This is a genomic window from Alteromonas gracilis (assembly GCF_002993325.1).
Lineage (GTDB): Bacteria > Pseudomonadota > Gammaproteobacteria > Enterobacterales > Alteromonadaceae > Alteromonas > Alteromonas gracilis.
Map to the genome: position 1 here is coordinate 71,849 of NZ_PVNO01000030.1, position 55,362 is coordinate 127,210.

The 55,362-nt window shown below is 44.9% G+C and carries 51 protein-coding genes and 1 tRNA gene (1 of these 52 running past the window's edge); 24 read left to right on the forward strand and 28 right to left on the reverse strand.

The genetic code is table 11. The annotated features are described in order from the left end of the window. The 8 genes from C6Y39_RS16375 to galE all read left to right on the forward strand — a co-directional run. A protein-coding gene (locus C6Y39_RS16375) for a hypothetical protein (protein WP_105932303.1) crosses the window boundary here: on the forward strand, positions 1 to 145 show its final stretch. Its footprint begins 254 nt before the window's first position; 145 of the gene's 399 nt are visible here — the last part of the coding sequence; its start codon lies beyond the left edge, outside the window; its stop codon occupies positions 143 to 145. Positions 146 to 158: 13 nt separating this feature from the next. Next, positions 159 to 1,979, forward strand: a complete 1,821-nt coding sequence (locus C6Y39_RS16380) for a polysaccharide biosynthesis/export family protein (protein ID WP_420808496.1) — start codon at positions 159 to 161, stop codon at positions 1,977 to 1,979. A 1-nt stretch (position 1,980) separates the two neighbouring features. Further along, positions 1,981 to 2,760 carry an ABC transporter permease gene (locus C6Y39_RS16385; RefSeq protein WP_105932305.1) on the forward strand — a complete coding sequence of 260 codons (780 nt, stop codon included), beginning with the start codon at positions 1,981 to 1,983 and terminating at the stop codon, positions 2,758 to 2,760. Next, entirely contained in the window at positions 2,757 to 3,431 is a 675-nt protein-coding gene (locus C6Y39_RS16390; RefSeq protein WP_105932306.1) for an ABC transporter ATP-binding protein, read from the forward strand. Before C6Y39_RS16385 ends, C6Y39_RS16390 begins: the two co-directional genes overlap by 4 nt. A 12-nt stretch (positions 3,432 to 3,443) precedes the next feature. Then, positions 3,444 to 4,562, forward strand: a complete 1,119-nt coding sequence (locus C6Y39_RS16395; protein WP_105932307.1) for a KpsE/RkpR family capsule polysaccharide export protein — start codon at positions 3,444 to 3,446, stop codon at positions 4,560 to 4,562. A 217-nt stretch (positions 4,563 to 4,779) separates the two neighbouring features. Next, a complete protein-coding gene (locus C6Y39_RS16400) occupies positions 4,780 to 6,300 on the forward strand; it encodes a peptide MFS transporter (RefSeq protein ID WP_105932308.1) in 1,521 nt (506 codons plus the stop codon). 115 nt (positions 6,301 to 6,415) lie between these two features. Then, positions 6,416 to 6,718 (forward strand): DUF6170 family protein, encoded by a 303-nt coding sequence (locus C6Y39_RS16405; protein WP_105932309.1) that lies wholly within the window; start codon positions 6,416 to 6,418, stop codon positions 6,716 to 6,718. Then, positions 6,715 to 7,737, forward strand: coding sequence for a UDP-glucose 4-epimerase GalE (galE, locus tag C6Y39_RS16410; RefSeq protein ID WP_105932310.1), 1,023 nt, complete (start codon positions 6,715 to 6,717; stop codon positions 7,735 to 7,737). The genes C6Y39_RS16405 and galE overlap by 4 nt, the downstream gene beginning before the upstream one ends. A gap of 160 nt (positions 7,738 to 7,897) precedes the next feature. Here the strand turns inward: galE and C6Y39_RS16415 are convergent, their stop codons facing one another. The 10 genes from C6Y39_RS16415 to ccmA all read right to left on the reverse strand — a co-directional run bounded on the left by C6Y39_RS16415 (position 7,898) and on the right by ccmA (position 16,269). Beyond that, positions 7,898 to 8,854: an MlaA family lipoprotein gene (locus C6Y39_RS16415; protein ID WP_105932311.1), complete on the reverse strand. Its 957-nt coding sequence runs from the start codon at positions 8,852 to 8,854 to the stop codon at positions 7,898 to 7,900. A 2-nt stretch (positions 8,855 to 8,856) separates the two neighbouring features. Next, complete coding sequence (gene ccmI / locus C6Y39_RS16420) at positions 8,857 to 10,140, reverse strand: c-type cytochrome biogenesis protein CcmI (protein ID WP_105932312.1); 1,284 nt, start codon at positions 10,138 to 10,140, stop codon at positions 8,857 to 8,859. After that, complete coding sequence (locus C6Y39_RS16425; protein ID WP_240618924.1) at positions 10,137 to 10,559, reverse strand: cytochrome c-type biogenesis protein; 423 nt, start codon at positions 10,557 to 10,559, stop codon at positions 10,137 to 10,139. The genes ccmI and C6Y39_RS16425 overlap by 4 nt, the downstream gene beginning before the upstream one ends. A 131-nt stretch (positions 10,560 to 10,690) precedes the next feature. Further along, a complete protein-coding gene (locus tag C6Y39_RS16430; protein ID WP_105932313.1) occupies positions 10,691 to 11,347 on the reverse strand; it encodes a redoxin family protein in 657 nt (218 codons plus the stop codon). After that, positions 11,347 to 13,404 (reverse strand): heme lyase CcmF/NrfE family subunit, encoded by a 2,058-nt coding sequence (locus C6Y39_RS16435; protein ID WP_105932314.1) that lies wholly within the window; start codon positions 13,402 to 13,404, stop codon positions 11,347 to 11,349. Before C6Y39_RS16435 ends, C6Y39_RS16430 begins: the two co-directional genes overlap by 1 nt. A gap of 2 nt (positions 13,405 to 13,406) precedes the next feature. Next, entirely contained in the window at positions 13,407 to 13,901 is a 495-nt protein-coding gene (ccmE, locus tag C6Y39_RS16440) for a cytochrome c maturation protein CcmE (protein WP_105932315.1), read from the reverse strand. A 74-nt stretch (positions 13,902 to 13,975) separates the two neighbouring features. After that, on the reverse strand, positions 13,976 to 14,185 hold the full coding sequence (ccmD, locus tag C6Y39_RS16445) for a heme exporter protein CcmD (RefSeq protein WP_105932316.1): 210 nt from the start codon (positions 14,183 to 14,185) through the stop codon (positions 13,976 to 13,978). A gap of 1 nt (position 14,186) precedes the next feature. Further along, complete coding sequence (locus tag C6Y39_RS16450) at positions 14,187 to 14,981, reverse strand: heme ABC transporter permease (RefSeq protein ID WP_105932317.1); 795 nt, start codon at positions 14,979 to 14,981, stop codon at positions 14,187 to 14,189. Further along, complete coding sequence (ccmB, locus tag C6Y39_RS16455) at positions 14,981 to 15,646, reverse strand: heme exporter protein CcmB (RefSeq protein WP_105932318.1); 666 nt, start codon at positions 15,644 to 15,646, stop codon at positions 14,981 to 14,983. Before ccmB ends, C6Y39_RS16450 begins: the two co-directional genes overlap by 1 nt. Continuing rightward, positions 15,646 to 16,269: a cytochrome c biogenesis heme-transporting ATPase CcmA gene (gene ccmA, locus C6Y39_RS16460; RefSeq protein ID WP_105932319.1), complete on the reverse strand. Its 624-nt coding sequence runs from the start codon at positions 16,267 to 16,269 to the stop codon at positions 15,646 to 15,648. Before ccmA ends, ccmB begins: the two co-directional genes overlap by 1 nt. Before the next feature lie 221 nt (positions 16,270 to 16,490). Between ccmA and C6Y39_RS16465 the strand changes: the two genes are divergently transcribed. Together C6Y39_RS16465 and C6Y39_RS16470 are read left to right on the forward strand one after the other, a co-directional pair. Continuing rightward, positions 16,491 to 19,154: a flagellar hook-length control protein FliK gene (locus C6Y39_RS16465; protein WP_240618922.1), complete on the forward strand. Its 2,664-nt coding sequence runs from the start codon at positions 16,491 to 16,493 to the stop codon at positions 19,152 to 19,154. A gap of 11 nt (positions 19,155 to 19,165) precedes the next feature. Then, the gene (locus C6Y39_RS16470) at positions 19,166 to 19,483 is read left to right on the forward strand and encodes an EscU/YscU/HrcU family type III secretion system export apparatus switch protein (protein WP_105932320.1); all 318 of its coding nucleotides are present in this window, start codon (positions 19,166 to 19,168) and stop codon (positions 19,481 to 19,483) included. A 151-nt stretch (positions 19,484 to 19,634) separates the two neighbouring features. On the opposite strand, the gene C6Y39_RS16475 is transcribed toward C6Y39_RS16470, so the two are convergent. From C6Y39_RS16475 to C6Y39_RS16490, 4 genes are all read right to left on the reverse strand, one after another. Beyond that, positions 19,635 to 20,831 carry an ABC transporter permease gene (locus C6Y39_RS16475; protein ID WP_105932321.1) on the reverse strand — a complete coding sequence of 399 codons (1,197 nt, stop codon included), beginning with the start codon at positions 20,829 to 20,831 and terminating at the stop codon, positions 19,635 to 19,637. Next, complete coding sequence (locus tag C6Y39_RS16480; RefSeq protein ID WP_105932322.1) at positions 20,815 to 21,636, reverse strand: ABC transporter ATP-binding protein; 822 nt, start codon at positions 21,634 to 21,636, stop codon at positions 20,815 to 20,817. Before C6Y39_RS16480 ends, C6Y39_RS16475 begins: the two co-directional genes overlap by 17 nt. Positions 21,637 to 21,889: 253 nt before the next feature. Continuing rightward, positions 21,890 to 22,936: a recombinase RecA gene (recA, locus tag C6Y39_RS16485; RefSeq protein ID WP_105932323.1), complete on the reverse strand. Its 1,047-nt coding sequence runs from the start codon at positions 22,934 to 22,936 to the stop codon at positions 21,890 to 21,892. A 133-nt stretch (positions 22,937 to 23,069) separates the two neighbouring features. After that, positions 23,070 to 23,609 carry a CinA family protein gene (locus C6Y39_RS16490; protein ID WP_105932324.1) on the reverse strand — a complete coding sequence of 180 codons (540 nt, stop codon included), beginning with the start codon at positions 23,607 to 23,609 and terminating at the stop codon, positions 23,070 to 23,072. Positions 23,610 to 23,752: 143 nt separating this feature from the next. On the opposite strand from C6Y39_RS16490, the gene mutS reads away from it, so the two are divergent. The 9 genes from mutS (at position 23,753) to C6Y39_RS16535 (ending at position 36,944) form a co-directional block, all read left to right on the forward strand. Further along, positions 23,753 to 26,356, forward strand: a complete 2,604-nt coding sequence (gene mutS, locus C6Y39_RS16495) for a DNA mismatch repair protein MutS (protein ID WP_105932325.1) — start codon at positions 23,753 to 23,755, stop codon at positions 26,354 to 26,356. Positions 26,357 to 26,492: 136 nt separating this feature from the next. Next, positions 26,493 to 28,124 carry a CTP synthase gene (locus C6Y39_RS16500; protein ID WP_105932326.1) on the forward strand — a complete coding sequence of 544 codons (1,632 nt, stop codon included), beginning with the start codon at positions 26,493 to 26,495 and terminating at the stop codon, positions 28,122 to 28,124. 59 nt (positions 28,125 to 28,183) lie between these two features. Next, entirely contained in the window at positions 28,184 to 29,476 is a 1,293-nt protein-coding gene (eno, locus tag C6Y39_RS16505) for a phosphopyruvate hydratase (protein ID WP_014975823.1), read from the forward strand. A 145-nt stretch (positions 29,477 to 29,621) separates the two neighbouring features. Beyond that, positions 29,622 to 30,356: a hypothetical protein gene (locus tag C6Y39_RS16510; RefSeq protein ID WP_105932327.1), complete on the forward strand. Its 735-nt coding sequence runs from the start codon at positions 29,622 to 29,624 to the stop codon at positions 30,354 to 30,356. A gap of 449 nt (positions 30,357 to 30,805) precedes the next feature. Further along, complete coding sequence (gene leuA, locus C6Y39_RS16515) at positions 30,806 to 32,365, forward strand: 2-isopropylmalate synthase (protein ID WP_105932328.1); 1,560 nt, start codon at positions 30,806 to 30,808, stop codon at positions 32,363 to 32,365. Next, a complete protein-coding gene (gene leuB, locus C6Y39_RS16520; protein WP_105932329.1) occupies positions 32,366 to 33,463 on the forward strand; it encodes a 3-isopropylmalate dehydrogenase in 1,098 nt (365 codons plus the stop codon). It abuts the gene before it with no gap. Between the two features lie 9 nt (positions 33,464 to 33,472). Further along, the gene (leuC, locus tag C6Y39_RS16525; RefSeq protein ID WP_105932330.1) at positions 33,473 to 34,873 is read left to right on the forward strand and encodes a 3-isopropylmalate dehydratase large subunit; all 1,401 of its coding nucleotides are present in this window, start codon (positions 33,473 to 33,475) and stop codon (positions 34,871 to 34,873) included. A 3-nt stretch (positions 34,874 to 34,876) separates the two neighbouring features. After that, positions 34,877 to 35,482: a 3-isopropylmalate dehydratase small subunit gene (gene leuD / locus C6Y39_RS16530; RefSeq protein WP_105932331.1), complete on the forward strand. Its 606-nt coding sequence runs from the start codon at positions 34,877 to 34,879 to the stop codon at positions 35,480 to 35,482. A gap of 265 nt (positions 35,483 to 35,747) precedes the next feature. Next, the gene (locus C6Y39_RS16535) at positions 35,748 to 36,944 is read left to right on the forward strand and encodes a cyclic di-GMP phosphodiesterase (protein ID WP_105932332.1); all 1,197 of its coding nucleotides are present in this window, start codon (positions 35,748 to 35,750) and stop codon (positions 36,942 to 36,944) included. Positions 36,945 to 37,117: 173 nt separating this feature from the next. Here the strand turns inward: C6Y39_RS16535 and C6Y39_RS16540 are convergent, their stop codons facing one another. Together C6Y39_RS16540 and C6Y39_RS16545 are read right to left on the reverse strand one after the other, a co-directional pair. Next, positions 37,118 to 38,368: a general secretion pathway protein GspB gene (locus tag C6Y39_RS16540; protein WP_105932333.1), complete on the reverse strand. Its 1,251-nt coding sequence runs from the start codon at positions 38,366 to 38,368 to the stop codon at positions 37,118 to 37,120. Beyond that, positions 38,361 to 39,272: an ExeA family protein gene (locus C6Y39_RS16545; protein ID WP_105932334.1), complete on the reverse strand. Its 912-nt coding sequence runs from the start codon at positions 39,270 to 39,272 to the stop codon at positions 38,361 to 38,363. Before C6Y39_RS16545 ends, C6Y39_RS16540 begins: the two co-directional genes overlap by 8 nt. A 217-nt stretch (positions 39,273 to 39,489) precedes the next feature. On the opposite strand from C6Y39_RS16545, the gene C6Y39_RS16550 reads away from it, so the two are divergent. The 4 genes from C6Y39_RS16550 (at position 39,490) to hemW (ending at position 43,997) form a co-directional block, all read left to right on the forward strand. Continuing rightward, entirely contained in the window at positions 39,490 to 40,668 is a 1,179-nt protein-coding gene (locus C6Y39_RS16550; protein WP_105932335.1) for a tRNA nucleotidyltransferase/poly(A) polymerase-related protein, read from the forward strand. 148 nt (positions 40,669 to 40,816) lie between these two features. After that, positions 40,817 to 42,043: an ATP-dependent RNA helicase SrmB gene (srmB, locus tag C6Y39_RS16555; RefSeq protein ID WP_105932336.1), complete on the forward strand. Its 1,227-nt coding sequence runs from the start codon at positions 40,817 to 40,819 to the stop codon at positions 42,041 to 42,043. Positions 42,044 to 42,262: 219 nt separating this feature from the next. After that, positions 42,263 to 42,865, forward strand: coding sequence for an XTP/dITP diphosphatase (locus C6Y39_RS16560; RefSeq protein ID WP_105932357.1), 603 nt, complete (start codon positions 42,263 to 42,265; stop codon positions 42,863 to 42,865). Then, positions 42,858 to 43,997, forward strand: coding sequence for a radical SAM family heme chaperone HemW (hemW, locus tag C6Y39_RS16565; protein WP_105932337.1), 1,140 nt, complete (start codon positions 42,858 to 42,860; stop codon positions 43,995 to 43,997). Before C6Y39_RS16560 ends, hemW begins: the two co-directional genes overlap by 8 nt. Before the next feature lie 123 nt (positions 43,998 to 44,120). On the opposite strand, the gene C6Y39_RS16570 is transcribed toward hemW, so the two are convergent. The 11 genes from C6Y39_RS16570 to C6Y39_RS16620 form a co-directional block, all read right to left on the reverse strand. After that, the gene (locus tag C6Y39_RS16570) at positions 44,121 to 44,915 is read right to left on the reverse strand and encodes a YggN family protein (RefSeq protein WP_105932358.1); all 795 of its coding nucleotides are present in this window, start codon (positions 44,913 to 44,915) and stop codon (positions 44,121 to 44,123) included. 267 nt (positions 44,916 to 45,182) lie between these two features. After that, positions 45,183 to 45,749 (reverse strand): Lcl C-terminal domain-containing protein, encoded by a 567-nt coding sequence (locus C6Y39_RS16575; protein ID WP_105932338.1) that lies wholly within the window; start codon positions 45,747 to 45,749, stop codon positions 45,183 to 45,185. Then, a complete protein-coding gene (locus C6Y39_RS16580; RefSeq protein WP_105932339.1) occupies positions 45,749 to 47,497 on the reverse strand; it encodes an Lcl C-terminal domain-containing protein in 1,749 nt (582 codons plus the stop codon). The genes C6Y39_RS16575 and C6Y39_RS16580 overlap by 1 nt, the downstream gene beginning before the upstream one ends. 111 nt (positions 47,498 to 47,608) lie before the next feature. Then, on the reverse strand, positions 47,609 to 48,100 hold the full coding sequence (locus C6Y39_RS16585; protein ID WP_105932340.1) for a PAS domain-containing protein: 492 nt from the start codon (positions 48,098 to 48,100) through the stop codon (positions 47,609 to 47,611). Beyond that, on the reverse strand, positions 48,100 to 49,095 hold the full coding sequence (locus C6Y39_RS16590) for a response regulator (RefSeq protein WP_105932341.1): 996 nt from the start codon (positions 49,093 to 49,095) through the stop codon (positions 48,100 to 48,102). The genes C6Y39_RS16585 and C6Y39_RS16590 overlap by 1 nt, the downstream gene beginning before the upstream one ends. A 299-nt stretch (positions 49,096 to 49,394) precedes the next feature. Next, the gene (locus C6Y39_RS16595; RefSeq protein ID WP_105932342.1) at positions 49,395 to 50,105 is read right to left on the reverse strand and encodes an LrgB family protein; all 711 of its coding nucleotides are present in this window, start codon (positions 50,103 to 50,105) and stop codon (positions 49,395 to 49,397) included. Further along, positions 50,098 to 50,502: a CidA/LrgA family protein gene (locus tag C6Y39_RS16600; protein ID WP_105932343.1), complete on the reverse strand. Its 405-nt coding sequence runs from the start codon at positions 50,500 to 50,502 to the stop codon at positions 50,098 to 50,100. The genes C6Y39_RS16595 and C6Y39_RS16600 overlap by 8 nt, the downstream gene beginning before the upstream one ends. Positions 50,503 to 50,634: 132 nt before the next feature. Continuing rightward, entirely contained in the window at positions 50,635 to 51,390 is a 756-nt protein-coding gene (locus C6Y39_RS16605; protein WP_105932344.1) for a LytR/AlgR family response regulator transcription factor, read from the reverse strand. Positions 51,391 to 51,539: 149 nt separating this feature from the next. Next, positions 51,540 to 51,866: a DUF3718 domain-containing protein gene (locus C6Y39_RS16610; RefSeq protein ID WP_105932345.1), complete on the reverse strand. Its 327-nt coding sequence runs from the start codon at positions 51,864 to 51,866 to the stop codon at positions 51,540 to 51,542. 434 nt (positions 51,867 to 52,300) lie between these two features. Then, entirely contained in the window at positions 52,301 to 52,630 is a 330-nt protein-coding gene (locus C6Y39_RS16615) for a hypothetical protein (RefSeq protein ID WP_105932346.1), read from the reverse strand. 198 nt (positions 52,631 to 52,828) lie between these two features. Beyond that, positions 52,829 to 53,638: an MbnP family copper-binding protein gene (locus C6Y39_RS16620; RefSeq protein ID WP_105932347.1), complete on the reverse strand. Its 810-nt coding sequence runs from the start codon at positions 53,636 to 53,638 to the stop codon at positions 52,829 to 52,831. A 319-nt stretch (positions 53,639 to 53,957) separates the two neighbouring features. Here C6Y39_RS16620 and C6Y39_RS16625 point away from each other — a divergent pair. Next, positions 53,958 to 54,034: transfer RNA gene (locus C6Y39_RS16625), tRNA-Ile, on the forward strand. Between the two features lie 58 nt (positions 54,035 to 54,092). Here the strand turns inward: C6Y39_RS16625 and C6Y39_RS16630 are convergent. Beyond that, positions 54,093 to 55,286 (reverse strand): ISL3 family transposase, encoded by a 1,194-nt coding sequence (locus C6Y39_RS16630; RefSeq protein ID WP_105929417.1) that lies wholly within the window; start codon positions 55,284 to 55,286, stop codon positions 54,093 to 54,095. Between the last annotated feature and the right edge of the window lie 76 nt (positions 55,287 to 55,362).

Consider the following 55,362-nt stretch of genomic DNA (forward strand, 5'->3'; position numbering starts at 1 on the left):
AGGGAATAAATGTATTCGCTTTTCTTTACAAGAAGGTGAAATCATCGCTCCTTCAGCACAAAAAAAAGTAACAACTTGCCAGCGCGGTGGTCAATGGCGAGTGATTTCTCCTCTGGTTGCTTCTACTAATGCGCAAGGTGAATAAGTAAATGAAGTTTATGGACATCGGAACAATAGTTAAAAGCGTATTATTCGTCACTTATACGGCTTTGATTTGCAGTTTATCTATAGGTAACTCGTTTGCCCAAAGCGTAGAGCAGCTGCAACAACTTAGAGAAAGGGCGCAACAGTCTCAAAATAGTACAACGACACAATCAGTTTCCCCTCTTAGTATATCAACGCAGCGTACGTTACCTGGCGCAACGAGTTCGGCGAGCGCGATGGGCCAGTTTTCAACACAACCAAGAAATGGCGTCAATCTTCCTGGTGAGCCTACAATTGATACCGTTTTTCCAGCGCAAGCGCCTATGGAAAACCCGCCCTTTGCTGCTAATTTATTTATCGGCGGCTTTGAATCAGAACGTAGTTCTGGTCTAAACGACAATTACTTAATTGCACCTGGAGATAAGATTTCTATTTGGCTTTGGGGCGCAGTAAACTTTTCTGATGTGGTTACGGTTGATAATCAAGGGAACATATTTATTCCGAATATTGGTCCAGTTCGCATAGCAAACACGCCGGCAGGTAGTGTGAATCAAACGGTGACCGCCAAAATCAGACAAGTCTACACAAACGACGTAAATGTATACGTGAACCTGCTGACATCGACACCAGTTTCATTGTATGTTTCAGGTCCGGTCCTCAGACCGGGGCAGTATGCTGGCCTTGCGTCAGACAGCGTCCTGTATTACTTAAAACGTGCTGGAGGTATAGACTTTCAGCGGGGTAGTTTCAGACAAATAGATATTGTAAGAGACGGAAAAGTCGTCGCTTCAGCAGATTTATATGCATTTTTCAGAAATGGTAAGCTCCCTGAAATTTCATTCAAAGATGGAGATACCATTTTAGTGCATCCAATCGGCAACACTATCGTTGTTGAAACTGGCGCGCGCAATAGCTTTACCTTCGAGTTCTTAAACGAAGAACTCAACGGTGATGTTGTTAATTATTTTGCACGACCAGGTGAATTTGCGTCTCACGCCTCTGTTTCAGGTATACGCAGCAATAAGCAATTTGCACGATATTTAAGTGTTGAAGAATTCGCGTCTCTTGAACTTAGAGCTGGCGATACGGTTGAGTATATCGCCGACCACGAACCACAAATCTATCGTATTAATGTAGCTGGTGCCTTTGCAGGCGCTTCACAGGTGATGGTAGATAAAGGTGCGCGACTTATCGATGTGCTTGACCATATTGAAGCTGACACAACGCTTTCCGACACTCAGAACATTTACCTTCTAAGAGAAAGTGTCGCAATAAAACAGAAAGAGATTATTGAGGAAGGGTTACGACGACTTGAACGCAGCATGTTCACCGCGCCGATAAGTTCGACAGGTGAAGGGGCTATTCGTGCTCAAGAAGCGCAGCTTGTTGCTGACTTTATCGCTCGTGCTCGCCAAGTTGAGCCTCAGGGACGAGTGGTAGTTTCAGAAAATGGTGAAATTGCAAATATTCTACTAGAGCCTAACGATACGATTGTAATTCCAGAGGTTACAGACTTGGTCCACGTGGGTGGTGAAGTGTTGCTTCCACAATCGGTGGTATTTAATCCCGACGCAACCACAGAGGACTATGTTGCATGGGCTGGCGGTTTTACCGAGCGTGCTGAAGATGAACGCATACTCATTGTTCGTAAAAACGGTAATGTTACCTTTACCAGTATTAACGATTCGTTTCTATCTAGCAATGACAGCAAGCTAGAGCCTGGTGACCAGATTATTGTTTTGCCAACAATAGACACCAAACTACTTCAGGCTGTTAAAGATATAACGCAAATCGTTTACCAGATTGCAATTGCAGCTAACGTAGCCACAAACTAGCATGGTAACGTTTAAAGACCAGCTTTACGCATGGAGAGGCGTGATTTTCGCGCTTTTCCTGCGTGAGCTTCAAAGTAAATTCAACGATAAGTTTGGACTAGGATGGGCATTTCTTGAGCCTTTCGCGTTTATATTTGCGCTATCGTATTTACGTGGGCTAATAAGTGGCGATGACATTCACTCTATTCCCCTCTTTTTGTTTATGATGATCGGAATGGTGGGCCTTCAGTCCCTCACTACGTGTTTACAGTCTGTATCAACCTCTGTCCGTCGGAATAAACCTCTTTACGCATTTAGGCAAGTGCAACCTATATCAGCAATTCTTACGGCCGGCTTTTTAGAATTTTCAGTTAAAGTCGTAGTAGTCGCTTTGCTAAGCCTTGCGCTTTATTTGATGGGCGAAACATTTACTGTAAATGACCCTCTATTATTGATATGTCTTTTTCTCCTATTGTGGGTGTTTTCCATATCTATAGGGATGATTTTTGCGATTGCAGCCGCTTTCGTACCGGAAGTAGATAAAATAAAATCGATGTTAACCCGCCCATTGATGTTTATTTCATGCGTATTCTTTAGCTTGCAAGATTTGCCCGAAGAATATTGGCCTTATTTGACGTGGAACCCCTTAGTGCACTTTAACGAACTTGCTAGATATGCTTGTTTTGAGTCTTATGGTACTAAAGGGGTATCGCTTAATTTTGTAGTTGAAATCACTATCGCATTCCTATTCCTCAGCCTCTCGATGTACCACATTACTTGGAAAAAGGTACTATCTCGATGATAAAAATTGAGAATTTAACCAAGAGCTACCCCAGTAAAATGGGACCTCAATACATATTCAAAAACTTGAATTTTGATTTTCCTACCGAAAATAATGTTGCGATTTTAGGTAAGAATGGCGCGGGTAAATCAACACTTTTCAGAATGTTGGCTAAAAGTGAATACCCAGATAGAGGACGCGTTTTAACAAACAAGGCGATGTCTTGGCCCGTTGCGCTACAGACCGGCGTTCATCCTCAAATGACGGGGCGTGAAAACACCCGTTTCGTCGGAAGAATTAATAACGTTAAATCGCTTCCCGAATACGAAGAAAAAGTTCAGGAATTCGCAGAGTTAGGCAAACGCTTCGATCTTCCTGTCCGTACTTACTCTTCAGGTATGCGAGCTAAATTGGTCTTTGCCTGCTGCATGAATATCAATTTTGATATCTATCTTATTGATGAAGCCACATCGGTTGGTGATCCGCTATTTAGAAAAAAGGCACGTTTATCACTTAAAGAAAAAAGTGAGGAAGCGGGCGTAATCATGGTAAGCCATGAGCTTGATCAAATTCGGGAGTTTTGTACATCTGCCGTTATCATTGACGACGGCAAACTCACTTATTATCACGATCTCGAAGAAGGCATCGACGTTTATACGCAGGATGCAGACAATAAGAAATCACTTAAATAGGTTCAAAACACAGTGGAAAAATCTCTTACACAGCTCAATGCCCTTCTCAGCAAGCACAAAACACTTATCCTTGTCCTGCCTTGGGTTCTGTATGCCTTGTATCTCGTTGTATGGGCAGCACCTCAATATGAAAGTAAAAGTCAGCTAATCGTAAAATCTAGCGATGGTGGCAGTAGTTTCGATCCGTCATCCCTTCTCATGGCAGCAGGTGTTTCAGGCGGCTCGGGGGGAACTGAAAGCCAATTAGTCGAGGCCTATATTCAATCTGCGGATATGATTAAATATCTTGATGATACTATAGGTCTTCGCGAGCACTATATGTCTGATAAAGCGGATATATTTAGCGGCCTTTCGTCTTCCCACAAGCAGGAAGATTTTTATCAATTCTATCTTGACCACATTGAAGTCAGTGTTGACTCAGCATCTGCTGTAATTAGCCTACGCACACGGGCGTTCGATGCTGAATACGCCAAAATAATTAACCAAGCTATCGTGGATAAAGCAGAAGAGTTTATCAACAACATTAATAATGACTTAGCTAAGTCAAAACTCGCTTTCGCTAAAGGTGAACACGAAATTGTTGAGCAAAAACTACAGCAAGCCAAAACAGAAATTTTAAGTTTTCAATCCAAGTACAACGTACTCGACCCCTCAGCTGAGGGTGCAGCCTTCCAGCAAATTGCTTTTTCTCTTCAGGCAACCCTTGCACAGAAAAAAGCCGAGCTGAGCACAATGTCGACCATGATGTCTGATGCTGCGCCAGAAATCATCAATATAAAGCGAGACATTGCTGCACTTCAAAAGGAAGTCGAAAAGCAGAAAGAGCGTATTAGTACGGCTGAAGGTGAAAGTGAGGCTTTATCTGTTAGCGAGCTCATGGCACGATACAGCAATCTTCAGGTTCAGCTACAGCTCGCGATTCAAGCGTACTCTTCATCGCTTATTACACTGGAGAACGCGCGCGTCGAGGCATACCAAAAGCTCCAACATTTGGTAACTGTAGAATCGCCTACCCTTCCAGATGATAACGCTTATCCAACAGTTATTTACAACCTCGTATTATTCGGTGTATCTCTATTGCTTATTTACGGCATCATACGCATTGTCGTTGCCACAATCCGTGAGCTTTAGTGCTCCCACCTTTCTAGCAAACCAATAGTTCAATCGACTAAGTCGTTCAAGACTTAGTCGATTGACACTGCTTTAATGAAGTTTGTCGCCCAAATCTTGTGTCTTTAAGCAAGCTCTAGTATAAGAAGCTATCCGCCTTACGGACTACAATCAAAGAGCCTATCCTATAAGTGCTCTACAATAACAACCATAAGCAATATGGAATTAAAATATAATTATGAAACCATCTAACGATACTAGCTTTTTCGGCCATCCAGGGGGCCTAAGAACGCTATTCTTTACAGAAATGTGGGAGCGCATGAGTTATTACGGTATGCGCGCGCTACTTGTTCTTTTCATGACAGCAAGCCTACAAACCCAGGGCTTGGGTTTTACTGTTGCAACCGCAGGCGCTATCTACGGTCTATACACAGGTGCGGTATATTTTCTAGGCCTACCGGGTGGTTGGTTAGCTGACCGCCTAATTGGTGGTAAAAGCGCCGTGTGGTACGGCGGTATTATCATCTTCGCAGGTCACGTTGTACTCGCTATAGACTTACAAAACCTATTTTTTGTTGGCCTTATCCTTGTTGCTTCAGGTACAGGCTTACTTAAACCCAACATCTCGGCGATGGTTGGCCAGCAGTACGGTGACGACGATGGACGACGCGACAGTGGATACGCCCTATACTACATGGGTATTAATATAGGTTCACTCATCGCTTATCTTGTCACTGGTTACTTACAAGAGAACTGGGGATGGCACTACGCGTTTGGTGCTGCTGCTATTGGTATGGCTATTGGCTTAATTCAATATTACTTTAGTAATCGTTCGCTATCGGCTGACTCTGTCGCACCAGCAAACCCTTATCAAGGTGCGGCTAAGCAGCGCGCGTGGATGGGCGTATGGGCAGTTGTCGCAGTTGCAGTTGTTGTTATTGTGCTTGCTCACATGGGCACCATTGTTATCGAGCCAGTTGCGCTTGCTCAACAGGTCGCCGTTGTATTTACCGTGATTTTCTTCGCTTACTTTGGCTTGATATATTTCAAAGGTCAGTTGAGCGAAAATGAGAAGAAGCGCATGTGGGCGCTATTTTTAGTGTGCATTGCATCAGCCTGTTTCTGGTCTGGTTTCGAGCAAGCTGGTTCATCTTTGAACCTATTCGCACAGAACTATACAGACCGCGTGCTTGAAAGCGGCTCGCTAATCACCTCTCTATTCGGTATGGACGCAATTCCAACGGTGTGGTTCCAACTATCGAACTCGCTATTTATTATCATCTTGTCGCCTTTCTTCGCGGCACTTTGGATTAACCTTGCTAAACGAATGATAGACCCGTCGTACACCATCAAATGTGCTATCGGTATCGTTATTATGGCATCGGGTTTCTTGGTGATGTTTATGGCGTCGCAATATGCTGCACAAGGTCTTAAAGTTGCGCCTATGTGGCTCGTTACTACTTACTTCCTTCATACGGTTGGTGAGCTTTGTTTAAGCCCAGTCGCACTAAGCGCTGTAAGTAAACTGTCGCCCAAGCGTTTTGCAGGTCAAATGATGGGGGTATTCGTACTGACTTACTCTATTGGTAACATTATTGCTGGTCTGTTGTCAGGTAACTTCGACCCTGAAAACGTAGAGCAAATGCCAGATCTGTATCTTCAAATTGCCCTATTTAGCATTGCTATCGCTATCGTGATTGGCTTAATGAGCTTTAAATCTCGTTTCTGGGAAAAAGCAGGTATTGAAGAAAAAGCGTAATTTGTTGCTCGCATGTTTTAAGTGCTGAACAATTACCCTACAATAACCGCCGTAACGTAACGTTCCGGCGGTTTTTTTATTTAAGGTTTTCGTATTAAAGGCTGTGAGTAAACCTATGAATTTTTATTTTTCTACAAGAAACATTCCTGCCTTACAGGGTCTTCCACTTGCAGAGCGCGTAAAGTTGCTCGACCAAGCGGCAAAACGACTCTCTGTTCCAGAAAAAACGCTGCTCAATGTTCTTAAATTACTCGTTATTGTTCCTGTGTTTGTGCTAATTCTACAAACCGCATCAAATTGGACATCGTTACTTTGGGCTTTTGTGGTATTTTTAGTTTACCCATTGGTTATAAAACCTATTCAATATTCCATATGCGCAAAGTACATCGCGCAACCGTCTAGCAAGGAGAATGCATGAAAACCATCTTAGTTACTGGTGGTGCGGGCTATATAGGTAGCCACACGGTTTTACAGTTACTTGAACAAAATTACGGCGTAGTCGTGCTGGATAACTTAGCTAATTCAAGTGCTGAATCGCTTCGTCGCGTAGAAACGTTAACAGGCAAGTCAGTTACTTTTGTTCAAGGCGATATTCGCGACACCGCTGTGCTTGATGATATTTTCAGCGAACATAACATTTTTGCCGTCATTCATTTTGCAGGGTTAAAAGCCGTAGGCGAATCTGTGCAAAAGCCTCTTTCCTACTATGAAAACAACGTGTACGGCACGCTGACCCTTTGTAAAGCTATGCAGAAGCACAATGTAAAGAACATTGTATTTAGCTCGTCTGCTACAGTTTACGGCGACCCAGCATCACTGCCGCTACGTGAAGACATGGCGACAGGGCAGCCAACTAACCCTTACGGTATGTCTAAGCTGATGGTAGAGCATATGCTGAGCGATCTTTATGTATCGGATAGCGACTGGAACATTGTATTGCTTCGCTATTTTAACCCGGTGGGCGCACATGAGTCTGGCCAAATCGGCGAAGATCCTAATGGCATTCCAAACAACTTGATGCCTTATATCTCTCAGGTAGCTACCGGTAAGCTAGAACAACTGAGCGTATTTGGTGATGACTACGATACCGTTGATGGTACAGGTGTACGCGATTATATCCACGTTGTCGATCTAGCCAATGGTCACTTGAAAGCACTTGATCGCTTGAACCTTAACATGGGCTTAGATAAATACAATCTAGGAACAGGTCAAGGTTATTCCGTTATCGAAATGATTAAGGCATTTGAAAAAGGCTCGGGTAAAACCGTACCTTATAAGATTGCACCGCGTAGAAATGGCGATGTTGCTGCCTGCTATGCTGACCCGACTAAAGCTGCGACAGAACTCAACTGGCATGCTGAAAAAGGTTTAGAGGACATGTGTGCAGACACGTGGAACTGGCAGTCACAAAACCCGATGGGCTATCCAAAGGATTAATTAAACACAAGTTGCTACTAAGCATACTTCTCATGCTGTAAATAAAAATGCCATGCAAAAAAGCATGGCATTTTTGTATCGGGTGTTGCAGATAATAAACTGACGGAGCCTCAAATAATGAGGGCTGTTACGCACCCCGCCCTATCCATCAGAGAAATGTTTATTTACCGTCTTTCCCTTCGCGGTCCTTTCCCAGACGCTTAGATTTCTCACGTTCTTCGCCCGACTTGTCTTTTAGTTCATTGGATTCGTCAGTAATGTCATCCATAGCTTCTTCATTCAACTGTTCTGCTGGTTCTTCATAGCTGTCAAAATCACTGTCTTCCAACATAGCCTCAAAGTCAGCAAAGTCATCTAGCTGCTCATCATCTATCGCTTTATCACCGCTTTTTCCATCGGTAACGCGAAACTCTAAGTTTTCAAAATAAGCATTCTTTACAAAAGCATAATCATCTACAGACTGCTCAAGCTGCGCTTCTTGGTCTAGTAGCTGTGCTCTCGCTTCAAGAAGAGAAAAACCAATACGAGCTAAGTTAACGGAACCTTCCAGCAGAGACATTGGAAACGCAAAACCGTCCACATAATCACCGGTAAAACTGCGGGGATCACTCGGGCCTAAAAAGGGAAGCATTAAGAAAGGCCCTGTATCTAAGCCCCATACTGCTAACGTTTCACCAAACTGCTCACGTTTGCGCTCTATACCAATTTTCGATGCGACATCGAAAGTACCAACTAAGCCCACTGTAGTGTTAATCAGGAAGCGGGCTAGGCTGTCTAAGCCATCATCTACTTTACCTTGAAAAATATTATTCAAAAAGTTAGCAGGCTCTTGTAGGTTATCCGTAATATTCACTAGCCCTGTACGTGCGGGCTGAGGCATAACTGTTACATAAGTAACGGTTATAGGGCGTAAAATATACGCATCTAATACATCCCAGTTAAAATCCCAAATTTCACGGTTGACGGGTTCAAACGGGTCACGTGGGTCGGACGTATCTACTACAGCAGCATTCGCAGTCGCTCCTTGAGCTTGCTCTTGGGTATGGTTACTCGCACAACCACCTAGAAAACTTGCAGCAATAATCAGCCCGATAGCGAGTGATTTGGACAAATCCATACTTATAATTCCTTATCAATAATAATGCTCAGTGAAGAGAGTTCGTTAATGGTCACACTCGCATTCACACTCCCCTGCCATTCACCTTGTGAAACGGCCACATCACGGTCTTCAGATAGCCTCGCGGTCACTATCACATCAGACAGTGTTGCTAGCGTAAACTGTGGCATCATGGCGTTATCCGTTGTCAATGCTACAGAAATAGGAAAGCTATTTATAGGCAACTTTACAACTGCTGCAGGCATTTTGTTGCCCGAATTAGCATCTTGAGCGAAAACAATTAAGAAGCCTTCTCTAGGGGCATTTTCGCGAGCTTCTTCAGACAAGTTAACGGTAACATTAAAGCCTGTCTCTTCCCCGCTGGTTTTATCTTTGCCACTGGCAGCCAACGGTTGCTCAGTATCTTGTAAACCAACCACTTCGTTGGTGTTACCTTCCAATTCTTGAATTCGAGCGACTAAGCGCTGCGCCATATCGCTATCTCTAGGTAACTTGCCTTCTACCTGTTTGTAAAAACGCCGGGTATTGTCAAGGTCACCAAGTTGAGCAGACACCACTGCCATCATAAGGGCAAGGTTATCATTCTGTGGGTTTTCGCTAAGCAGGCTCAATAAAATTGACTGCGCTCGCTCCAAATTGTTGACATCTCCGGTAGTCATTAACGCTTGAGCGAGTGTAATACGATTAGCAGAATTAGAAGGCGCTAACTTCACCGCTCTATCGATAGCTTCAATCGCCTGTACTTCTTGGCCTATACTCAGCATTAACCTGCCAAAATACATCCAGCCTGTGTCGTCTTCAGGCTCTTCACGCAGTCGCTGACGTATCGCAAGTGCAAGGCTTGCAATATCTTGCTGCGTTAAGTTGTTAGCGTTGCCGTTTGCCAACTGCTGGCTCAGCTCTGGTAATGTTTCAATAGCCTTGTTCGCTCTAACCACGCCTTCCATTTGATTGACCTGCGAATAAACAATCACGCCACAGACGATGGCTAGTACGCCACCTACCGCCAAAGGTAAGGTTGCGTTGCCTGTCTTGTGCGATTGAAACGCGCTTTCATCAACCAATGCCAATTTTAGTTCATCAACTGCTTGGCGCTTATCATGCTCACTGATAAGCCCTTCGGTTACTTCCCTATCTAGCTCTGCTAAACGTTGCTTAACAATTTGCGTGTTGGTTAAACTGTCTTGCTTTGCGTGGTTTTTGTTACGTAACCAAGGAAAAGCAATAATTAAAAGAACAAGCGTGATTAAGCCTGAAACAATAATATAAAACTCAGACCAACTCATTCTTTCTCTCGCTCCAACATTTCATCTGCTTTGGCTAGCTTCGCGGCCATATCTTCTGGTGGTGCCACGGATTTGCGCTTTACGACTACTAATAATGCAATAAAAATAAATAATACCGGGCCAGCCCAAAGCCACAGCGTAGCTGCCGTGACTGGCGGTTGGTAATGAACAAAATCACCATAGCGAGATTTCATAAAATCAATAATTTCTTGTTCCGTTTTGCCCTGCTTTAATAGTGCGTAGACTTTTCGACGCATATCGTGAGCTATCATGGCATCACTATCGGCAATATTTTGATTTTGACACATAGGGCAGCGCAGCTCAGCAGTAAGCGTTAAGAAGCTCTCGCGCTGTGCTGGTGTGTCGAATGAAAACTTATCTTCAGCCGCGTTAGCTGGAAAGCTACTTAATACAACCATGAGGACCAAAAGGTTAAGCAAAACGGCTTTAAAGCGCGCTTTGTTAACAGCACTTTTCTTATTACCCTCAATAGCAATAATGGAGTTGTGCGGCACATTCCTGCAATGCATCAAATCTGTCGCAAGCATTATTACTCGCCCTCCTGCGCATTTATGTTACTGCTCATCACCGCTTCAACATCTACCTTTCGTTCTTTAACGTCATTTCCAGATGCTTCTGCCACAAGTTTTTTATAAAGCGGTCCTACCTTCGAATTCCAAACACGTTCGTTAATATCACCTATGTGATGCATGCGAATGATGCCCTCAGCGTCTATAACAAAATGCTCGGGTGCCCCGGTCACTCCAAGATCAAGCGACGTATCACGGTAAACATCGAAAATATTATAGGCGTACGGGTTACCATAGCGACTGAGCATGTCTGTTACTTCTTGTTGCACCCTGCTTAGTGTTTTTGTACCAAAGTCAGGGTCTAAGTCCTGGTCGAAATACAAACCCACTATGTGAACGTTTTGCTCGTTTTTAAGCTGAGTAAGGTAAGGCATTTCAACAGCACATGTGACACACCATACCCCCCATATGTTTAATATGGTTACCTTTCCTTTTAAATCATCAGGAGTATAAGTTACATCGGGCTGCATTAAATCTGGAAGTGAAAATGCTGGCAGAGTTTTGTCCTGAACCTGGGAGTCTAATTCACGCGGGTCTGAAAAAAGCCCTTTAAACAGAAATATAACCAATAAAGAAAACAGCACTAACGGAATGGCAACAAGTGGCGCTTTTTTCATTATGCGTTTCCTTTTACTGATGTATTTGATGTAGCCGATACTTGACCGTGAGATTGCACTGCGTCGTTTTTATCTTTACCACCAAATACCCGTTTTATTTTTTTCACTTTCGCCATACGGTAGCGCTTGTCGCTTATAGAAAAGATGCCGCCTATGGCCATAAATACTGCGCCAGCCCAAAGCCAAACAACAAAGGGCTTAATATAAATTCGGATAGCCCAAGCGCCATTATCCAGAGGTTCACCCATCGCAATAAACAAGTCTCTAGCAAGGTTGGAGTGAATAGCCGCTTCTGTCATTGGCATGCGCTGCACGATATACAAACGCTTTTCAGGCTCCAGGTGCGCTATCAATGCTCCGTTTTTATAAACATCGAAAACGCCTTTGTCCGCTTCAAAGTTCGGACCTTGAACCTTGCGCACATCTCTAAAGCTAAAGTCATAGCCTCCAAGGGTCACGGTATCGCCGATATTCATGCGAATATCTCGTTCCATTTCATAATTCGACACAAGCGTAATACCGATAATGCAAATAGCAAAACCAACATGACCTAGCACCATGCCCCAATGACTTGGAGTCAGCTTACGAAGCTTCGCCATAACCGATGCTTTTTCTGTGCTACCTGGGGGCATCGCCGATAAACGCTGCATCACTTCTTGTACCGTCGTGACCAATATCCAAAACACCAACACCATGCCAAGCATACCCATATAGGTGGGTTCGTCGTAGGCAAAGTTAACAAGTACACCGGCGCTAAGCGCAATACCGCCTGCAACCAGAAGTTGTTTTTGCAATTCGATGGCCTTTTGCTGTTTCCAGCGCGTTAACGGACCAAGACCCAACATTAATACAAACGGCACTATCAATAACGTAAACATTTGATTGAAAAAAGGTGCACCTACCGAAATACTCCCCAAGCCAAGTTCTTTGTGAATGAGCGGCAAAAGCGTACCCAACAAGACAACTAACGTCGCGGCGCACAAGAACACATTATTGCCCATCAGCAATACTTCTCGCGAAAACGCTTGGTAGCGGCCAGGGCTTTTTAGCGATGATGCGCGCATGGCGTAAAGCAACAGCCCAAAGCCACTAAGCACAATGAGTATACCCAAAATGAAAAGCCCACGGGTTGGATCGCTTGCGAATGAATGTACCGACACAATTACGCCAGAGCGCACTAGAAAAGTACCCAACAAACTCAAACTAAATGCAGCAATAGCCAGAAGTACCGTCCACGACTTAAACGCTTTTCGCTTTTCAGTTACCGCCAATGAGTGCATAAGGGCCGTGCCAACCAGCCATGGCATAAAGGACGCGTTTTCTACTGGATCCCAAAACCACCAGCCGCCCCAGCCAAGCTCGTAGTACGCCCACCAGCTGCCAAGTGCAATCCCTACGGTTAAAAACGCCCAAGCAGATATAACCCAAGGCCGAGACCAGCGTGCCCATGTCGAATCTAGTTGCCCCGAAATTAATGCTGATATCGCAAAAGCAAACGCTACTGCAAACCCCACATAGCCCATATAGAGCATAGGCGGATGAATGATCATTCCAAAGTCTTGTAACAACGGGTTGAGATCTCGCCCGTCGACGGGGAAAAACGGTAGCATGCTGTCAAAAGGGTTTGAGGTGAGAAGCATGAAAAGGTAGAAACCAATGCCCACCATGCCAAGCACAGACAACACTCTCGCGACCATAGCAAGAGGAATACCCTTGCTGAATATCGCCACTGCTACTGTCCAAATTGAAAGCATCAGTACCCATAGCAGAAAAGAACCCTCGTGGCCGCCCCATACTGCTGTAATTTTATAATAGATGGGAAGCCGACTATTTGAGTGCTGCGCCACATAAGCCACACTGAAGTCGTCGGTAACGAAGGCATAGGTCAAGCATACATAGGCAATGAGCGTGAACAGAAATAGCCCAATTGCCAATGGCTTTGCTGTTGCCATCAGCGTCTCATGCTGACGATGCGCCCCCCATAGAGGGTAAACGGCTAATAGAATAGATAAAACTAACGCAAGGGTTAGCGCAATATTTCCAATTTCAGGGACCATGATTATTTGCCCCCAGCGCTATTTGGCGTCTCGTAGCTTGGCATATTTTCAGGTTTTACGTGTTTAATTCCTTTCATTTTTTCAGCAAGCTCCGGTGGCATATACTCTTCATCATGTTTCGCCAGCACTTCCTGCGCTTTAATCGCGCCTGCGTCTGTGAGTATGCCTGTAGCAACTATGCCCTGACCTTCTCGAAATAAATCAGGAAGAATGCCATTGTAGGTTACCGTTACTTTTGGACCTGTATCGACTAGATCAAAACTCACTGCTAAGCTTTCTTGATCCCGTTTTACACTACCAGGCACCACCATCCCACCTATCCGAAGGCGCTGGCCAACCTGGGGCTTCTGTCCATTTTTGCCTTCAATGATTTCACTAGGCGTATAAAAAAGGTCAATACTGTCGTTTAGGGCGTAAAGCATTAGTCCAATTGCGCTTACTATTAAAAAACCGATAATTCCCACTACGGCTAGTCGCTGCTTTCGTCTCGGGTTCATGCAACTCTCACTTCGAAAAAACTAATAAACAATAAAAACGCAAGTTAAGGCTATGTACACTTATCTCGTTAATACTAAGTACTGGCTTGCTGTTGTTTTCGCGCTCTTTTTATGCGCGCTTTGCGCTCTTGCTCCACCACAACCTGCTTTAAGAGGTTTTGGTGTTTAAAAAAACTCTGAATAGCAATAATGCCCATGGCCACAAAAGTAACGCCAAACGACAGCCATACGTAAAACGCATAGCCCCCCATATTGATAAAAGCGGCAAACGATTCAAACTGCATACTAATTGCCCTCCTTCATACTTTTTTGGCTGGCTGCTCTTTTTTGCTGTGAATTGGCTAGCTGCTGCTCGGCAAGCGTTTGTACCCAAGGCCTGTGCATTTCGCGTAATACTATTTCATTGCGTAGGCGCACTGTGGTCACCGCACCAATAAAAAAAGCAAAACCTAAAAGGTTAATTAACAGCGGCCACAGCATCTCTGGCGCAATTGACGGGTTGTCGAATTTACTAATGGTGGCTCCTTGATGCAATGTGTTCCACCATTCCACCGAATAATGAATAATAGGGATGTTTACCACACCTACAAGTGCCATCACGCCTGCAGCTTTACCTGCTTGCTGCTTATCTTCAAATGCGCCATAAAGGGCAATAACCCCCATGTACAAAAACAATAAAATAAGCTCCGAGGTAAGACGTGCATCCCACACCCACCAAGCGCCCCACATAGGCTTACCCCAAGCTGCACCGGTAAAGAGCGCTATAAATGTCATTACTGCGCCAATTGGGGCCATGGCAATCATACTCATATAGGCAGTGCGCCACTGCCACACCATACCTACTAAGGCTGCTATCGCCATAGCAACATAGGTCCCCATCGACAAGATAGCGCTAGGCACATGAATATAGATGATTCGAAATGAATCTCCTTGTTGATAATCTTGAGGCGCGAATGCTAGCCCCCAAACGGTGCCTATGCTCAAACAAAGTAATGCACCAGCCCAAAACCAGGGCTGTAATGTTAAACAAAGCTGATATGCTCGCTCTGTTTTAGCGTAAGGGTGTAACCACTTCCACATTAGTTTTGACTCACTTTTAAAGAATACGCTATGGCAAACGGCGCTAATGCTGTGGCCAGTAAAAGCATGGCGGCGATAATAGCAAGTTGCGCGTGATAAGGTAATTGCAGTGCGGCAGAATCCACAGCCGACGTGGCAAATATCAGTAACGGAATAAAGACAGGGATGAGTAGCAACGCCAACAGTACTCCGCCTTTTTGTAATCCTACGGTTAGCCCTACCGCGATGGCGCCAATTAAGGAAAGCAATGGTGTACCCAGCAACAAAGTGAGAACAAGCGCGACATACATATCGACTGTTAAATTTAAAAACATGGCTAGCAGCGGCGACAACAGCAATAGAGGAACAAAACTAACCAGCCAATGAGCAGCGACTTTTACCGCGCTCACGGCAGGTAATGCCATACCCGAGAGTATGTATTGCTCTAGCGAACCATCCTGAAAGTCATCCCGAAATAGCCTTTCCATCGCCATGAGAGAAGACAAAATTGCAGCAATCCAAATCACTCCAGGACCAATGCGCTGGAGGGTATCAGGAGACGGGCTCACTCCTAAAGGAAACAATGTTACCACCATGAGTAAGAACATCAGTGGCTGCACCAATTCTGCTTTTTGCTTAAACGCAATTTGCATGTCACGTTTAAATATTCCGTGATAGAGCGACATCAGAACCGGTACTCCAAATCAAATACACGGTGTTTACCCGCACTTTCAGATAATGGCTGATGAGAAGTAGTAACAATGAGACCGCCCTTGGCAACATGATCTTTCATACTTAATTCAAGCATGTGGATCCCTTTTACATCCAGGGCAGTAAAAGGCTCGTCGAGTATCCAAACCTTCGCAGGCTTTAACCACAATCGTGAAAGCGCTACGCGACGCTGTTGCCCAGCAGACAGATATCGAACTGGAACATCTTCAAGTCCAACTAGACCTACTTTCTCCAACACGTCATAAAGCGCATTAACGTCCACAGACACCTTGTGCTGCGCTAACCAAAAAGACAAATTATCTAAAGCTGAAAGGCTACCGTTAGTGCCGCTTTTATGACCAAGATAAAAAAGCGCTTGGTAGTAGCCAGATTTATCTTTTGATATGTCTATTCCATTATATAAAACGGTACCTAGTTCAGGTTCACTTAGCCCTGTTAGAATACGAAGTAAGCTAGTCTTTCCAGCACCATTAGGGCCACGCAGATACAGTAGTTCGCCAGCATTTATCACTAGCGAAAGCCCTTCAAATAGGGTTCTGTCTCGTTTGCTGCACGTTAAGCCGCACGCCTCTAACACTGCCTGGCTACTCCCGACCAAAAAAGTAGGTTCTGAAAAATGGCGCTAGTCTACCACATGAACGCTTTTTCGCAGTCGCGAATTCCAATTAAATATGATTTACTTCAACAACAAAGGCGTTTTTCCTGAAGCAATTCCCACTTAAGGACGAATTCTTTCGCTGCGCTCTTTTACGAGCTTTTTTGTTGCGGAACAGCTCTCACGCGCTTTGCTATACTGAAATGAGTAAGGAAAAGCGCGAACGTGCCGATATCTCAACTATGACAACACCACTATCATCACTTTTTGCTGCAGCTTTGAGTCAGTCAAGCGGCCCTTCTGCATCTACCTCCGCGTCCTCACAGTCAAGCGGAAACGCAGGTGCTGCTAATCAAGTAGGAAGCGGAAGTACGCCTCCGGCTGCTGCAAACGCTGCACTGTCACGGGCTGTAGCAATAGATAATGGCGCAAAAGTAGTCGTGGAACGATTACCTGAACGAGTGCTATCGATAAGTACATCGTCGAACAACGCTCCATCAGTAACCGCACAAACACTGAATGTAGTGTTGCCCAAAGAGGCAGGCGCTACACTTTCCAAGCAAGCGATGAATAACGCACAACTTGCTCTTTTGCCTCAACCTACTGCTTCTCGAGCCCCAAACAGCTCTGAAAAAGCTCCTCAAGGACAGTCGAGCGTTCCATCAGCTGTGCTGCTCTCTACTAGTTTATCTCAACAAAGTGTGTCGTTATCAGCACAAGATAAAGCTGAATTACTCAAAGCCGTAGCTCAGGCTCTTGCCGCGAATAACGCAGCGGTAACGCTCAGCGGTAAGCTTTTTATTTCCACAAAAAATGAAAGCTTTGGGCAACTCATGCTTGCTACATCGAAAGAACAAGCTGTGCCTCTTACCGATATAAATACGGAAAAAGCTGATAGCAGTGCCAAGGCGGCGCTTCAAAAGTTAATTGGTCAGCAGGTAGTACTGGGGCTCAGTCGAACAAGTAACGGCAGTATCGTTTTACAAATTTCTCAAACTCATCTTGCTGCAAGCAGCAGTCTAAATACAGATAGTCGCGTTCAAGACTTTTTCACCAACAACACGGGTAGCGCAAATAAAGTCGCTGTGGCCACACACAAAAATGTAAGCACTAACTTACAACATAAACTCATTGAAAATGCACTTAGCCAAGGGGGAGTTGTAGTAGAGCACAGCGCAAAAAACGCGGCCCGTCTCAGTGCGCTACTGCAACACTCAGGCGCTGAAACAAATGTACTAAAAGCGCTTTCTGCGCTGACGTTGTCGGACGGTAAGCTAACAACACGCACAGCTCAACAAAACGCGCTGGTGCAAATAAGCTTTTCAAAAAGCAGCATTTCCCCATCCTCTATTCCTGTTTTGACAAATGACCAAGTGAATAGACTGAATCTTTCACAACTTCCTAACGTAATAGGGATAGGGGCGGAAAACGGACTGGGGAGAAGTGACACCATTGTTTCGCCGTCTATCTCAAACCTCCGAAGTGAAGCTCCTACGCAGCTTAAGGGTAGTGATGTTCACAATGCCATCACAACACTCTCACGGATATTGCTCAGTCAAACGGGTAACACAAATAAGGCGCTAAGCGAGTTAATCGCTATTGTGGAGGACGGAAGGTTACCGCCAAACAAGGGCGTATCCAATGCTTCAGATGCTAAGCATTTTGATAAAATCCTGCAGCATTTAAAAGGCCTAGACGCACTCAATGCAAAGCCCTCTCAAATTAAGGTATCTATTCAAGATTTTGTTGGCCCCCCCAGACCATCTAATGAGCAACTGTCGTCTACACTTAAAGGCACTACCTCACAAGCGAAGGATACTATTGATGTCGATAAACTCGCCGAGCAGAGCAACTTAGTAAAAGACAACGCAGGTAAATCTTCTCTTGCAGCACTTGCTCAGGCGTTAAGTGGCCAAGCTAAAGACTTGTCGAGCAGCTTGCTGTCCAACATCATCCAGCAGTTAACCGCTTCACAAAATAAATCTGTAGGCGCCCCCCCCACTACTTTTGATACAAGCTCGCTTCTTGCTAATCCAAACGCAATTGAAGGCACAGCTAGTGAAACCTTAACGGCTAACGAAGAAATGAAAACGTCGTCAAGAAAAGTAGTAGCCGATATGAATGAACAAGGTTTATCACAGCGATTGCAGCAGCTCATATCCACCCAAGCACTTGTTACAACACCTTTAAGTTTAACTTCACCGGCAAATTCATCTAATTTCATTCAGGGGCTTGTTGCTTTAGTTCAGCTTGCGTTAGCTGGTCGTGCGATGCAGAGACAGCCAAGTTTAAAAACACAAATAGATGCGCCAGACTCCGTTGTTTCGAAAACATTAGCGAATATGGGGGTAACCTCACAACCTAGCCGAGTTAGCCAAGACATAAATCAGTTAGACGGTCGGCAACAGCTACTGGCACAACTTAAAACCTTACTTAGTAGCCACCAGCAAAATAAAATAGCCAACGTTGACAGCCGTATTCAAGGGCAAGACAGTTTTTACTACATTTTGCCATCGCTTTCACAACATCACTCTCCGCCAGAGCTTCTAATAAAGCGCGAACAAGGAGGGCCAAATCATAAAAGCGTACAAGCGGGACAGCGCTCTCTATGGAATATTACAATGAAGCTAGATATTGGTGACAGCGGCCAAGTTCTGGCGAAGTCTAAAATTGATAAAAACACGATCACGTTAGACCTATATACATCCAGTGACGAAGTATTAAAGCGAATAAGTGACACTCTGCCCTACTTAAAGCGCCGGCTAACATCCCTCGGACTTACAGTTGAAAGCACGAGCTACCAGCGGGGACACATTCCTGAAACCCTTAATTCCCGTCCCCACCAAATTTTCGAAACTCGGGTATAAGCGAGTAATTTATGACTGACTCACAAAAAACAAAACGTGCCATTGGTCTTAAATACGCAGGTGGAGACAAAAAAAATGCACCAAAAGTGGTCGCTAAAGGCTATGGGGATTTAGCCGAAGCAATCATTGCTATGGCCGAGGAAACTGGGATACTAATTCACGAAGATCCCTATTTAAGTGAAGTGCTCGCTACACTCGACGTAGGGCAAGATATTCCTGAATCACTCTATTACGTAATTGCAGAGCTCCTTGCTTATTCTTACGTGTTGCAAGGAAAAATTCCTCCCGGGTGGGAAGGTATTATTAAACGAGTGGATTTTGAAGTGTGACATGTGAAAGCAAAGCCCGATGATTGATGTCGCCTGACCAGACTTCTTTGAAAATGAGATGACTATTGACTTTATTTGGTGCCATTCCTCTTTTATGCAAAAGAGCTCGCTGAAGGCGAGCTCTTATACAAGTTCTTTAAATTTCTTGAAACTATCTAAAGAGTACTTTTTCTTTGTTGAACCAATGGATGCAGAAGAAAATCAGCCCTGTTGCGATTACTGCAGTTGAGGTAAAAATACCAAACAGCGCAAAATAATCCATGGTGCCTTTAAACAATTCTTTCATCGCAAGAGCAACGTTAGTTAGCGGCACCCAAACCCAACCGCCTTTAAGCTCCACACCTGGCATCATTGCGATAATGACAGGAAAGATAACAACCATAATGAGCGACCCCATATAACTTTGTGCTTCTTTAAAAGAGCGGGCATAAATAGATAGCGATAATAATACAGCTGCAAATACAGCCACCACAGGCACCAACATTAAGAAGATCAACAAGAAGTCTACAAGACCAATCATAGACATTATCTTTACCACAAATTCAACGGCCATGCCTTGCGATAGCACCAGCCCCCACATTGCCATGGAGGAAACCGTTATAAGCGCTGTTACAATACCTGCTGCTGCCACCGTAAAGAATTTACCTAGCACTAGTTTGTGGCGATCCATCGGTGAAATAAGCAAGGTTTCTAATGTGCCTCTTTCTTTTTCACCTGCACCTAAGTCTGCTGCAGGGGCCATTGCTCCTTGTAAACACAGTATAAAGATGAAGTAAGGCAGCATACCTCCAAGTCGTTCACCCCATACCTCACGATCGTCAGCAACGTTCTGCTTTTCAATTTTAATAGGTTGCAATAGTGCTTCCTGTTGTGTTTCATCAAGATTAAGCTGAGCAAAAGCCGTCTGCTGAAATGCATCGGTATACTCATCAATAATTTCAGAAACACGCCCCATGACTTTATTTAGACCCGCATCGTTGAGATAAAGGGCAATCTTATGCTGACCTGAATTCAAAACATCACTGTCAAAGGTTTCAGGGATAACCAATACGAAGTCTAGGGTCTCGTTCTTAATGAGTTTGGCATAGTCAGTCTCATTGCCTATTGAAACTGATTCAAACTTATCAGAGGCATTGTTAAAGGACTCTACAATTGCAGGTGCATAAGCCTCACCAACGATTGCGTATTTCAGCACTTCGTTTTCCGCTTTATCTGCTGCAGAGCTCATAAAGAAAAAGGCAACGCCAAAAATGGCTGGAAATAACAAGAGCGGTAAACCAATCATGAATATGATGGTTTTCTTATCGCGTAATAGCTCTTTGAATTCCTTTTTAAAGATTAACCACATTACCCATCTCCTTAGCATCCATTGAGAGTGTTTTAAGAAAGCTCTTATGCATTTGCCCGCCAGATACTTCATCACCAGACAACGCGCTAAATGCTGCAAGCGAATCGTTAAACACGGTTTCACCTTGGTTAATAACCGTTACCTTGTCGCAAAGCGCTTGGACCTCGTCGAGATGGTGAGTTGAAAAAATCACCGGCGTACCTTTATTTTTAAGGCGCTGAATGAACTCCATTACTGTACTGGTCGCCATGATATCAAGGCCAGTGGTAGGCTCATCAAGAACCACCAATTCAGGTTCGTGAATGACCGCACGCGCAATAGACACTTTTTGTTTCATGCCTGAGGAGAAATTTTCGGCACGTCTATCTAGAAAGGTTTGCATATCTAGCAAATCAGCTAACTCCTCGATACGGGCATTAATCACATTTTTAGAAATGCCGTGTAACTCTCCGAAGTAGCTTATATTTTCACGCCCGCTTAAACGACCGTATAGACCTGTGGAGCTGGAAAGAAAACCAATCTTCTTTCTCGCAATATTTGGGTTAGTCAATACATCTTCACCACCAATAAGCACTTTACCACTGTCTGGTTTAAGCGCCGTTGAAAGCATGCGTAATGTGGTGGTTTTACCCGCTCCGTTAGGACCAAGTAGTCCCAGAACCTGCCCCTTGTCGCAAGTAAAAGATACATCCCTTACTGATTGGAAATAACGACCTTTTAAACGTGGGTCCTTCTTCTCTTGTTCGCTAAGCTTTTTTGGGTTTTCCACCGTAAAGCGCTTTGCGAGACCTGATATTTCAATCATTCCCTTTCCTCTTTTTAGATAAACAGTTGGCTGTTCATTATTGTTGTGGTCTTATTTGCACAAAAAGCAAAGTAAGCCTTATTTTTATAGTCTGCACGTGCTTAACTTTATTACAGCATTCCCTCTTTTTTTTCGCAGTACAAGTTTCACGCTTATAATTAATGTTAGTAAATATGTCTCACAAAATAATAAAGGCATGAAGCATAAAAAAACCCACCGTAAGGTGGGTTTTCTAAAAACTAACGCGCTGTTTTTACTCAGGAAGAGCGTCGTCTTCTTGCGTAGCAACCACTTCTTCGGCTTTCACTGTTTTTGGAAGCAGTAGTTCTTGACGAATTTTCGTCTCAATCTCGTTCGCAATTTCAGGGTGTTCTTTAAGGTACTTCATTACGTTTGCTTTACCTTGACCAATACGATCACCCTTGTAGCTGTACCAAGCACCCGCTTTATCAACAAGCTTTTGCTGAACACCCAAGTCGATAAGCTCTGCTTCTTTACTGATGCCTTCTCCGTAACGGATCATGAATTCAGCTTGCTTAAACGGAGGCGCAACTTTGTTCTTCACTACCTTCACGCGGGTTTCGTTACCTACCACCTCATCGCCTTCTTTAACAGCACCGATACGGCGAATGTCTAAGCGCACTGAAGAGTAGAACTTAAGCGCATTACCACCGGTAGTGGTTTCTGGGTTACCAAACATTACACCAATCTTCATACGAATCTGGTTAATGAAGATACACAAGGTATTTGATCGCTTGATGTTACCCGTAAGCTTACGCAATGCTTGTGACATTAGACGTGCTTGAAGACCAACGTGAGAATCACCCATGTCACCTTCAATTTCCGCTTTAGGCGTTAGGGCGGCTACCGAGTCAACAATAACAACGTCTACCGCACCTGAACGTACTAGCATGTCGCAAATTTCTAGTGCTTGCTCACCGGTATCTGGCTGAGATACCAGTAGTTCGTCAATGTTTACGCCAAGTTTCTCTGCGTACACTGGATCAAGTGCGTGTTCAGCATCAACAAACGCACAAGTTTTTCCTTTCTTCTGAGCTTCAGCAATAACTTGGAGCGTCAGCGTTGTTTTACCTGACGATTCAGGGCCGTAAATCTCTACTACACGGCCACAAGGTAAACCACCTATGCCTAGAGCGATATCAATAGTGAGTGAGCCAGTAGAAATCGCTTCTATATCCATGGCTTGGTTGTCGCCTAAGCGCATGATAGCGCCTTTACCAAATTGCTTCTCAATTTGGCCTACTGCGGCAGTTAAAGCTTTTGATTTATTATCGTCCACGTATATATCCTCTAGGATTTGCGGTTAAATTCTCTTTCGGCGCCTTTTTCGCTAACCAACTTGTTGATGAATGAAGGTACCAAATAATGATCACATTCTATACTGTACAAGCATACAGTTTCAACCAGTGTTTTTAATTTTCACTCAACATTTTAATTAAATGAGTAATGGCAAAGGTAATAGCGTGTTGACGTACTTCATCGCGGTTGCCGCTAAATACTCGCTTAACTTGCGCTTCGTGTTCCCCACACAAGAAGCCAAACCAAACAGTGCCCACCGGCTTTTCTTCGCTGCCACCACCAGGCCCGGCAATACCGCTAACCGTTACTACCAGCTGTGCTCCACTGTTGCGGCGCACGCCATCCGCCATCTCTTTTACCGTTTGCTTCGACACTGCACCATGCGCTGTAAGCGTCTGCTTGGTAACCCCTAATGTGCTTTGCTTCGCATCATTTGAGTACGTCACCCATGACTGATTAAACCAGTCAGAACTACCAGACATGCTCGTAAAAGCAAAAGCCACGCCTCCGCCTGTACACGACTCAGCACATGAGACCGTCCAGCCTTTTGCCCTGAGAGCATCCCCTAAAACCTGAACCTGAGCAGATAATGCGCTATCAAGTGTTAAAGGGGTGGCGTTTGCTGTCGAATCAGTTGAAAATGTTGTGCTCATTTGGATATACCTAATTACACCTGTTGTTCTTTATCAGATCTTCGCTTGATCTTAGTGGGCGTGAGTTTATCATTTATTCCCCTCAACAGGCATTAAACCCAGCAACAAATTCGCAGAGGCATTTTTTGGAATCACATACTCCTATGATGCGCCAATACCTGACTATTAAGGCGCAGCATCCGAATATTTTACTGTTTTATCGCATGGGCGACTTTTATGAGTTGTTTTACGACGATGCCAAAAAAGCTGCTGAATTACTGGATATCTCATTAACAGCCAGAGGAAAATCTGGTGGCGAACCTATTCCCATGGCAGGGGTGCCCTATCACGCGGTAGAAAGTTATCTTTCACGCCTAGTGAAGATGGGTGAGTCGGTTGCTATCTGCGAGCAGGTAGGCGACCCAGCTACTAGCAAAGGCCCTGTAGAGCGAGCGGTACAACGTATTGTTACGCCTGGTACAGTTACCGACGAAGCTCTTTTGGAAGAGCGCCGTGATAACATTCTTGCCGCAGTATGCGGTCATAGTATGCATTATGGTTTGGCAACGTTGGATGTTACTAGCGGTCGCTTTGTTATTTTCGAGAGCGATAGTGATGAAGGCCTATTAGCTGAAATACAGCGAGTAAACCCTGCGGAACTGCTTTATCCGGAAGGGTTTGAAAGTTTACCACTTATAGAAAACCGCAAAGGGCTTAGACGCCGTCCTGAATGGGAATTCGACATTGATACCGCCACAGAGCAATTAAACGCACAGTTTGAAACCAAAACATTAGATGGCTTTGGAATAAAAGGCGTCACTAAAGGCTTAGGCGCCGCAGGCTGTGTTTTACAATATGTAAAGGATACCCAGCGCACGGCCCTGCCGCATATACGCCGCATTCAGACCGAACAGCAAGACAGCCGCGTGCAGCTAGATGCGGCCACTCGCCGAAATTTAGAACTTACCCATAATTTGTCTGGCGGACAGGAAAATACCCTGTTTAGCGTGATGGATACCACCACTACGGCCATGGGTAGTCGCATGCTTCAGCGCGTTATTCACTCGCCCTTGACTGATCAACATGAATTGCACAGTCGCTTAGATGCTGTTGAAACTTTCATTAATGATGACCCTGAAGATATTCGCACCGCGTTAAAGCACATTGGTGATATCGAGCGCATTATGGCGCGATTAGCGCTTCGCTCAGCCCGACCACGCGACTTTGCGCGGTTAAAAAATGCGTTTAATGCCCTGCCAGATTTACAAGATGCGCTTGGTCGATTCGATACAGGGCAAGTTAAAAGCATTAGCGAAACTATTGGCACTTACCCTGAGCTTCAAGCCCTGCTGAACGAAGCTATTATCGACAATCCTCCTGTCGTTATAAGGGACGGTGGCGTGATTGCCGAGGGCTACAACGCAGAGCTTGATGAACTGCGTAAGCTATCGCAAGGCGCAACTGACTACCTAGACGCCATGGAGCAGCGAGAGCGAGAACGCACAGGAATTTCTACACTCAAAGTAGGTTACAACCGAGTACATGGCTTCTTCATTGAAATTAGCCGAGCTAACAGTGCTCTAGCACCTGCAGAATATATTCGCAGACAAACCCTCAAAAACACGGAACGTTACATAACGCCTGAACTTAAAGAACACGAAGATAAAGTGCTCAGCAGTCAAGGCGCTGCGCTTACGCTAGAAAAGCAGCTTTATGAAGCCTTGTTCGACAACTTTGCACCTTACCTTAACAATTTAATAGAAACCGCCGCAGCACTAGCCAAGCTGGACGTGCTGTGCTGTTTTGCAGAACGTGCCGTATCCCTTGACTGGCATCGCCCACATTTAAGTCAAGAATGCGCACTTACCTATGACGCCGGTCGCCACCCTGTGGTTGAAAACGTGATGAAAGACCCTTTCATTGCGAACCCGCTTCAGCTTGATTCCGAGCGCCGCATGCTGATCATAACCGGCCCGAACATGGGCGGTAAGTCAACCTATATGCGCCAAACCGCGCTGATTGCCTTGTTGGCATGCATTGGCAGCTTTGTGCCTGCAGAAAATGCTCACATCGGAAAGCTTGATAGAATTTTCACTCGTATTGGTGCCTCAGACGATCTAGCCTCTGGCCGCTCTACCTTTATGGTTGAGATGACGGAAACGGCAAATATTCTTAATAATGCTACCGAAAACTCGCTTGTATTAATGGATGAAATCGGTCGTGGTACGAGTACCTACGATGGTTTGTCGCTAGCATGGGCCTGCGCGAGTTATTTGGCGAAGCAGCTTAACGCTTATACGCTTTTTGCGACGCACTACTTCGAACTTACTGAACTTCCAGAAACGCAAAGTGGCGTCGTAAACGTGCACCTAGATGCGATGGAGTTTGAAGATACCATACGCTTTATGCATACCGTCTCTGAGGGCGCTGCTAGCAAGAGCTTTGGTTTACAAGTCGCACAGCTTGCTGGCGTGCCAAAAGCAGTGATAAAAGCGGCCCAACAAAAGCTGGCCGTATTGGAATCATCACACCTTATGATAAACGGCGAAAGTGTGTCAGAAGACGCGCAAGACAAGCCGACAGCACCAATGAGCAAGGCGAAAACCTCTGCCAGCAACGGGTCTAAAGCTAAAGGCCAAGCGGAGATGCTTTTTCCAGACAAACCGCACCCCGTGGTAGAAGCCCTTGAAAACTTATCACCCGATGAGTTGTCACCGCGCCAAGCACTTGACCTCATCTACACACTCAAGCGCTTAAGCCAATCGTAAAATTGTGCATCATGTGGGCAAATTGATTGTCTGCCCACATGATTTTGCGTATACTATCGCCCCGTCCAAAGTGTAGCTGGTTTTGTTCTAAACTCAGCCTATATTTATCATACAACCCAAACGTTCTAGGTTTCGCATGACAAATTATATTTTCGTCACCGGTGGTGTAGTTTCATCGCTAGGTAAAGGTATTGCTGCAGCATCGTTAGCCGCAATTCTTGAAGCTCGCGGTCTCACCGTTACCATGTTAAAGCTCGACCCCTATATCAACGTCGACCCAGGCACAATGAGCCCTATTCAGCATGGTGAAGTATTTGTTACCGATGACGGCGCAGAGACCGACCTCGACCTTGGTCACTATGAGCGTTTTATTCGCACCCGTATGACTAAGCGCAACAACTTCACAACCGGCCGGGTATATGAAGAAGTACTGAAGCGCGAGCGTCGCGGTGATTACTTAGGCGCAACCATTCAGGTTATTCCTCATATTACCAATGAAATTAAGCGCCGCGTGATTGAAGGTGCTGAAGGTCATGATGTGGCTATTGTGGAAGTGGGCGGAACCGTAGGTGACATCGAGTCACAACCATTCTTGGAAGCTATTCGTCAGCTTGGTACCGAAGTGGGCCGTGAACGCGCTATGTTCATGCACTTAACGTTAGTACCTTACATGCCAGCATCAGGTGAAGTAAAAACTAAGCCTACTCAACATTCAGTAAAAGAACTGCGTTCTATTGGTATTCAGCCGGATATTCTTGTTTGTCGCTCAGTAGGTGCACTGCCGGCCAGCGAGCGCTCTAAAATTGCGCTGTTCACTAATGTTGCTGACAAAGCTGTTATCTCTTTGAAAGACGTAGACAGCATTTATCGCATTCCAGCTGCACTTAAAGCACAAGGCATGGATCAGCTCGTGGTTGACCGCTTCGGTCTTAAGTGTGAAGAAGCCGACTTATCTGAGTGGGAACAAGTGCTTTACGCTGAGTCAAACCCTACCGCTGAAGTAAACATTGGTATGGTAGGCAAGTATGTAGAGCTACCTGACGCCTACAAGTCTGTTAATGAAGCGCTCAAACACGCAGGGCTTAAAAACCGCCTAACTGTGAACATCCACCATATTGATTCACAAGATGTAGAAAGCAAAGGCACCCAAATTCTAGAGCAGTTAGATGCTATCTTGGTACCTGGCGGCTTTGGTGAGCGTGGCATTGAAGGAAAAATTGCCGCAGCCCGCTATGCCCGTGAAAACAAAGTTCCTTACCTTGGCATTTGTTTAGGTATGCAAGTAGCTCTCATCGAATACGCACGCAATGTTGCTGGAATGGAAAACGCGAACAGCACAGAGTTTGACCCTGAAACACCTTACCCTGTTGTCGGCCTCATCACTGAGTGGTTAGATGCTGCGGGCACGACCGAAGTGCGAACTGAAACATCAGATTTAGGCGGTACCATGCGCCTGGGCAGCCAGCTTTGTCACCTTATTGAAGGCACAAAAGTTCATGAGATGTATGGCAACGCAGAAATTTATGAGCGCCACCGTCACCGTTACGAAGTGAACAACAATCTGCGCGACCAAATAGAGGCGGCGGGATTAAAGGTAAGTGGTTTGTCCACTGACAAGCGACTTGTAGAAGTGGTGGAAATCCCTGATCATCCTTGGTTCATTGCGGGCCAATTCCACCCTGAGTTCACATCAACTCCTCGGGATGGACACCCATTATTCACTGGTTTCGTTGCTGCGGCAGGAAAATACCAGAAAGAAAATCACTAATTTCTAATAAAAGGGGTGCTCTCTCCCGTTGCACCCCATTCAATTGTTGAGGAAAAAACATGGCGAAAATTAGTCGCATTATCGGACGCGAAATCTTAGATTCACGCGGAAACCCTACTGTAGAAGCAGATGTATACTTAGAATCAGGCGTAATGGGCCGAGCTGCAGCACCATCTGGTGCGTCTACTGGTAGCCGCGAAGCACTAGAACTACGCGACGGCGACAAGTCTCGTTACCTAGGTAAAGGTGTAACAAAGGCAGTTGCAGCAGTTAACGATACCATCGCGCCAGCACTTATCGGTAAAGACGCACTAGCGCAAGCTGATATCGACGGCATCATGATTGACCTTGATGGCACAGAAAACAAAGAGACCCTTGGCGCGAACGCAATCCTTGCAGTTTCTCTTGCTGTAGCGAAAGCAGCGGCAGCTGAGAAAGGCGTAGCGCTTTACGAGCACATTGCAGACCTAAACGGTACATCTGGCCAATACTCTATGCCAGTACCTATGATGAACATCATCAACGGTGGTGAGCACGCTGACAACAACGTAGATATTCAAGAGTTCATGGTACAGCCAGTTGGCGCGAAGAGCTTCAAAGAAGCACTACGTATGGGTGCTGAAATCTTCCACGCACTTAAGAAAGTACTTTCTGCTAAAGGTCTAAACACGGCAGTTGGCGACGAAGGTGGTTTTGCACCTAACCTTAGTTCAAACGCTGAAGCACTAGCGGTTATCGTTGAAGCTGTTGAAAATGCTGGCTACAAAATGAATGAAGACATCACGCTAGCGCTTGACTGTGCGGCGTCTGAATTCTACAAAGAAGGCAAATATGTACTTTCTGGCGAAGACAAGAGCTTCGATTCAGAAGCGTTTGGCGACTACCTTGCTGATCTTTCTTCACAATACCCAATTGTATCTATCGAAGACGGCCTAGACGAAAGCGACTGGGACGGCTGGGCAAGCCTAACTAAGAAGATTGGTGACAAAGTACAGCTTGTTGGAGACGACTTGTTTGTAACTAACACTAAAATTCTTAAGCGCGGTATTGATAACGGCATTGGTAACTCAATCCTTATCAAGTTCAACCAAATCGGTTCACTAACTGAGACCCTTAACGCTATTAAAATGGCAAAAGATGCGGGCTTTACAGCGGTTATCTCTCACCGCTCTGGTGAAACTGAAGATGCAACCATTGCTGACCTTGCAGTAGGTACAGCAGCGGGTCAAATCAAGACAGGTTCACTATGCCGTTCTGACCGTGTTGCTAAGTACAACCAACTTCTTCGCATTGAAGAAGCGCTAGGTGACGCTGCAACTTACAAAGGCCGTAGCGAAATTAAAGGTCAATAATTAACGCCTTCAAAAATGATAAAAAGCCGCTTTGTATAGCGGCTTTTTTGTGTCTAGTTTTCGCTCTACTTGATGAAACCATGTAGCATCAAGCGCCGAATCTTGCTAGGGTTAAAGAACTTTAGAAAGGCATTTGAAAACCCCGATGGCTCAAGGCGACGAACTTTCCCACTCCACTCCCAATACTCAAGTTGGCTTTTTCAGCGACGCTGGTGAACTCGGTGGAAGCCACCCTCAATTCAATGAAATATGTACTGCTCTGTATGAAAGAGAAATTATCTCTCTCGCTCATAGTGAAATAAAAAACTTGTCATTACTTAGACGCCGAATGGGTGGGCTTCCATACCACGTAAAAGCCATTGCTCGATATATGGTAAATAACGACAACACAATTAACCCATCTCCCCTAAAAACAGATACTCATAATGGAAGTTGGTATTCCAAGCAATCTGCGAAGTGTCCAGGCATTAATCATCTAGACGATGTAGAAAAACGTGAAGAATGGTATTCAAAAAACGCTGGGTACGGCCTTGTTGTACCGGTTTTAGTTTTAAATATGGAAGGGTCTCACATTGAGCTTGATTCCATTGATATGGTCAACCAAGACAACACACAACTTCATCTGAACAAAAATGGGTGGTTCGCTAACACGGGGGAGTGTATTCACTCAACTACACAACGGGATGATTTATCAGAGGCTGCAGCGCTTTCAGTTGAAAACAAGAAACTACTGCGGCCTTCAAAAGCGATTATGACTGCAGCATCATGTGGCCATGCATGGAGTTTTAAATCAAAGCGCTCCCCACGTGCATTATCCCTTCGCGAAATGCGTTTATCTACTCAAATCAATTGGAAGAACTTTACTTTGCTTGATAGATGATACGGATATACAAGCATATAAAATCACTTAAAATGCATAAAAAACCAAAAAGACCAACCATCCACAGCACTCCAATTTAGTACAAACGTCCTAATTGATAACGATCACAAGGCTCGCAGCTGCATCATTAGCGAAAAACCACCTGTCCAGCCCTTCCAAAACCAATAAACCTAGGATAACCATCCTAAATAATTAAAAAACTGCTTTTATACAGGAAAAATATAGTCATTATCGTAATCAATGGTTGACCTCTTCGTGCCACATGGGTACATTGTCGCTATCAACTTGGTCAGCAAAGAAACAACAGCAAATGCGTATTCGTTTCATTCTTCTATCTCTACTCCTTATGGCAGCCAGACTGCACGGGTAGATTGCGACCAGCGATTTAAATTTACAAAGACCCGTGCAAAGCACGGGTTTTTTTTTAACTATTCAACTGAGAGAGCGTCATGACAAATCAAGTGAAAATCTTTGATACCACATTGCGAGACGGTGAGCAGGCCTTACCTGCAAGCCTAAGTGCCAAAGAGAAATTACAGATTGCGCTGGCGCTCGAGCGTTTAGGTGTAGATATCATAGAAGCAGGTTTTCCTGTTTCGTCACCGGGCGATTTTCGTTCGGTACAAATGATTGCCAAAGAAGTTAAAAACTCTATCGTTTGCGGGTTATCTCGTGCGTTACCGGGTGATATTGATGCCTGTGGCCAAGCGTTGAGTGTGGCAGAGCAATTCCGAATTCACACCTTTATCGCCACCTCAGAAATTCACGTGGGTGCCAAGCTCAGAAAGTCCCAGGACGAAATCGTAGAGATGGCGGTAAAAGCGGTAAAGCACGCCAGACAATATACTGACGATGTGGAGTTTTCCTGTGAAGATGCCGGTCGTACTCATATCGATTACTTATGCCGTATGGTTGAAGCCGCAATTGATGCAGGCGCTACAACCGTCAACATTCCAGATACCGTTGGTTACACCACACCAACTGAGTTCGGTGGTATTATCCAACAGCTGTTCAATCGCGTTTCGAACATCGACAAAGCAACAATTTCTGTACACTGCCACAACGACTTAGGCTTAGCTGTTGCGAACTCATTAGCAGCCGTCGAGCAAGGTGCCAGACAAGTTGAGTGCACTATTAACGGTATTGGTGAGCGCGCGGGTAACGCATCACTTGAAGAGATTGCCATGATCTTGCAGACCCGTAAGAACATGTTGGGCTTCGACACTAATATCAACTCTACCGAAATCTCACGTACCTCAAAGTTAGTGAGCCAGCTTTGTAATATGCCGGTTCAGGCCAACAAAGCCATTGTGGGCGCAAACGCGTTTAGCCACTCATCTGGTATTCACCAAGACGGTGTCTTAAAAGCGCAAAATACCTATGAAATCATGACACCAGAAAGTGTGGGCATTAATAAGAACAATCTTAACCTAACGTCACGTTCTGGACGCCATGTTATCAAACACCGATTAACAGAGCTTGGCTACAAAGCAGAAGACTATGATTTAGAGGCGGTATACGACGCATTCTTGAAGTTAGCAGATAAAAAAGGCCAAGTGTACGACTACGACCTTGAAGCCTTGTTGTTCTTCGATAAACAGAAACACGACCAAGCACATTTCCAGTTGCTTTATCTTCAAGCTAACTCTGGCCGTGAGATCATTCCAAGCGCCACTGTTAAAATGAAAGTGGGCAGTGAAGAAATTACTCAATCGAGCATTGGTAATGGCCCTGTAGATGCTGCGTATAAAGCCATAATGTCTATACTGGGTCACGAAGATTTAGAAGTTGTCGACTTTAAACTAGATTCAAAAGGTGAAGGTGCCGACGCCCTAGCTCAGGTGAGCGTAATCGCTACCTATAAAGGCCGCCGTTTCCACGGAATAGGTCTTGCTACAGATATTGTAGAGGCTGGCGTGAAAGCCCTTATCTTCGTATTAAACAACACTTATTTAGCCGATCAAATTGATCAGCAAAAAAATCAACAAGAACGCGTTGCAGGAGTATAAATGAGCCAGTATTCAATTGCCGTATTAGCCGGAGACGGTATCGGCCCAGAAGTTATGCGGGAAGCCAATAAGGTTTTAGATGCTGTTGAAAAGAAATTTAACGTAACCCTAAACCGCACTGCATATCCTGTGGGTGGCTACGCCATTGATACTGAAGGTGAAGCCCTGCCCTCAAAAACGCTGTTGGGTTGTGAGCAAGCCGATGCGATTTTGTTTGGCAGTATCGGCGGCCCTAAGTGGGACACACTGCCACTAGAACAACGTCCAGAACGCGCGGCATTACTAACCCTACGCAGCCATTTTGACTTGTTCAGTAACTTACGACCTGCGCGTATTTATCCTGGCCTTGAGAGTTTGTCTCCCCTTCGCGAAGATATCGCAAAATCAGGCGTAGACGTTTTAGTTGTGCGCGAACTAACCAGCGGCATTTACTTTGGTCAGCCCAAGGGCCGTGAAGGTGAAGGCGAAGAAGAGTTCGCGTATGACACCATGCGCTACAGCAAACGTGAAATTCGCCGTATTGCTATTGCTGCGTTTGAAGCAGCACAGAAACGTCGCGGCAAAGTGACGTCAGTAGACAAAGCCAATGTACTGGTAACCAGCCGTTTATGGCGTGAAATTGCAGAAGAAGTGTCAAAAGATTATCCAGATGTAGAGCTGGACCATATATACATCGACAACGCCACCATGCAAATCATGAAGAACCCAGCACAGTTCGATGTAATGCTATGTTCAAACTTATTCGGCGATATCGTTTCTGATGAATGCGCGATGATGACAGGCTCTATGGGCTTGTTGCCATCTGCAAGCATGAACGAAGAAGGCTTTGGCCTTTATGAGCCAGCAGGCGGTTCCGCCCCTGATATTGCTGGTCAGGGCATTGCTAACCCTATCGCACAAATTTTATCAGCCGCCATGATGCTGCGTTTTAGCATGAACTTAGGTGATGCCGCAGACGCCATCGAAAAAGCGGTCGTAGCAACACTAGAAGCAGGTGTACTTACAGGCGAGTTACTTCCTTCTGACAAACGCAGCCAAGCGGCAAGCACGTCGCAAGTCGGCGATGAAATCGTTAAACAATTAATGGCGCAGGAGTAAAAACACCTCATGGCCAAGACCTTATATGACAAAGTGTGGCAAGCCCACATTATCGACCAAATTGGTGAAGACAGCTTAATTTATATCGATCGCCATTTAATTCATGAGGTGACGTCACCTCAGGCATTTGCTGGCCTTAATGAAAAAGGCCGCAAAGTACGTCGCCCAGATCGCACTGTTGGCACCATGGATCACAGTATATCAACCCGATCACTGGCAATCGACGCGTGTGGACCAGCTAACGCGCTTCAACTACAAACCTTAGCGACCAACTGTGAAGAACACGGTATTCAGCTATTTCCAGTGGGTCACCAGAAGCAAGGTATTGTGCACGTAATGGGCCCTGAACTGGGCTTGATTCAGCCGGGTATGACGGTGGTATGTGGTGATTCTCACACAGCTACCCACGGTGCATTTGGTGCGCTAGCCTTTGGTATTGGTACCTCGCAGGTAGAGCACGTACTGGCGACACAAACGTTGAAGCAAAGCCGCGCGAAGAGCATGCTTATCAACGTAAATGGTAAGCTTCCAGTCGGCATCACCGCAAAGGACATCATCCTTGCCATTATTGGAAAAATTGGCCATGCCGGCGCTACTGGTCATGTTATCGAATACGCAGGTGAAGCTATCCGCGGTTTGAGCATGGAAGAGCGCATGACAGTTTGCAATATGAGTATTGAAGCTGGTGCGAAAGCAGGCCTTGTTGCACCAGACGAGAAAACCTTTGCTTACCTTGAAGGCCGTGAATACGCGCCTAAAGGCCAAGACTGGGAAGACGCCGTCGCTTACTGGAAAACCCTTTACACCGAAGAGGGCGCCACCTTTGACACTGTGGTTGAACTTGAAGCGGCAGATATTGCTCCTCAGGTTACTTGGGGTACAAACCCAGGCCAGGTTATTGGCGTAAACACGCCTGTTCCTGCACCCGAAGATTTCAGCGATCCGATTGAAAAAGAAAGCGCAGTGAAAGCACTTGAATACATGGGCCTAAAACCCGGCGAAAAGCTTGCCGACGTAGCCGTTAACCACGTATTTATCGGCTCATGTACCAACGGACGTATTGAAGATATGCGCGCCGCTGCACAAATTGCCAAACGCGGCAAAGTCGCCGATTCAGTGACTGCTATTGTGGTTCCAGGATCAGGTAATGTTAAACGCCAAGCAGAGGCCGAGGGTCTAGATAAAATCTTTATCGATGCGGGCTTTGAATGGCGTTTGCCTGGCTGCTCAATGTGCCTTGGTATGAACGACGACAAATTGGTGGCAGGTGATAGATGTGCCTCTACCAGTAACCGTAACTTTGAAGGCCGTCAAGGCCGTGGGGCGCGTACTCACTTAGTAAGCCCAGCAATGGCTGCCGCTGCTGCAATTACCGGTCGCTTTGCTGACGTTAGAGATTATCAGGAGTAAGTTATGTCTGAACAAGGTTTTACACAACACACAGGCATTGCTGCGCCACTTGATCAGGCCAATGTCGATACCGACCAAATCATTCCAAAGCAGTTTCTAACTGGCGTAACTCGTGCTGGCTACGGCAAACATTTGTTTCACGACTGGCGTTATTTGGATTTAGAAGAGAAAGAGCCAAACCCAGCGTTCGCGCTGAATAAGCCTGAACATAAAGGCGCAAGCATATTGCTAGCGCGCGAAAACTTTGGCTGTGGTTCAAGCCGAGAACACGCCCCGTGGGCACTTGCCGACTTTGGTTTCAAAACAGTTATTGCCACCAGCTTTGCTGATATATTCTACGGTAACTGCATTAATAATCAGCTAGTGCCAGTGGCATTATCAAGCGAGCAAATGGACGCATTGTTTGCTGCACTAAAAGCTAATCCAGCGATTGAAATAACCGTGGACTTACCTGCACAAACCGTAAGCTTTGATGAAACTAGCTTTAGTTTTGATATAGCGGAACATCATAAAAACAACCTAATTAAAGGGTTGGACGCTATTGGGCAAACACTCGAACTAACCGAAGCAATTGAAGCTTTTGAAGATAAGCAACCAGCGTGGTTGTAAAACAGATCTTCAACGTTTTTTAAGACGCTAAGTCTAAAAAGAGCGCTATAAAAGCGCTCTTTTTATATCTGCCGAACTTGCACCAGCAAGGCTTAATGTCTTTTTTCAAAAATTACCCGTCTATTCAGCATTGAACTTACACTTACATTCACTATTATTTATGCGAAAGATGTGTAAACACCTCACTTTTTCTATTGGAATATCGTACTATTCGTTTCTATTGTAGTTGATGGTTTTGGCAGTAATATGCCCCACAGGAGAGATAATGCTAGAGCAAGTGCCTATTGATGAATTGCAGCCGGGAATGTACGTCAATCAAGTGCTTGAACAGACGGGCTCGCTTAAAATGCGCTCCAAAGGTATTGTTAAAACTCAAGCCATTATCGATAACCTTAAATTAAAAGGTATATTAAGCGTTGAAGTAGACTTTACGAAGTCAAAGCTTCCTGAAACGCAAGAGGCGCCAGAGCCAGCAGAAGAAACACAACCAGAAGTGACGAAGCCCCCGGTTAAGCCAGTCGGTCGCGATTCAATTAGCGAAGCTAGCGACCTTTACGATAGCGCACTCTCTATACAAAGCAGTTTTTTAAAGTCGCTCAAAAATGGGGCGGTAAAAGACTTATCTCCCATGGAGTCGCTTTCTCATAGTCTAATCGAAAGTGTTTTTGACAATAAGGATGCGCTTAGCTGTCTTACAATGATCAAAGATACAGACCAATATCTTCTTGAACACAGCATCAACTGTAGCGTGCTAAGCGGTATATTTTGCGAATTTCTTGGTTACGACAGAGATATTATCGAACAAGTAAGCTTAGGTACTCTACTGATGGACATCGGTATGTCATCGCTACCAGATGAAATCCGTAACAGTAAAGGCGCGTTCTCACAAGGCGACTGGGAAGTGATGAAAACTCACGTTCAAATTGGCGTTGAGCTAGTTGAACAATGTGGAGAAATATCAGACCTATCGCTACGGATTATCGAAGAGCATCACGAACGCATAGATGGCAGTGGCTACCCCAAAGGCTTAGTTGGCGACGAAATTTCTGAGTATGCGCGTATTGCCGCGATTGTTGATGCCTATGATGCTATGACGTCTAACCGCTCACATAAAGAAAGTATTACTCCAACTCAAGCCCTTAAGCGCCTGACAGCAACAGAGAATTTAGATCAAGACTTGGTCAAGCAATTCATTCAATGTATTGGTGTTCATCCCGTTGGTTCACTGGTTAGACTTAAAAGCGGCAAGCTAGGCATTGTGAGTAAGATAAACCCTAAAGATCCGGTAAGCCCCCATGTGATGACGTTTTACAGCGTTACCTCTCAACACTTCAATGAAGTTAAACGCATTGATTTAAGCTTGTATGAAGATGAGATTGTTTCAGGTGTGCGCCCAGAAGAGTTTAGCTTGAATTTGCCTAAGTTTTTCAGAGATGTTTTTGTAAACCAAATACCGATATAAAATATCAGTATAAGGCCTAATTCAAAGCCCTGATAACGTCTCTCCTTGAGCCTAAATTCATAATTGGGCGACGAAAAAAAGCCTGATTTGAAAACTACGTCAAATCAGGCCTTACGTATCTTTTAGCATTGCGCATTGAAAACTGGCTTTCGTTTTCTATCATATGGAAACCGTTACCAATCTGTCAACGCTGCCATGGTGAAGAGTTCATCTTCAAACGAAAGTACCACACGCTGGGCTTCAATATTTACTATTTGCACCCTATCAGCAATCCAATCCCCCTCGCCGACCTGACGTCCGTTGACTCTCACCCATCTATCAGCGGGACGAGACGCATACATGTGCGCACTGAAATTCATCGATGGAAGCCTTGTTAGTAAACGAACCGGTAGCTGATCGACACGAGGAATATCGTCTCTTACGGTTACTGTACTTTCTTTTGGCTGCTCGTTATCTTGCGCTTTGGTGTCAAGCGCTTCAACAGCCGCGTTGAAGCGGGCCATCAGCTCTGGAGACACAGAAACATCAGACTGCGAGGTACTTTCATTAAGCACCTTTCCTTCATAGTTCTGTGAATTGACCCCTTGTGGCTCACCGTCTTGCGGAGTTTGTTCGTAGCCATTGTTTACGGCAGGTGCTGTGATCTGTGCTGTGCTATTTAGATTACTTACAGCATTCACACTGCTACGCTGGTTGTTCCCTGCAATAAAACCTTCGCTCGCTGTGTCTCGCTGATTATATACTGTACCGTTAGCTGAATTGTTGTTTTGCCCTGACTGGGTTTGTGCACTCGCTACATCATTAACGCTGTTTCCCTGCCCTATATTCTGACCGGTTGATTGCTCTTCTACCCCGGTGTTCCCCCCATCAACCGACTCGACGCTTCTATTACTACCCTGTTGCGACACAACCTGTTGATGGGTAGCTAAAGCCGTATTGTTTTCACCCTTACTATCGCTCTTAGCATCCACACTACTAATGGATTGCGATACTAATGCCGGCCACCAGCGCTCAGTCGTCGCGGCTGAAAACCCAATACACAAACCGCCAAGAATAACGACAGCAAAAAGCCCAAATTGCTTAGTATACAGCTTCCATGCCGATGGTAAGCCTTCCACCGTTGGTAAAAACAAACTGCGATTAAACTGCTCGTTGAGCGATTTATCAAACTTAGCGGTAGTATCGTGCTCACCACGGAGCAGCGCTTGAGTTTGGGTTCTGTGGTGCGTTGCAGCAGGTGCAATTTCAACGGTTTGTTCAGGGTCTATTTCAACTTCCTGTACTCCCATTTCAGATAAGCCCTGTACCATAGCATCACTGGTCACCAAGCCCGACTTTCTTATTTTTACTGGCCCGTTCTGTTGAGTAATTTGAACAATTACCATCCCAGGCTTTAAGTTTTCAATGGCAACGATATTAGACATACAAACTCCCTAGCCCGTAGCCACAACACACCGCCAATACAAACGTTGCCATCAAATACCACTTGCGCTGACTCTGTACTCGCTGACTTACTACATCTTCACCTAAGATTTGCTCTGCCGCAGCCAAGAAGATTGGCTTTTGCACAACTGCATGCTGCTTGGTAAAAGACAAGGTTAACGCCCGGTCGCAAAGCAAATTAATAACCCTTGGAATTCCACCTGTTATTTGATGTACCGCGCGAAGGGTAGATTTACTAAATATACTAATATCACCTTCGGCTACACTTAGGCGGTGAGCTATATAGGCGCTCACTTCTGGCGCTGTTAAAGGAAGTAAGTGATAACGAGCGGTTATGCGCTGTGCAAGCTGGCGCAATTCATTGCGTTTTAACAACTGCTGCAGTTCAGGCTGACCGATTAGCACTACCTTCAACAACTTTTCCCGATTTGTTTCTAAATTAGTTAATAAACGGAGCTGTTCAAGTACTTCTGGCATCAAATGCTGTGCTTCGTCGACCATCAAAACCGTATTAATGCCAGATTGATGATTCTCTGCCAGTTTAGACAAAATAAGATCGGTAAAATATTTTAGGCTCGCTTTTTCAGGGGTGTACGGTAATCCTAATTCATCACAAACCGTTGCCAATAACTCAAGGGCTGACAGCGTCGGATTTAGGATCATGGCTACCTGCGTATTATCGGGTAGCTGCTGTAATAACTTTCGTGAAACCGTTGTTTTTCCTGTGCCCACCTCGCCAGTGAGCATCACAAAACCGCCACTTTCCCTAAGGCCGAAGGTCAAATGAGCTAATGCTTCTTTGTGCCTTGGGCTCATATACAAATAATCGGGGTTTGGCGCAATCGAAAAAGGATTGTCATTTAACCCGAAATAGTTCAAATACATGGTTGCTGAAGCGCCTATCTGTTTTTATTTTGACAGCGATTAAACTACCAGAGGCAACCATGAAGTGAAAGCGCATAACGATGAGGCTACGAATTTTATTTGTAACATTGCTATACTGCGCCACTATAAGCTTGGTTGAATTGATTTTTGTAACACGCCAAAAATCGTTACTCTCCAAATTAAAAAGCATTACTGACTAAAAAATCATTGGAATAGCATGCAGGTATATCTCGTTGGTGGCGCAGTGCGTGACGCACTATTAAACAGAAAAGTTGTTGAACGCGACTATGTAGTGGTAGGCGCTACCCCTGAAGAAATGATTAGCCAAGGTTTTACCCAAGTGGGTAAAGACTTTCCTGTATTTTTACATCCTAAAACTCAGGAAGAATATGCGCTTGCACGAACAGAGCGTAAGTCAGGAAAAGGCTATACTGGTTTTGTTTGCGATGCATCAAGTTCGGTAACATTGGAAGAAGATTTATTACGAAGAGACTTGACGGTTAACGCCATAGCGCAAGACAACTTAGGAAAACTTATCGACCCTTACGGCGGCCAAAAAGATTTAGAGAACCGCCTACTTCGCCACGTTTCTGAAGCTTTCAGTGAAGATCCTTTACGCGTATTTCGTGTGGCTCGATTTGCCACCCGCTATGCCTATTTGGGCTTTACTATCGCCAATGAAACCATGGCGCTTATGCAGTCCATGGCAGATAGCGGCGAGTTAAGTACACTAAGCGCGGAGCGGGTATGGCAAGAAACAAAGCGAAGTCTTTTAGAGAAAACACCGCATGTTTTTTTCAGCGTATTAAACGAGGCCCATGGCCTTAGCGATTGGTTTACTGAACTTGAAAGTAGCGTAGATACTGCTTTGGCAACGTTAAAAACCGCGGTAGACCTAGAAAAGGTTGAAAACGAAAGCTCTTTTAATAAAGGTGACTCTGGAACCCAAACATCTGAAAGCAGCGCTCCAGAAATCACTCGGCTAATAACAAGATTTACAGCTCTGCTCACTCATCTTAATGAAGAGGAAGCGAAGCGTCTTTGCAGCCGACTAAAAGTGCAAAACCAAGTCAGTGAAATTGCCATTCTAAGCAGCAAATTTAAAGACTCTCTTTCAGACACACAGAATTCGCCTGCCGACTTACTCGCCTTATTCAATGGCTGTGATGCATGGCGTAGAGAAGAACGTTTCACATTATTACTCAGCGCTTTTGCGCCTTATGCACATAACAAAGGTGTAGATTGGCAGCATCAGCAGAAGCGCATTAAAAACGCATTGGAAGCAGCAAATCAGGTAAACGTACAAGACATTATTGCCACAGGCGTAAAAGGCCCCGAAATAAAAGACGCACTAACCCAAGCCAAGCTTGCCGCTATCACTTCGCTGAGTGAATAGCTACCTTGCCTTAGTTGTTACTAATGCAAAGTGTTCATAATCAGAATACATTTTGTCTACGCAATGAGAATTTAACGCCACTTTTTCTCTATGTTTTGGTATAGCAATGCTACAATACGCCCCATTCATTTAGAGCGTTTTTTATACTATGACTTTCGAAGAACTCGAATTAGACGAAGCACTGTGTCACGCAGTTGCCGATATGGGGTTTGAAACTCCAACTAGCATTCAAGAACTGGTGATCCCTCATGCGTTAGACGGGCGAGATATCTTGGCGTCTGCACCAACGGGAACGGGAAAAACTGCGGCATTTTTATTGTCTGCCTGTCAGTTCTTACTTGATTACCCGCGTAAACAGCCTGGGGCCACACGCATTCTAATTCTAACGCCCACCCGTGAACTAGCATTACAGGTTCACGAGCAAGCCGTTGCCATTACTAAGCACACCCAAATTGTGTGCGGCGTCATCACAGGTGGTATTAACTATGGCACCGACAAAGAAACCTTGAGCAAAAATCTCGATATTCTTGTAGCAACGCCAGGTCGTTTGCTTGAGCATATCGAAAAAGAAGCTGCAGACTGCCGTGATATCGAGTGTTTAATTCTTGATGAAGCTGACCGCATGTTGGATATGGGTTTCTCAACGGTAGTTAACCAAATTGCTGCGGAAGCGCGCTGGCGCAAGCAAAACCTATTGTTCTCTGCCACGTTAGAAGGTAAAGGTGTTAAAACCTTTGCGCACGACATTCTTAATAATCCAGAAGTGGTTGAAGCGAACCCGTCGCGTAAAGAGAAAAACAAAATTCACCAGTGGTATCACCTTGCTGACGATATGAATCACAAGCAAGCTTTGCTGGTTAATATTTTAAAGCAAGAAACGACGACGTCTGCGGTTGTTTTTGTGAAAACACGCGACCGTCTTCAAATGCTAAAAGACTTTTTAGCCTCGAAGGACATCCCGGTGTGCTGGCTACAGGGCGAAATGCCACAAGATAAACGCAATGCTGCTGTGGCTCGTTTTAAAAGTGGTGAGGTGCCAATTCTATTAGCTACCGATGTCGCTGCGAGAGGTATTGATGTACCAAATGTAAGTCACGTCATTAACTTCGATATGCCTCGCAAGGCCGATGTTTACGTTCACCGTATAGGCAGAACAGGTCGTGCCGGCGCAAAAGGAACAGCCATATCTTTGGTTGAAGCTCACGATTTTGAAATGGTAACAAAAGCATCCCGTTACATGGGCGAACCGCTTAAAGCTCGCGTCATCGACGAGCTACGCCCTAAAAACAAAACGCCTAAAATTGGGCCAAAAAAGAAAAAAGTGAAGGCCAAAGACAAAGCCAAGGCAAAAGCTAAGCCTAAGAAGAAAAAGTAAAACTCGAGCACGTAGAGGATGAATGATGCGAAGGCCGAAGGTTGGGAGTGGCTTTCGCAAACACGCGGTAAACACATCCATGTGCGCTCCGCTGCCGCATCCCTGCGGCAGAGGGTTTGCTCAAACCACTCCCAACCTTCGTCCTGAATAGCCTCAAGCACTCGATTAATGTATTCGAGCTTATTTCAGGAACAAAGAAAAAACGAGGAGTCTGGCACAATGAAATTCCCAGAAAAAATTGTATTAGCCACAGGTAACCAAGGCAAGGTGCGAGAGTTTGCATCTTTGTTTGCAGATTATGGCGTAGACGTTGTGGCGCAAAAAGAATTAGGCGTATCTGATGTACCTGAAACAGGCACAACATTCGTTGAAAATGCCATTATTAAAGCGCGTCATGCCGCAAAAGTAACAGGCCTTCCTGCCATTGCTGACGACTCAGGCTTAGTGGTTGACGCCCTTGGCGGTGCGCCCGGTATTTATTCAGCCCGCTATGCTGGCGCTGATGCAACTGATGATACCAATATCGACAAGCTATTAGCTGCTCTTGATGGCGAGACCCAGCGTAAAGCGCATTTCTTTTGTACCTTGGTGTTTATGCGTCATGCCGACGATCCGGTACCATTAGTTAGTCAAGGTAAGTGGCAAGGCGAAATTTTAACCGCTCGTTCTGGTAACGACGGTTTTGGCTACGACCCCGTATTTCACGTGCCAACTCATGGCTGTACTGCAGCAGAATTGGAGAAAGCCGAAAAGAACCGCATTAGCCATCGCGGCAACGCCCTAGCGATTTTGCTTGATAATATGAGAGCGACTTTTGCGTAATCCACCGCTTAGCCTTTATATCCACATTCCTTGGTGTGTACAAAAGTGTCCGTACTGTGATTTTAACTCTCACGGGCTTAAATCTGATTTACCCGAGAAAGAATATGTGGCGCACCTGCTGGACGATTTAGCCATTGATGCCAAACGCATTGGCGACCGCCCTGTTGAGACAATCTTTATTGGCGGTGGCACGCCCAGTTTGTTTTCAAGCGAGGCCATGGCTGACATTTTAAACGGCGTTAAACAACGGGTTAACTTGAGCGACACTGCTGAAATAACCATGGAGGCCAACCCAGGCACGGTTGAGGCTGGTAAGTTTGCAGGCTTTTTTCAGGCAGGCGTAAACCGAATTTCGGTGGGCATTCAAAGCTTTCAACCTAAGCATTTAAAAGTACTAGGTCGCATTCATAACGAAAGCCAAGCTGAGAACGCAGTAAAACAAGCACACAGCGCGGGCCTACCCACGTTTAATTTAGATCTCATGCATGGCCTACCTGAACAAAGCGTAGAGAATGCCATGGCAGATTTGAAACAAGGTATTGAACTCGATCCCTATCACCTGTCGTGGTACCAGCTTACTATCGAGCCAAACACGCCTTTTTATTCCAAACCACCAGAACTACCTGACGACGATATCCTGTGGGAAATACAGGAAAAGGGACACCGTTTATTAGAGGCTGCTGGCTACCAACAGTATGAAATTTCAGGTTATGCAAAAACGGGACATCAGTGCCGACATAACCTCAATTACTGGCGCTTTGGCGATTACTTAGGTATTGGCTGTGGTGCTCACGGTAAAATTACCGACGCTGCAAATGGCACAATCCATCGTACTGTTAAAGTAAAGCATCCCAGAGGCTATATGGAAATAAGCCGCCCGTATTTAGATACGCAAACGCGGGTAAGTGCAGATGACTTGCCCTTTGAGTTCTTTATGAACAGGTTTCGTTTAGTTGAGCCTTGCCCGATACGTGACTTCAGCGACTTTACGGGTATTGAACTAGCTGACGATGTTGAGCGTGCGCTTTCTGATGCTCATCATCAAGGGTTACTTTCTATTTCAGATAGTCACTGGCAGGTAACTGCAAAGGGGCGTCGATATCTCAACTCGCTACTGTCGTGTTTTGTCTAAACCCGCTCTTTTAAGCTATTTGCTTTCGTTATTTCTATGAGAGCTTGGAACGAAAAAGCCTGCTCGCGCAGGCTTTTCTCTTATAAACAGTTTTGAAAGACAGTATTGCTTACCTATCTGCACCTAATTTTCACTTTCATCGTGACGCGTAATGATATTGTAAGGTTTAAAGGCTGGTACGCTGGCTCGAAGATTTTCCTCTGCAACGTCTAAACGCTTAAGTTTTTCACAAAACCACTCTGCTTTTTTACGCAAAGTGGTGGCTTTGTCACCTACATCAAGGTGCTCTCCGACATTGTTGAGCTGCCGTGTAATTTCAGCCACTTTTTCCTGATTCACCTCTCCGCTTCCGGTATTAATACCGCTGATGGCAGAAAGTATACCGCCAACAGAAGTGGAAATGGCTTCTTCAAGCTGAGCTTCAATTTCACTATCCACAAACTCATCAACGCTTTCTAGGGATCCGGGACCAATAAAATAATGATTACTCGCGTGTCTAAACTTGTCTTTTACGCGGTTTTGTACCCGTTTCATCGCGGCATTTAAACGCTCATAACTATCGTGGTCGCTACCAACTAGGCCCAGATAAACATGTTCAATAGTATCAATGGCAAGGTCAACGCCTTCCGTTGCCAAAATGATCATTTTTGGCACTACATAATGCAATCCTGATGCATATTCTTCTAGCCATTGCCGCTCTTGTTCATTCAGTGTCTGCCAGCGGCCGCCAATGAACAGTTGGTCTTGACCGTTAATTTGAACCACAGTTCGGGTTTTATCCATGACACGAAGCTGCTGGTCGTTAACAGCAATACCATAGGCAAAATCAATATTGCAGGTATATTCCGCATGCGCTGACGTGCTAAGTCCAGCGAACAAACAAAATGTAAGAAAGCCTGCCTTTAGGCGCGATATCATTTTCATATTGTCATTGTGGCTAGCTTACTCGGAAATAAAAAGCCATCATGAGTCTAACGTGCTAAAAATCAGGTTGAACATGTCGAGAACATCTACCCGCGAGTATCATAACCATCGCGTGATTGACAAAACACTTTGTGTAACAATTTGCGGGCTAACCTGAAAAGAGAAAGCACGCATTATAAAGCGTGCTTTGGTGATAAAAAGTCCCAGCCCAAGATATTAGACGAAAGGCTAAAGTTTAATACGCTTACGTACTCTCTATACTTAATCGTTGGTAAAAGTTCGCACTAGACGCACGTAGATAAACCGGTCTTTTTCTTTTATGGAATGACTCGCGTTAAAAAACGCAACAACCCACGCGCGGTCAGGATCATCTGCCGATGGCGTTGATGTCCAAAAATCATCTGGTGGCGTGGCTGGGAAAAGAGAACTGTTTATCGCTGGGCGAACACAGTCACGCTCTGTAATTGTTGCTAACTCTTTAACATTCGGTAATCGCCACCCTAGCAAATCTTCGTTGCTGGCTTCGTGGGCTAGCTGCAGCGCTTGCTGCCAGGTGTATTTCACCGCTTCGCCACTGCATGTCGAACCATTCCAGGTTTGGCCTTCAGCGCAACGTCTCCATACCAAGTCAGTGGTAGTATCTAACAACGTACTCGTCGTCACAGCTTCAAAGTTATCATTAGGCGTGGTTTCTAGGCCATCTGATAAACACTCCTGAGCAATTGTTGAAATTGATACGGAAGTAAGAAACGTCGAAATAAATAGGGCTTTAATCGCCGATGATACCTTGCTTGTAAGGGTTGTTTCTTTCATTACTTTACTCATCACTATCTCCCTGCTCTTACAAGACGCACTCGGCCAGCTGTTGATTTATTAAGAAAGTTATCAACCCCTGAATCGAAGTCCAATGCCCATGCATTTTGCGCATCGTCGCTATTTACACCGTCTGCACTTGGTACGGACGTCCAATACCACAAAGGCACTGAGGAGACCTCCCCGGTGTTAGGGAAATAGTCTTCATCTATAGCAACATCAGCAGCAATGCCTAAGTGCATAAGTGAGAAAAGCTCATGATGAGTAGGCAAACGCCAGTCGTAAAAGCCGCACAAACCTTGCGCATTTACGGCCTGAACATAGGCTGACGTGTTACAATTTGTGAGTAAACAGGTGCCATTAGCGCCCGTTTCATCCCCTTCAAAACCGCCGTTTACTTCTTCGCTAAACCAGGAATAGGTAAAGTCTTTATCTTGAAACGTACCGTCGTCAGTCTTTACTTCCCATACTAATCCGGTGACGTTGTCGCGTACACAAGACCACGTATCAGCGTCAGCATCCTGCTCATCCCCGTTAGCGTTTAAGCGGGTAAAATCAAAACCAGCTTTTCCGCGACCGGCTTTTTCAATCAACCCATTTTGCTCAACGACATCCGCCCCTCTTTGCCCATCTTGACCTGGGAATTCATTTTGCTGCGCCTGTGTTAACGCATTATTCGTGGCCTGCTGTAAAAACCCAGTATCGTTGATAAGCGGCGTAGGCATGGGACGAACCTGAACGTTTACTGTATCTTCTACGCTATTTCCATTTGCGTCAGTGACCGTAAGCGTATACGCAACCACTGTAGAAGTTGAAACAGCAGGCGCCACGGCAAAGGTTGAAAGCGCGTCGCTGTCATCAATAGGACGGCCTGCTGTCGAACCAGCAGGAACGTTGTTGCTTCTTTCCCATAGATAAGTGAGAGGCATAGCATTTGGAATGCTGGTTGTGGCCTCGCCTTCGAGTATTACTATCTCGCCGCTAAACACACCTTGGGAAACACCCGCACTTACCGTAGGGAGCGTATCCGATTCAGACTGCACAATAATAGTAATAGCTTGAGTATCGGTCGCCCCTTCACTGTCTGTGACCACTAACTCAAAAGAAAGCGACTGCTCTTCATTTGCTATCGGCGTAACGATAGTCAGCGTTGACAGGTTTGTTTCAACACCTGTAATCACATTAACACCATCAGTTTGAGACCACATATAGTCAGATACTGCTTCATCGCTGGCATCTGGATCTCGGCTCGAGGTGCCATCTAATATTAGCTCTACACCACCAGGAAACGTGTTTTGAGGCAGGTCGTCTCTTTGTGGGACAGCAATGCTCGCTTGGGGAGGGATATTGACTGGAGCAATGGTAATTACGGCAGAGTCACTTGCGGTGTTACCGCTTTGGTCGTTAACAGACACCGTTACTGTGTATTGCGTTGCGTTGTTTACTAGGGGCGCAACAAAGCTCGCTGCAGATAAACTGGTATCGTCGTGAGCAATCGATAACGAAGGCGAAGCAGTCCAATTGTACGTGTATGTTCCATCGCCTCCACTAACCTGGGCACTCAAAGCATAGCTAGCACCCTCGGTCACGGTAGCGTCTGGCCCCGCATTGACAACAAGGTTTCCAGTGTTGTTCCCGCTATCGCTATCACCACCACCGCCTCCGCCACAAGCAGCCAAAAACATTACAACTGCGATAAAAATTAGACATCGGTCTAGGACACCAGAATACCTATCTGAACCTGAAAACACGTTTAATTGCATACATACTCCCATTGCACTGTGCAATGAATTAAACACAGTGTCAGGTGAAAACTTGATGTAGATTATGTCGCTGGTTAGCTGTTAGTCATTAACGCACACAGCTTGTCGCGGCTATGAGAAGCGATTTTTCGCTTCTTGCGCCTCAGACATGGTTACCTGTAATGCCTCAAGCTGCTTTTTACCTACCGCTACATCAGTCATGTCATAGATCATCATACTGATATAATCCACTTTACCCGTTGCTGAGGTCAGTGGAGAAAGCGTAAGGTTCTGATACATGAAAGATTCACTTCCTGTAATCGGCCGATAATTTGGAAACTTGAATAAATAGGGGCGCTGCTCCCATGTCATGAAAGCGCGAGTTTTTAGGTCGAAGACGGGCTTAGCTTTTTTCATAAACCAATCTTGCTTAATTGAGGGGAATAGCGAAAACAAAGATTTATCCCTGACGTCGCTAGGTAAAAGACCGCTATGACTCTCCATAAAGCCATTCCAGACTTTAACGGTAAAGTCCCTGTCTAAAACAACGATCCCTACGTCAACGGTCTGTAGCATGTCCATCATCCAATGAAACTCTAATAACTCATCTAAATGTTGGCTCATCAATAATCCTCCAACAAGTGGGCAAGCTTAGAATTCATCATCTTCATCGATTCTTCAGTAAACAGCAGTATCAAGTCACACTGCACATTGTATCCTTCTAAACCGTAACTCAATTCAATGGCGAGGGTACGCTTCCATTTTATTTGGTTCATGGCGATGATTTCAGTAATGGCGCGGTGTTGTCCTAAAACGATAGGGTGCCCTTGACTAAAATTAATGTCCATTTGATTTGCCAAACCTGTCAGACAAGTACCAATAAGTATACTTGCGGCATCCATCAAGAGTTCTAACTGAAGTTGGTCGTCAACTTCACCTTCCACATTAAGTATTTTTGCCACATCATCAAAACTTGAGTCGCTCAAAATACACAAGGCTTCACCGCTGACTCCAGGCCCCAGAAAACCTTGGCACACAGCAGTAACTTGCTCATGACTTTCAATATCCGAGAGCATCATATGAAGTTCAGAAACTTCAATTAAGTTTACGTTGGGTATAGGTAATTCGACGAAAACGTTCATGGTACGGGCAAGATGATCGCCCGCCTGCCCCATCGCGATATTGGTGATTTCTTGATAGCAATCCCTTATATCAGGGTCAAGGGGAGATGCTTCTAGCTGCGGTTCCTCATCACTATCAAGAATATTATATTTGTTTAAGACTTCTGCTAACGTTTTAGGATCGACAGGCTTCCTAATAAAGTCCAAAGCACCTAGGGATGTCACACGCTCATGAGCCTCTGGCTGAATATCTCCTGACACCACTATTACTTTTGTTTTTAACCCTTTTTCCCTGATTGCCTCGAGCGTGCCGTACCCGTCGAGAACAGGCATGTTTAGGTCGAGCAGCAAAAGATCGCCTTTGCCTTCGGCAAGCGCCTTTAGGGCATCATCGCCATTCTTTGCAAAATGCACAGCAACGTCCCAATCTTGAGGGAGGCATTTTGCCACTTGCTTACGCGCAACTAACGAGTCGTCACAAACGAGTACAGAAAACATTAAGTTCTTTTACCACCTAACTTTTGAAACCAGCAAACACTGATATTTATCGCAATCTAGACTATATCGGCAATACAGCTTTGAACTGAAGTGTCGTTTTGCGACTGAGCGTCTTCGATTACCGCATCGCTAAATTTATACGATTTTTCTCATGCATATAGTGATACGAATCACATCACTAAGAAATAGCACTTTTGGAGAATATTGCCAGCGAGTTTTTCATCATCTCAGGCAGGCCTGCGTGCAGGCTCAGCTTTTCCCACCTACTTTAAGCATTAAAGAGACTAAGATTCATTCGCTTAAATGAATAAGCTAAAAACGACGGGCAAAGCTAGCGCGGTAAAAATGCCGTTCACACATAGGCCTAATGTTGCCATAGCAGCAACATCATCTCCCATTTGGATTGCCTTTGCAGTGCCTATGGCATGGGCGACAGTACCTAGTGCGATACCTTGGGCCTGTCGGTTTTTAACGTTAAAAAGGGAAAATATAGTAGAAGCCACTACGGCTCCCACTATACCGGTAACGATAACGAAAACAGCAGCTAGCGCAGGTATCCCTCCTATTTGTGCGCTAGACTCCATCGCCAAGGGCGTGGTTATAGATTTGGCGAGCATAGTGAATTGTATAGCGCTGGGCGTATCGAATATAAAAAGCGTCAACCACGCTGAAAAAGGGGCAAGTACACCGCCCAAAATTATACTTACTACCAAACGCCAGCCATAGTGCCTTAACTTTTGCCATTGGCGATAAATAGGTAGGGCGAGTGCTACCGTGATTGGCCCTAACAACCAATGCAGTAATGAAGCAGCACGTTGATATTCAAAAACTTGCGTATTGGAAAAATAAAGCCCCAAGGAAACAAATAACGCCGTGATGATGATGGGGTGAGCTGCAGGGTGGCCACTGCATTTTCTATTGGCCCAAAGCGCTATCATGTAGCTGACGATAGAGATGCTCAGCCAGAGTAAACCGTGAAAACTTAAAGTGTTGTGTAAAGCCTCAATCATCTACATCGCCGATATTTTTACCGTTAGCTAGAACATCGCTCTTTTTAGAGTTCAAAAGCTGTTGAGATAGCCACGCAGTAAAGCCCAAACTAAACGACGTCGTAACGACAATAGCAATCACAATAGCTAAAGCATAAGTTTTTATATCCCCCCAATACATGGTCACGCCTAACACCGCTGGGATAAAAAGTAATGACATGTGTTTGAGAGGAAACGTTACTGCGCGCGCAACATGATGTTCAAGCGTTGGAAAGCAAAATAACGCCACAAGCAGCAGAATAAGCCCAAGCAGCGGACCGGGGATGGGAAGAGATGCTGCACTTACAATTAAAAGGCCAAGATAATAAGCAATGAAAACTGCGGCCGTGCCTACCATCGTGTCTTTGACATTTTGCACGCATACTCCCTACTATGTCTTGTCTGCAACTCCAATCGACGTAGTGTAACGAGAAGCGCATTTAACCGCTAGCAGTACCATGGTCGTATACGAACAATTCAACGCTTTTTTATCTAAAGAGCAGCCTGCGTTTTACTGCCAAAACTGATAGTAATATTTGTCGGTAATTTTAAAGCTCTCACCGCTTTGCATGACAACTTGCTGCTGATTGCATTTTTGCTCCAAGTGAGCGACATGCATTTCATTGACGGCGACTGAGCGATTGCATCGTTTAAAGTAGTGCCCTCCCAACCTTTTAAGTAAGTCACACAAAGTAGTGCGAACGACATAACTTTCCGACAAGGTTTGAACACACATATAATCACCCGCAGCCTCAATCCATTTGATATCTTCAGGGTTCAGGCAACACCACCCGTTTTCAGCGCGGATCCCCACTACACAAGGCTGGGCGTTTTTGAATAGTTGCAGTCTTAAGCTTGCTAATAGCGCGGATTCTGAAACACCGTACTGATTACATAAGCCTCTAATAAGCCGAGAAAATTGAAAACCTCGCTCGTAGCAGCGATATTTTATTTTCACATTTTCAATTGCTCGCAAAATCTGCGCTTCTTCTAGTGGAATCTTTACAAAACCTGATGCATTGTGAGAAAAAGCTAACAGAGCCTCTTCCTCTTGACTGCCCACAGCCAGCCAATGTTTTGAGGCTAGATTTCTGCTTGATGGCGCAACCGAGTAAAACCCGATAGCGTTTTGATACTTTTCAGCCAGCGCCAGGCAATGACCAGCCGAGTCTGCGCTATAAATTTGGCTAAACAGACCACGCTTTTCTAATATTTCACAAAGCGCCCTCTGCAAAGAAATAGATTGTAAGAATACCAGTGCGATCATTTGCGTTCCCTTGCAGGTGCGAACAGTAATAGCACCAAGAACTTTTAATTCTAACTTTCAAAAAAGTCATTACTAAGAAAGTAAAATAAACAATGTTAAAAAAGGGCTACGTTTTATGTAGCCCAATGGTCAGGGTAAACAGAAATTATTCAACGTTTTGCGGTTAAAACACTTGGGCTTACATTGATACGACGAGCGATATGCTGCGCATTGACATCTGCGCCATTAGTAATAGCGAACGTAAGCATATCTTGCCCATTGCACACTAAGCCTGTGTGCAGATTTTTCATATTAAGGCCTGTGGCTTTTACAGCGCGGTGCAGCTTCAAGCGATTGTCACTTTTCACTGCTTCGCACACTGCAATTAGGTTATTCTCTAGCTCCCGTGGATAGGAAGCAGCGCTGGCGGCAGTAATGGTTAGTGACAGACTCATTCCAAGTAAAGCAAGTTGGGTAACACGGCGTGACATAAACATAACAAGTTCCTCTGATAATATTTGGCAACGCGGTGACGACCTCTTTAAGCCCCCGCATCATTAAACTAGTGAAACTTTGTGATGACTACGCGATAAAAACGCCAAAATACCGCTATATGAGATGTTGCGACAAGCGTACAAAAGCAGAGGTTTAACCATCGGTCTAAACAGTTATTAGTCGAACTTAACACACACTTTGCAACATTCTTTGTAACGCGGAAAAGGAATGACGAGGGTATAGGAGAAAAGATTGATGTGTTTTTGAAACGAAGACTATCAAGTTTGATAAGTGCCTCTTAAAACTGGTACTTCAATCAGTTTGAACCTAACTTGAAGTTAATACCGAATCAACTTGAGCTGTTATGAGAAAAAAACGGGGGCTATTAGCCCCCGTTTTGATGCATTATGTTATTACGCTTAATGCTTAAATTTTTCTAAAAAATACTGTCTTGGTGAATTTTGATAAACATACTCGTACCGACTTTTGAGTAGTCTATTTTGTATTCTTTGCCATTTAGTGTCTGAATAAAAACTAATGTTTTTTCATCGCCAAAGACTTCGCTGGTGGTAACATCTACCAATTCCATATCTAACGCTTTGGCTTCGCGTTTGTTATCTGGAATTTTACCTTCATACTGCTTAATACCTTTATAGGTCACTAGTATCGGAGGATTCTCGTCTCCGTTCGTCACCAATAGGTCAAGCTTTCTGATCTTATGAATGATGGTATTTCGACCACTCGTAATGAAAGGTTTTTCAGTCATTTTCGTCTCCGCGACTTTTTACCTGCTTTTTTTATTATTAACGTAACTTGTAAGTATTAAAGTCTACCACGAAGTTAATAATCAACACATAGGCATTTAATTGATATATTTTCGGAGTATAAACTAGTCATCAAAAGCAATAAACGGCTATTTTTCGCCCTTCGTATATTTTCGTATAAACATGAAATTGTCAGGTTACTACTGCCACTTTATCCAGGGTCGGTGCACCAAATTCTGAATCAGCTTGTCACATGGCGTGACCTCTGAAGATGCGAACACACAGTTTGGTGCCTCGTTTATTTGAACCTGGGCGACGATATTAGACACTGATACCTCTAAATCTAAGTCGGTATCAAGTTGCGTCATTGGCAAAATGAATTCTACGCGGTTTGTAAAAGCACAAGAACTCTCTGGGGGCGTGTTTTCAGATTCAGACTCACACCCTGCGCTTCCCAGATGATAAGACCACTCGTGCGCTTCTTCTCCGCTCTTGGACACATCAAACTTAAGAAACCTGTGGCCGTTACGCTGATTTAAAAACATCGACGAATCGTTCAATGGAGAAGGCTGAGTGGATGGATTAGCGTGGTTAATATCAAAAGGTAAACCCATGGTAAAACGGAGGTTAGTTGATAACTTTAAAAGTTGCTCAGACACATCCAATACTATTTTGGTGTTAGCATCATCGGGATTAACGCACTTATTGTGGAATTTTAGCAGAGCCGCATTCGGCGTTTGCCACTGAGTCTGTTTAAACTTCACTCTTTGCCATTTTCCATCAATGCGAAGCTCAGGCTTGCTAAGATAAAAGCCAAAATAGTCTATATTCCAGCGCTGCTGGCCTATGCTCATGATCATGGGGCAAGCACCAGTATCCACACCTACTAATTTAAAAGGAATTTCACCGGGCTCTCTTCCTTTAAAATTTATTACGTCACACCCAGCTAGCGAGAAGAACACAGCTATGAATAGAGAAGATATGACGGGCGCGCGAAAAGAACTTTTCATCTTATTATTTACTTCCTGTGATTAGCGAGCAGTTGGAAAAGGAAACCGCGTTATTTATTAATTAAGGTGAACTATGCAATATCGTTTTAAGAGTTACTACCTATAAGAACTGACTACGGCAATGCGCATTTTGTTATAGAATACCATTATTAGCCCCAATAAAGTGAACTCACTGAGTAATTCAAACCACTGAGTGAACAAAAATAAAGCAAACAAATCACAAACCCCTAACCTAGGCGTGACAAGGTAGTTAAAACTGCTTATACTTGCGCTCGTTTGTTATTGTTATCCAAAACAATATTAGAACACATCTCTAAATGGCCCTATAGCTCAGTTGGTTAGAGCATCCGACTCATAATCGGCAGGTCCCCTGTTCAAGTCAGGGTGGGGCCACCATTTTCTTCACGAAGCAGTGTCCAAATTCGGCTCTACCCCATAAACGGGGGATCAGCATTCACCTTACACGATTGATAACACCATCCCATCCACAATGGGTCATCACTCTTATTCGATAGTTTTCAAAGTTTCTAAAACCATACGCTCTTCTTGATATCATTTCCATTTTGTTGTGGAAGCCTTCAGTGATCCCGTTGTTTCGTGTAAAGCGCCACATGGCGATGATAGGTTGCAACCACGAAGTTAAGGTATTGGCCAGTGCACGAAGTGGGCTGTGATGTAACTGTTCAAGCAAGTCTAAGAACCTCGGTAATGTCTTCTCCATTCGTTTTTCATTCATAGTCTTTAACAGCATATACCTGATGAGCTTCTGTTTGACCTCATACAGTGTTTTTAACACCGGATAGTCAGCTAAGTAGCGTTGTAGATTGCTGTTTTTCTCTTCGCTTAAATGCCATTGATGTCGTCGCATCAAACTAAGTAAACCTCGATTCTTACGTCCTTCAGGGTGGTGTTGCTGCCACGCTTTTAAGAAGTGATGGTTTATCAAGCGCACCACATGAAAACGGTCAGCGACTATCGCAGCATTAGGGAAATAGCGTTTGGCAATACCACGATAGGTTTCCGATAAGTCTATCGCGATGAGCTTAACGTTTTCTTTATTGGGAAGGTGGCGCAAGTACGAGCGTAAACTTAATTCAGAACGTCCCAGTTTTACATCAAACACACTACGATGTCGTAAATCTACAAACGTCGTCGCATAACCCTTCTTACGGGTAAAAAAGTGTTCATCTATCCCCAGCATCTCTGGGCAGGGGCGACTGATAATCTCTTTATATTTTTGGCTGATGTGTGATTGGTACCAACGCTCTACCGTAGTGGGACTAATGCGATGTGTGCGTGAGATACCACGCTGCGTAACACCACCGTGGTGCGCTTCAAAGACTTCTAAGCGAAAGCACTCCGACGCTCGATAGCGTGGCCGGATCCCAACAAAAGGGTGCCTGAAATAACGACCACAGCATCGACAATGATACTTAGGTACCTTTAAATGTAGCGTTAGCACCTGATTACCTTGGCGCGTGTGCTTCACAGTACGCTTATGTGTGGCTTTTATGCGTAAATGTTGACTCTCACAATGCTTGCATAACGGCTTTTTAGTGGGCTTTGCCCACACTTCAATAAAATCATGTCGATGAACACGTTCTATTTCTAACTCACTTATGCCTAAAATAGTACCTGCGTGGGACATCTGTACTCTCCATTAAATGATTCTTCGCAAAATCAGTTTAATGAATGCGGATGTCCCCCGTTAATGATGAAGAGCC

Excerpts from the sequence above, each read along its gene's own strand:
- C6Y39_RS16475 (WP_105932321.1), bottom strand. The coding sequence starts at position 20,831 with ATGTGGTTAATCTTTAAAAAGGAATTCAAAGAGCTATTACGCGATAAG.
- C6Y39_RS16490 (WP_105932324.1), bottom strand. The coding sequence starts at position 23,609 with ATGAGCACAACATTTTCAACTGATTCGACAGCAAACGCCACCCCTTTA.
- C6Y39_RS16500 (WP_105932326.1), top strand. The coding sequence starts at position 26,493 with ATGACAAATTATATTTTCGTCACCGGTGGTGTAGTTTCATCGCTAGGT.
- C6Y39_RS16450 (WP_105932317.1), bottom strand. The coding sequence starts at position 14,981 with ATGTGGAAGTGGTTACACCCTTACGCTAAAACAGAGCGAGCATATCAG.
- ccmE (WP_105932315.1), bottom strand. The coding sequence starts at position 13,901 with ATGAACCCGAGACGAAAGCAGCGACTAGCCGTAGTGGGAATTATCGGT.
- C6Y39_RS16590 (WP_105932341.1), bottom strand. The coding sequence starts at position 49,095 with ATGTTTTCTGTACTCGTTTGTGACGACTCGTTAGTTGCGCGTAAGCAA.
- C6Y39_RS16405 (WP_105932309.1), top strand. The coding sequence starts at position 6,416 with ATGAATTTTTATTTTTCTACAAGAAACATTCCTGCCTTACAGGGTCTT.
- C6Y39_RS16620 (WP_105932347.1), bottom strand. The coding sequence starts at position 53,638 with ATGAAAAGTTCTTTTCGCGCGCCCGTCATATCTTCTCTATTCATAGCT.
- leuD (WP_105932331.1), top strand. The coding sequence starts at position 34,877 with ATGTCTGAACAAGGTTTTACACAACACACAGGCATTGCTGCGCCACTT.
- leuC (WP_105932330.1), top strand. The coding sequence starts at position 33,473 with ATGGCCAAGACCTTATATGACAAAGTGTGGCAAGCCCACATTATCGAC.
- C6Y39_RS16545 (WP_105932334.1), bottom strand. The coding sequence starts at position 39,272 with ATGTATTTGAACTATTTCGGGTTAAATGACAATCCTTTTTCGATTGCG.
- C6Y39_RS16610 (WP_105932345.1), bottom strand. The coding sequence starts at position 51,866 with ATGTTTATGTCACGCCGTGTTACCCAACTTGCTTTACTTGGAATGAGT.
- C6Y39_RS16400 (WP_105932308.1), top strand. The coding sequence starts at position 4,780 with ATGAAACCATCTAACGATACTAGCTTTTTCGGCCATCCAGGGGGCCTA.
- C6Y39_RS16605 (WP_105932344.1), bottom strand. The coding sequence starts at position 51,390 with ATGATCGCACTGGTATTCTTACAATCTATTTCTTTGCAGAGGGCGCTT.
- C6Y39_RS16570 (WP_105932358.1), bottom strand. The coding sequence starts at position 44,915 with ATGATATCGCGCCTAAAGGCAGGCTTTCTTACATTTTGTTTGTTCGCT.
- ccmB (WP_105932318.1), bottom strand. The coding sequence starts at position 15,646 with ATGTCGCTCTATCACGGAATATTTAAACGTGACATGCAAATTGCGTTT.
- C6Y39_RS16540 (WP_105932333.1), bottom strand. The coding sequence starts at position 38,368 with ATGTCTAATATCGTTGCCATTGAAAACTTAAAGCCTGGGATGGTAATT.
- C6Y39_RS16510 (WP_105932327.1), top strand. The coding sequence starts at position 29,622 with ATGGCTCAAGGCGACGAACTTTCCCACTCCACTCCCAATACTCAAGTT.
- C6Y39_RS16465 (WP_240618922.1), top strand. The coding sequence starts at position 16,491 with ATGAGTAAGGAAAAGCGCGAACGTGCCGATATCTCAACTATGACAACA.
- C6Y39_RS16580 (WP_105932339.1), bottom strand. The coding sequence starts at position 47,497 with ATGCAATTAAACGTGTTTTCAGGTTCAGATAGGTATTCTGGTGTCCTA.
- srmB (WP_105932336.1), top strand. The coding sequence starts at position 40,817 with ATGACTTTCGAAGAACTCGAATTAGACGAAGCACTGTGTCACGCAGTT.
- C6Y39_RS16470 (WP_105932320.1), top strand. The coding sequence starts at position 19,166 with ATGACTGACTCACAAAAAACAAAACGTGCCATTGGTCTTAAATACGCA.
- mutS (WP_105932325.1), top strand. The coding sequence starts at position 23,753 with ATGATGCGCCAATACCTGACTATTAAGGCGCAGCATCCGAATATTTTA.
- ccmD (WP_105932316.1), bottom strand. The coding sequence starts at position 14,185 with ATGCAGTTTGAATCGTTTGCCGCTTTTATCAATATGGGGGGCTATGCG.
- C6Y39_RS16435 (WP_105932314.1), bottom strand. The coding sequence starts at position 13,404 with ATGGTCCCTGAAATTGGAAATATTGCGCTAACCCTTGCGTTAGTTTTA.
- C6Y39_RS16480 (WP_105932322.1), bottom strand. The coding sequence starts at position 21,636 with ATGATTGAAATATCAGGTCTCGCAAAGCGCTTTACGGTGGAAAACCCA.
- galE (WP_105932310.1), top strand. The coding sequence starts at position 6,715 with ATGAAAACCATCTTAGTTACTGGTGGTGCGGGCTATATAGGTAGCCAC.
- C6Y39_RS16560 (WP_105932357.1), top strand. The coding sequence starts at position 42,263 with ATGAAATTCCCAGAAAAAATTGTATTAGCCACAGGTAACCAAGGCAAG.
- C6Y39_RS16385 (WP_105932305.1), top strand. The coding sequence starts at position 1,981 with ATGGTAACGTTTAAAGACCAGCTTTACGCATGGAGAGGCGTGATTTTC.
- C6Y39_RS16595 (WP_105932342.1), bottom strand. The coding sequence starts at position 50,105 with ATGATTGAGGCTTTACACAACACTTTAAGTTTTCACGGTTTACTCTGG.
- leuA (WP_105932328.1), top strand. The coding sequence starts at position 30,806 with ATGACAAATCAAGTGAAAATCTTTGATACCACATTGCGAGACGGTGAG.
- C6Y39_RS16415 (WP_105932311.1), bottom strand. The coding sequence starts at position 8,854 with ATGGATTTGTCCAAATCACTCGCTATCGGGCTGATTATTGCTGCAAGT.
- eno (WP_014975823.1), top strand. The coding sequence starts at position 28,184 with ATGGCGAAAATTAGTCGCATTATCGGACGCGAAATCTTAGATTCACGC.
- C6Y39_RS16390 (WP_105932306.1), top strand. The coding sequence starts at position 2,757 with ATGATAAAAATTGAGAATTTAACCAAGAGCTACCCCAGTAAAATGGGA.
- C6Y39_RS16535 (WP_105932332.1), top strand. The coding sequence starts at position 35,748 with ATGCTAGAGCAAGTGCCTATTGATGAATTGCAGCCGGGAATGTACGTC.
- C6Y39_RS16550 (WP_105932335.1), top strand. The coding sequence starts at position 39,490 with ATGCAGGTATATCTCGTTGGTGGCGCAGTGCGTGACGCACTATTAAAC.
- leuB (WP_105932329.1), top strand. The coding sequence starts at position 32,366 with ATGAGCCAGTATTCAATTGCCGTATTAGCCGGAGACGGTATCGGCCCA.
- C6Y39_RS16430 (WP_105932313.1), bottom strand. The coding sequence starts at position 11,347 with ATGAAAAAAGCGCCACTTGTTGCCATTCCGTTAGTGCTGTTTTCTTTA.
- C6Y39_RS16425 (WP_240618924.1), bottom strand. The coding sequence starts at position 10,559 with ATGGTTGTATTAAGTAGCTTTCCAGCTAACGCGGCTGAAGATAAGTTT.
- C6Y39_RS16630 (WP_105929417.1), bottom strand. The coding sequence starts at position 55,286 with ATGTCCCACGCAGGTACTATTTTAGGCATAAGTGAGTTAGAAATAGAA.
- C6Y39_RS16615 (WP_105932346.1), bottom strand. The coding sequence starts at position 52,630 with ATGACTGAAAAACCTTTCATTACGAGTGGTCGAAATACCATCATTCAT.
- C6Y39_RS16380 (WP_420808496.1), top strand. The coding sequence starts at position 159 with ATGGACATCGGAACAATAGTTAAAAGCGTATTATTCGTCACTTATACG.
- ccmI (WP_105932312.1), bottom strand. The coding sequence starts at position 10,140 with ATGAGTTGGTCTGAGTTTTATATTATTGTTTCAGGCTTAATCACGCTT.
- C6Y39_RS16585 (WP_105932340.1), bottom strand. The coding sequence starts at position 48,100 with ATGAGCCAACATTTAGATGAGTTATTAGAGTTTCATTGGATGATGGAC.